Annotated in this window: 56 protein-coding genes and 2 pseudogenes (1 of these 58 running past the window's edge); 25 read left to right on the top strand and 33 right to left on the bottom strand. The window is 56.7% G+C overall.

The annotated features are described in order from the left end of the window. Nucleotides 1–849, top strand: partial view of a phospholipase D-like domain-containing protein gene (locus tag AC1DPR_RS11005; protein ID WP_477816288.1) — the 3' portion only. It extends 657 nt beyond the left edge of the window; the window shows 849 of its 1506 coding nt (coding positions 658–1506); the start codon falls outside the window, past its left edge; its stop codon occupies nucleotides 847–849. On the opposite strand, the gene AC1DPR_RS11000 is transcribed toward AC1DPR_RS11005, so the two are convergent. Next, nucleotides 799–1770, bottom strand: coding sequence for a lysylphosphatidylglycerol synthase domain-containing protein (locus AC1DPR_RS11000; protein ID WP_477816287.1), 972 nt, complete (start codon nucleotides 1768–1770; stop codon nucleotides 799–801). The two genes, AC1DPR_RS11005 and AC1DPR_RS11000, sit on opposite strands and share 51 nt — an antisense overlap. A gap of 66 nt (nucleotides 1771–1836) precedes the next feature. Here AC1DPR_RS11000 and AC1DPR_RS10995 point away from each other — a divergent pair, with 66 nt between their 5' ends. After that, nucleotides 1837–2592: an endonuclease/exonuclease/phosphatase family protein gene (locus AC1DPR_RS10995; RefSeq protein WP_477816286.1), complete on the top strand. Its 756-nt coding sequence runs from the start codon at nucleotides 1837–1839 to the stop codon at nucleotides 2590–2592. 109 nt (nucleotides 2593–2701) lie between these two features. On the opposite strand, the gene AC1DPR_RS10990 is transcribed toward AC1DPR_RS10995, so the two are convergent. Beyond that, nucleotides 2702–2881, bottom strand: coding sequence for a hypothetical protein (locus AC1DPR_RS10990; protein WP_113162966.1), 180 nt, complete (start codon nucleotides 2879–2881; stop codon nucleotides 2702–2704). Nucleotides 2882–3487: 606 nt separating this feature from the next. Between AC1DPR_RS10990 and AC1DPR_RS10985 the strand changes: the two genes are divergently transcribed. After that, on the top strand, nucleotides 3488–4753 hold the full coding sequence (locus AC1DPR_RS10985) for a DUF763 domain-containing protein (protein ID WP_477816285.1): 1266 nt from the start codon (nucleotides 3488–3490) through the stop codon (nucleotides 4751–4753). A gap of 134 nt (nucleotides 4754–4887) precedes the next feature. Here AC1DPR_RS10985 and AC1DPR_RS10980 read toward each other — a convergent pair whose 3' ends face one another. Further along, nucleotides 4888–5169 (bottom strand): hypothetical protein, encoded by a 282-nt coding sequence (locus tag AC1DPR_RS10980; RefSeq protein WP_113162964.1) that lies wholly within the window; start codon nucleotides 5167–5169, stop codon nucleotides 4888–4890. A 269-nt stretch (nucleotides 5170–5438) separates the two neighbouring features. Between AC1DPR_RS10980 and AC1DPR_RS10975 the strand changes: the two genes are divergently transcribed. From AC1DPR_RS10975 to AC1DPR_RS10960, 4 genes are all read left to right on the top strand, one after another. Further along, nucleotides 5439–5957, top strand: coding sequence for a DUF992 domain-containing protein (locus AC1DPR_RS10975; protein ID WP_477816284.1), 519 nt, complete (start codon nucleotides 5439–5441; stop codon nucleotides 5955–5957). Nucleotides 5958–6272: 315 nt separating this feature from the next. Next, nucleotides 6273–7367, top strand: coding sequence for a flavodoxin family protein (locus AC1DPR_RS10970; RefSeq protein WP_477816283.1), 1095 nt, complete (start codon nucleotides 6273–6275; stop codon nucleotides 7365–7367). Nucleotides 7368–7370: 3 nt separating this feature from the next. Then, complete coding sequence (locus tag AC1DPR_RS10965; RefSeq protein ID WP_477816282.1) at nucleotides 7371–8681, top strand: cation:proton antiporter; 1311 nt, start codon at nucleotides 7371–7373, stop codon at nucleotides 8679–8681. A gap of 274 nt (nucleotides 8682–8955) precedes the next feature. Further along, nucleotides 8956–9174 carry a hypothetical protein gene (locus AC1DPR_RS10960; protein WP_477816281.1) on the top strand — a complete coding sequence of 73 codons (219 nt, stop codon included), beginning with the start codon at nucleotides 8956–8958 and terminating at the stop codon, nucleotides 9172–9174. A gap of 132 nt (nucleotides 9175–9306) precedes the next feature. Here AC1DPR_RS10960 and AC1DPR_RS10955 read toward each other — a convergent pair whose 3' ends face one another. The 7 genes from AC1DPR_RS10955 to AC1DPR_RS10925 all read right to left on the bottom strand — a co-directional run bounded on the left by AC1DPR_RS10955 (nucleotide 9307) and on the right by AC1DPR_RS10925 (nucleotide 16530). Beyond that, the gene (locus tag AC1DPR_RS10955; protein ID WP_477816280.1) at nucleotides 9307–10392 is read right to left on the bottom strand and encodes a hypothetical protein; all 1086 of its coding nucleotides are present in this window, start codon (nucleotides 10390–10392) and stop codon (nucleotides 9307–9309) included. A 323-nt stretch (nucleotides 10393–10715) separates the two neighbouring features. Continuing rightward, the gene (locus tag AC1DPR_RS10950) at nucleotides 10716–11069 is read right to left on the bottom strand and encodes a response regulator (RefSeq protein ID WP_477816279.1); all 354 of its coding nucleotides are present in this window, start codon (nucleotides 11067–11069) and stop codon (nucleotides 10716–10718) included. Nucleotides 11070–11245: 176 nt separating this feature from the next. Further along, nucleotides 11246–13288: an ATP-binding protein gene (locus AC1DPR_RS10945; RefSeq protein WP_477816399.1), complete on the bottom strand. Its 2043-nt coding sequence runs from the start codon at nucleotides 13286–13288 to the stop codon at nucleotides 11246–11248. Next, nucleotides 13281–14789, bottom strand: a complete 1509-nt coding sequence (locus AC1DPR_RS10940; protein ID WP_477816278.1) for an ATPase domain-containing protein — start codon at nucleotides 14787–14789, stop codon at nucleotides 13281–13283. The genes AC1DPR_RS10945 and AC1DPR_RS10940 overlap by 8 nt, the downstream gene beginning before the upstream one ends. Next, complete coding sequence (locus AC1DPR_RS10935) at nucleotides 14764–15231, bottom strand: hypothetical protein (protein ID WP_477816277.1); 468 nt, start codon at nucleotides 15229–15231, stop codon at nucleotides 14764–14766. Before AC1DPR_RS10935 ends, AC1DPR_RS10940 begins: the two co-directional genes overlap by 26 nt. A 229-nt stretch (nucleotides 15232–15460) precedes the next feature. Continuing rightward, on the bottom strand, nucleotides 15461–15853 hold the full coding sequence (locus tag AC1DPR_RS10930) for a low affinity iron permease family protein (RefSeq protein ID WP_477816276.1): 393 nt from the start codon (nucleotides 15851–15853) through the stop codon (nucleotides 15461–15463). A 218-nt stretch (nucleotides 15854–16071) separates the two neighbouring features. Beyond that, nucleotides 16072–16530, bottom strand: coding sequence for a hypothetical protein (locus tag AC1DPR_RS10925; RefSeq protein WP_477816275.1), 459 nt, complete (start codon nucleotides 16528–16530; stop codon nucleotides 16072–16074). Nucleotides 16531–17048: 518 nt separating this feature from the next. On the opposite strand from AC1DPR_RS10925, the gene AC1DPR_RS10920 reads away from it, so the two are divergent. Then, entirely contained in the window at nucleotides 17049–17504 is a 456-nt protein-coding gene (locus tag AC1DPR_RS10920; protein WP_477816274.1) for a hypothetical protein, read from the top strand. Between the two features lie 612 nt (nucleotides 17505–18116). Next, a complete protein-coding gene (locus tag AC1DPR_RS10915) occupies nucleotides 18117–18431 on the top strand; it encodes a hypothetical protein (RefSeq protein ID WP_113162957.1) in 315 nt (104 codons plus the stop codon). Between the two features lie 213 nt (nucleotides 18432–18644). Here AC1DPR_RS10915 and AC1DPR_RS10910 read toward each other — a convergent pair whose 3' ends face one another. Next, nucleotides 18645–20579, bottom strand: coding sequence for a hybrid sensor histidine kinase/response regulator (locus tag AC1DPR_RS10910; RefSeq protein ID WP_113162956.1), 1935 nt, complete (start codon nucleotides 20577–20579; stop codon nucleotides 18645–18647). A 464-nt stretch (nucleotides 20580–21043) separates the two neighbouring features. On the opposite strand from AC1DPR_RS10910, the gene AC1DPR_RS10905 reads away from it, so the two are divergent. Continuing rightward, on the top strand, nucleotides 21044–21223 hold the full coding sequence (locus tag AC1DPR_RS10905) for a hypothetical protein (protein ID WP_025662646.1): 180 nt from the start codon (nucleotides 21044–21046) through the stop codon (nucleotides 21221–21223). A gap of 343 nt (nucleotides 21224–21566) precedes the next feature. Then, nucleotides 21567–21779, top strand: coding sequence for a hypothetical protein (locus tag AC1DPR_RS10900; RefSeq protein ID WP_477816273.1), 213 nt, complete (start codon nucleotides 21567–21569; stop codon nucleotides 21777–21779). 442 nt (nucleotides 21780–22221) lie between these two features. Here AC1DPR_RS10900 and AC1DPR_RS10895 read toward each other — a convergent pair whose 3' ends face one another. The 4 genes from AC1DPR_RS10895 to AC1DPR_RS10880 form a co-directional block, all read right to left on the bottom strand. Further along, nucleotides 22222–23235 (bottom strand): DUF3618 domain-containing protein, encoded by a 1014-nt coding sequence (locus AC1DPR_RS10895; RefSeq protein ID WP_477816272.1) that lies wholly within the window; start codon nucleotides 23233–23235, stop codon nucleotides 22222–22224. After that, a complete protein-coding gene (locus AC1DPR_RS10890; protein WP_477816271.1) occupies nucleotides 23235–23654 on the bottom strand; it encodes a phage holin family protein in 420 nt (139 codons plus the stop codon). Before AC1DPR_RS10890 ends, AC1DPR_RS10895 begins: the two co-directional genes overlap by 1 nt. Then, on the bottom strand, nucleotides 23647–24207 hold the full coding sequence (locus AC1DPR_RS10885) for a nutrient deprivation-induced protein (RefSeq protein ID WP_477816270.1): 561 nt from the start codon (nucleotides 24205–24207) through the stop codon (nucleotides 23647–23649). Before AC1DPR_RS10885 ends, AC1DPR_RS10890 begins: the two co-directional genes overlap by 8 nt. Nucleotides 24208–24521: 314 nt before the next feature. Then, nucleotides 24522–24704, bottom strand: coding sequence for a DUF3606 domain-containing protein (locus AC1DPR_RS10880; protein ID WP_029792717.1), 183 nt, complete (start codon nucleotides 24702–24704; stop codon nucleotides 24522–24524). Nucleotides 24705–24931: 227 nt separating this feature from the next. On the opposite strand from AC1DPR_RS10880, the gene AC1DPR_RS10875 reads away from it, so the two are divergent. Together AC1DPR_RS10875 and AC1DPR_RS10870 are read left to right on the top strand one after the other, a co-directional pair. Further along, on the top strand, nucleotides 24932–25162 hold the full coding sequence (locus AC1DPR_RS10875; protein ID WP_113162950.1) for a hypothetical protein: 231 nt from the start codon (nucleotides 24932–24934) through the stop codon (nucleotides 25160–25162). A 550-nt stretch (nucleotides 25163–25712) separates the two neighbouring features. Then, a pseudogene (locus AC1DPR_RS10870) lies at nucleotides 25713–26595 on the top strand (hypothetical protein). Nucleotides 26596–26868: 273 nt separating this feature from the next. Here AC1DPR_RS10870 and AC1DPR_RS10865 read toward each other — a convergent pair. The 3 genes from AC1DPR_RS10865 to AC1DPR_RS10855 all read right to left on the bottom strand — a co-directional run bounded on the left by AC1DPR_RS10865 (nucleotide 26869) and on the right by AC1DPR_RS10855 (nucleotide 28887). Further along, nucleotides 26869–27108 carry a DUF2171 domain-containing protein gene (locus AC1DPR_RS10865; RefSeq protein WP_113162947.1) on the bottom strand — a complete coding sequence of 80 codons (240 nt, stop codon included), beginning with the start codon at nucleotides 27106–27108 and terminating at the stop codon, nucleotides 26869–26871. Between the two features lie 109 nt (nucleotides 27109–27217). Then, nucleotides 27218–27814, bottom strand: a complete 597-nt coding sequence (locus tag AC1DPR_RS10860) for a cysteine hydrolase family protein (protein WP_477816269.1) — start codon at nucleotides 27812–27814, stop codon at nucleotides 27218–27220. A 2-nt stretch (nucleotides 27815–27816) separates the two neighbouring features. Next, nucleotides 27817–28887, bottom strand: a complete 1071-nt coding sequence (locus AC1DPR_RS10855; RefSeq protein ID WP_477816268.1) for a DNA topoisomerase IB — start codon at nucleotides 28885–28887, stop codon at nucleotides 27817–27819. 96 nt (nucleotides 28888–28983) lie between these two features. Here AC1DPR_RS10855 and AC1DPR_RS10850 point away from each other — a divergent pair, with 96 nt between their 5' ends. Beyond that, complete coding sequence (locus tag AC1DPR_RS10850; RefSeq protein ID WP_477816267.1) at nucleotides 28984–29475, top strand: YciE/YciF ferroxidase family protein; 492 nt, start codon at nucleotides 28984–28986, stop codon at nucleotides 29473–29475. A gap of 489 nt (nucleotides 29476–29964) precedes the next feature. Further along, the gene (locus AC1DPR_RS10845) at nucleotides 29965–30201 is read left to right on the top strand and encodes a DUF6894 family protein (RefSeq protein ID WP_169683794.1); all 237 of its coding nucleotides are present in this window, start codon (nucleotides 29965–29967) and stop codon (nucleotides 30199–30201) included. A gap of 99 nt (nucleotides 30202–30300) precedes the next feature. Here the strand turns inward: AC1DPR_RS10845 and AC1DPR_RS10840 are convergent, their stop codons facing one another. Continuing rightward, complete coding sequence (locus AC1DPR_RS10840) at nucleotides 30301–31158, bottom strand: alpha/beta fold hydrolase (RefSeq protein ID WP_477816266.1); 858 nt, start codon at nucleotides 31156–31158, stop codon at nucleotides 30301–30303. A 486-nt stretch (nucleotides 31159–31644) separates the two neighbouring features. On the opposite strand from AC1DPR_RS10840, the gene AC1DPR_RS10835 reads away from it, so the two are divergent. Continuing rightward, nucleotides 31645–32139: a sigma-70 family RNA polymerase sigma factor gene (locus tag AC1DPR_RS10835; protein WP_477816265.1), complete on the top strand. Its 495-nt coding sequence runs from the start codon at nucleotides 31645–31647 to the stop codon at nucleotides 32137–32139. Between the two features lie 152 nt (nucleotides 32140–32291). Here AC1DPR_RS10835 and AC1DPR_RS10830 read toward each other — a convergent pair whose 3' ends face one another. Further along, entirely contained in the window at nucleotides 32292–32567 is a 276-nt protein-coding gene (locus AC1DPR_RS10830) for a hypothetical protein (RefSeq protein WP_477816264.1), read from the bottom strand. Between the two features lie 182 nt (nucleotides 32568–32749). Here AC1DPR_RS10830 and glgX point away from each other — a divergent pair, with 182 nt between their 5' ends. Continuing rightward, nucleotides 32750–34825 carry a glycogen debranching protein GlgX gene (gene glgX, locus AC1DPR_RS10825; RefSeq protein WP_477816263.1) on the top strand — a complete coding sequence of 692 codons (2076 nt, stop codon included), beginning with the start codon at nucleotides 32750–32752 and terminating at the stop codon, nucleotides 34823–34825. 57 nt (nucleotides 34826–34882) lie between these two features. Here glgX and AC1DPR_RS10820 read toward each other — a convergent pair whose 3' ends face one another. Further along, nucleotides 34883–35047: a hypothetical protein gene (locus tag AC1DPR_RS10820; protein ID WP_169683798.1), complete on the bottom strand. Its 165-nt coding sequence runs from the start codon at nucleotides 35045–35047 to the stop codon at nucleotides 34883–34885. Between the two features lie 121 nt (nucleotides 35048–35168). Next, nucleotides 35169–36227 carry a YihY/virulence factor BrkB family protein gene (locus AC1DPR_RS10815; protein WP_477816262.1) on the bottom strand — a complete coding sequence of 353 codons (1059 nt, stop codon included), beginning with the start codon at nucleotides 36225–36227 and terminating at the stop codon, nucleotides 35169–35171. 301 nt (nucleotides 36228–36528) lie between these two features. Between AC1DPR_RS10815 and AC1DPR_RS10810 the strand changes: the two genes are divergently transcribed. Further along, the gene (locus tag AC1DPR_RS10810; RefSeq protein ID WP_477816261.1) at nucleotides 36529–36921 is read left to right on the top strand and encodes a response regulator; all 393 of its coding nucleotides are present in this window, start codon (nucleotides 36529–36531) and stop codon (nucleotides 36919–36921) included. A 129-nt stretch (nucleotides 36922–37050) separates the two neighbouring features. After that, complete coding sequence (locus tag AC1DPR_RS10805) at nucleotides 37051–37800, top strand: Crp/Fnr family transcriptional regulator (protein ID WP_477816260.1); 750 nt, start codon at nucleotides 37051–37053, stop codon at nucleotides 37798–37800. Nucleotides 37801–37947: 147 nt separating this feature from the next. Here the strand turns inward: AC1DPR_RS10805 and AC1DPR_RS10800 are convergent, their stop codons facing one another. Next, the gene (locus tag AC1DPR_RS10800; protein WP_477816259.1) at nucleotides 37948–38307 is read right to left on the bottom strand and encodes a response regulator; all 360 of its coding nucleotides are present in this window, start codon (nucleotides 38305–38307) and stop codon (nucleotides 37948–37950) included. 244 nt (nucleotides 38308–38551) lie between these two features. On the opposite strand from AC1DPR_RS10800, the gene AC1DPR_RS10795 reads away from it, so the two are divergent. After that, nucleotides 38552–39268: a Crp/Fnr family transcriptional regulator gene (locus tag AC1DPR_RS10795; protein ID WP_477816258.1), complete on the top strand. Its 717-nt coding sequence runs from the start codon at nucleotides 38552–38554 to the stop codon at nucleotides 39266–39268. Between the two features lie 27 nt (nucleotides 39269–39295). Here the strand turns inward: AC1DPR_RS10795 and AC1DPR_RS10790 are convergent, their stop codons facing one another. Next, nucleotides 39296–39934, bottom strand: a complete 639-nt coding sequence (locus tag AC1DPR_RS10790) for a Crp/Fnr family transcriptional regulator (protein ID WP_477816398.1) — start codon at nucleotides 39932–39934, stop codon at nucleotides 39296–39298. On the opposite strand from AC1DPR_RS10790, the gene AC1DPR_RS10785 reads away from it, so the two are divergent. Next, the gene (locus AC1DPR_RS10785) at nucleotides 39863–40018 is read left to right on the top strand and encodes a hypothetical protein (protein ID WP_018116785.1); all 156 of its coding nucleotides are present in this window, start codon (nucleotides 39863–39865) and stop codon (nucleotides 40016–40018) included. The genes AC1DPR_RS10790 and AC1DPR_RS10785 overlap by 72 nt on opposite strands. Nucleotides 40019–40377: 359 nt before the next feature. Then, on the top strand, nucleotides 40378–40797 hold the full coding sequence (locus AC1DPR_RS10780; protein ID WP_477816257.1) for a CBS domain-containing protein: 420 nt from the start codon (nucleotides 40378–40380) through the stop codon (nucleotides 40795–40797). A 756-nt stretch (nucleotides 40798–41553) separates the two neighbouring features. Here AC1DPR_RS10780 and AC1DPR_RS10775 read toward each other — a convergent pair. From AC1DPR_RS10775 to AC1DPR_RS10765, 3 genes are all read right to left on the bottom strand, one after another. After that, entirely contained in the window at nucleotides 41554–43239 is a 1686-nt protein-coding gene (locus AC1DPR_RS10775; protein ID WP_477816256.1) for a response regulator, read from the bottom strand. 11 nt (nucleotides 43240–43250) lie between these two features. Beyond that, nucleotides 43251–49472, bottom strand: a complete 6222-nt coding sequence (locus tag AC1DPR_RS10770) for a HAMP domain-containing protein (RefSeq protein WP_477816397.1) — start codon at nucleotides 49470–49472, stop codon at nucleotides 43251–43253. Nucleotides 49473–49705: 233 nt separating this feature from the next. After that, nucleotides 49706–49921 (bottom strand): hypothetical protein, encoded by a 216-nt coding sequence (locus AC1DPR_RS10765; RefSeq protein WP_477816255.1) that lies wholly within the window; start codon nucleotides 49919–49921, stop codon nucleotides 49706–49708. A 512-nt stretch (nucleotides 49922–50433) separates the two neighbouring features. Between AC1DPR_RS10765 and AC1DPR_RS10760 the strand changes: the two genes are divergently transcribed. After that, nucleotides 50434–50760, top strand: a complete 327-nt coding sequence (locus AC1DPR_RS10760) for a hypothetical protein (RefSeq protein ID WP_477816254.1) — start codon at nucleotides 50434–50436, stop codon at nucleotides 50758–50760. A gap of 399 nt (nucleotides 50761–51159) precedes the next feature. After that, nucleotides 51160–51308 (top strand): annotated as a pseudogene (locus tag AC1DPR_RS10755) (DUF892 family protein); the annotation flags it as partial. Nucleotides 51309–51406: 98 nt separating this feature from the next. On the opposite strand, the gene AC1DPR_RS10750 reads toward AC1DPR_RS10755, so the two are convergent. Then, nucleotides 51407–51640: a hypothetical protein gene (locus AC1DPR_RS10750; RefSeq protein WP_477816253.1), complete on the bottom strand. Its 234-nt coding sequence runs from the start codon at nucleotides 51638–51640 to the stop codon at nucleotides 51407–51409. 737 nt (nucleotides 51641–52377) lie between these two features. Here AC1DPR_RS10750 and AC1DPR_RS10745 point away from each other — a divergent pair. After that, on the top strand, nucleotides 52378–53418 hold the full coding sequence (locus tag AC1DPR_RS10745; RefSeq protein WP_477816252.1) for a fatty acid desaturase: 1041 nt from the start codon (nucleotides 52378–52380) through the stop codon (nucleotides 53416–53418). Between the two features lie 444 nt (nucleotides 53419–53862). Here the strand turns inward: AC1DPR_RS10745 and AC1DPR_RS10740 are convergent, their stop codons facing one another. The 5 genes from AC1DPR_RS10740 to AC1DPR_RS10720 form a co-directional block, all read right to left on the bottom strand. Beyond that, entirely contained in the window at nucleotides 53863–54156 is a 294-nt protein-coding gene (locus tag AC1DPR_RS10740) for a YkgJ family cysteine cluster protein (RefSeq protein ID WP_083929924.1), read from the bottom strand. Nucleotides 54157–54191: 35 nt separating this feature from the next. After that, on the bottom strand, nucleotides 54192–54476 hold the full coding sequence (locus tag AC1DPR_RS10735; RefSeq protein WP_477816251.1) for a hypothetical protein: 285 nt from the start codon (nucleotides 54474–54476) through the stop codon (nucleotides 54192–54194). 220 nt (nucleotides 54477–54696) lie between these two features. After that, nucleotides 54697–54888 carry a hypothetical protein gene (locus AC1DPR_RS10730; protein ID WP_018859776.1) on the bottom strand — a complete coding sequence of 64 codons (192 nt, stop codon included), beginning with the start codon at nucleotides 54886–54888 and terminating at the stop codon, nucleotides 54697–54699. A gap of 39 nt (nucleotides 54889–54927) precedes the next feature. Further along, a complete protein-coding gene (locus AC1DPR_RS10725) occupies nucleotides 54928–55098 on the bottom strand; it encodes a hypothetical protein (protein WP_198011841.1) in 171 nt (56 codons plus the stop codon). Nucleotides 55099–55197: 99 nt separating this feature from the next. Then, nucleotides 55198–55407 (bottom strand): cold-shock protein, encoded by a 210-nt coding sequence (locus tag AC1DPR_RS10720; RefSeq protein WP_018116770.1) that lies wholly within the window; start codon nucleotides 55405–55407, stop codon nucleotides 55198–55200. Nucleotides 55408–56300: the final 893 nt, after the last annotated feature.

Here is a 56300-nt window from a genome sequence, read left to right as displayed (position 1 = left end):
CGACGGTGGAAGAGGGCAACCAGCGAGAATGTGTCTTCCGAGATCGATGCGACGATCATCCGACCAGCTTTGGTGGCCGACATGGTTCAAGCTCCCGCGGCCATCGCCCTGACCGAACCTGGCCTCATTGGCAAGCGTGGACGCTATGAGGCACGTCGGCTCACGCGCGATGCCATTGGCGCAGCCAAGAGATACATCTATGTCGAAACTCAATATCTTGCGTCCGGCGGCGTCGGACGGGCGCTTGCAAGGCGATTGAAGGAGCCGAACGGGCCTGAGATCGCGATAATCGTCACAAAGACCTCGCACGGTTGGATCGAGAAGCTCGCCATGGGTAGTAATCGCGACCGCCTGATACGGCGTCTGAAGCGCGCCGATTGGTTCGATCGACTGAAGGTGATGTATGCCGTCACGTCTGACAACAATGGCGGCGAGGAGGAAATCACTGTTCATTCGAAGCTCATTATCATCGACGACCGCTTCGTACGCGTGGGATCCTCCAACCTCAACAATCGTTCAGAAGGCCTGGATACGGAGTGCGATCTCGCACTCGAAGCCAATTGCGCTGCCCATCAGGAGGCCATTACGTCACTTCGCCACCGCCTCATCGCGGAGCACCTGAGCGCGACCGTTGCCGAGGTCCGTGAGGTGGAGAAGTCGCGATCGATGCTTGGCGCTATCGCTGCGCTGAACACCCGGGAGCGTGGCTTGAGAGAGTACGAGGTTGATCCTGATTGCAGCGAGACCGGCCTCTTGCCGGGGTCGGCACTTGTCGATCCCCGGCGGCCTTATTGGCCACTACAAAAGTTGCGCTTGAGGTTCGGACGGTTTCTCGCGACCCTTGTCTAGCCGCTTCTTTTTCACGTTGCGGGTTATCAACTCGCTGATCGCGAAAACGGGCAATCCCAACAGCAACGGCACCAGGAAGTAAATCACGCGGAATGCCACGAGCCCGCCAATCGATGCAGCGCCTGGAAGCACGGCCGTGACCGTGGCCTCTAGCACACCGAGGCCGCCGGGCACGTGAGCGACAAGAATGGCCACGTTGGCGAGGACGAACGCCGTTGCGCTTTGAACGAAGCTCACCGGCGCCTCGCTTGCCAGGACCTGATGCAGACAGGCGGCAACGAAGGTGAAGTTGAGCGTACCAATCGCGATCTGTCCAATTGCCAGTCTGATGTTTGGCATTGTGAAACGCCATTTCCAGAGCCTCAATGGCGAGCGCACCGTCGCGGAAAGACCGACGTAGGCTACCGGTAGTGACAGTACGCCGAGACCGATCCAGAGGGGATTGCTGGCGTTTACACCCAACAGTTTGCTGACATCGATCGGATTTACGAGACAGACTATGCCTCCGAGTGCAGACAGCCCGAGCATGACCGTTACCCCGCAAAACAAGACGACTTTGGCGACCTCCTCGGCGTTCAGCCCCCATCGTGTGTAGTAGCGATATCGAACGGCGCCGCTGCTCAGGGCGGCCACGCCCAGATTGTGGCCGATCGCAAGCGCGGTGAAGGAGGCAATCGCTGCTTTCGGATAGGCGAGCGGCCGGCCAACATATCGCAAAGCCATCCAATCAAAGCCCGTGAGGCAAAGATAGGAAAGAGCACAAAATGCAACGCCGGAAACCAGACGCCAGCGGGGAATCTGGTCTATCGATTGCAGGATCTCTTCAAAGGTATAGCGGTTAAAGACCTTGTATAGCAGGTAGGCTGCAAGCAACAGGCCGAACACGAGGAAAATATTGAAAAGGATGCGCCTTGCCGACATGAAGGATCCGTCCGTTTGATGTCTTTGTCCTTGGGAACGAAATTGGGCCAGACGGGTTCCCGCTGAATGGCTACACCACCCTCCTGTCCCCCACGTGACCAACGCGAGATCAAGATTCTCACCTACAACGTTCACAGCTGTGTCGGGACGGACCGCAGAATTGACCTGAACCGGATTGCGGATGTCATTGCGCAATCTCAAGCAGACATTATTGCACTCCAGGAGCTGGACGTCGGCCGAAAAAGAACCGGCGGTGTTGACCAGGCGGCGGCCATTGCGGCGCTGCTAAAGATGAGCGCCCACTTTCACCCGGCACTGCATATCGAGGAAGAACGCTATGGCGACGCCATTCTGACGGCACTCCCCACGCGCGTGATAAGGGCTGCAGCCCTTCCCTCGATCGGCGAAACGCGCGGCGCAATCTGGGTGCAGGTCGATGTTAACGGGGAACCGCTCAATATTCTCAATACGCACCTCGGGCTTCGCAACCGCGACCGTATCCGGCAGGTCGCGGCACTGCTCGGCGACGAGTGGATTGGACATGCTGAGTTTCGTTCCTCCCCGTCAATCGTCTGCGGAGATCTGAATGCCACACCCTCGACTTCCGCCTACAAACGGTTGTCAACGCAGTTTCGAGATGCGCAATTATTGACAGGCACAAAGCCTCGACCGACATTTCCTTCGCGCTATCCCCTGTTGCGTATCGACCATGTCTTCGTGTCGCAGGAAATCCGGGTAAGGTCGTCTTCAATTGTATTCGATCCGCTCGCACGTCGAGCCTCAGATCACCTGCCGCTGTTGGTAGGTTTTCGCATCGAATGAGGCTGCCAGGCTTGGGATCGAGAATCCGTGGATACCGAGTGATCTCTCTCTAACCGCGGTCTGTTGGAAGGAAGCTATTTGTTTGAGGCTCCCTGAACCTAGAGCAGGTTCACAGCTCCCTTTTGGCGTATTTCGTCTTCAGGCTGTTGTAGGCATCTTGCCTAAACCGTTCAGCGGTATCTTCGGAAGAAAATACACGCTCCGCAGTGATATCTCCGTCCCTTATCGACACTTTGTATTGCCCATTACGGCTGTCGATCACTGCGTCGAATAATGGCTGGATGTCCATTGTTTCCTACCAATGCTCGTATATGCAAAACCAAGATATCGTACACCTGCCCAAACGTAAGTCCATCGGACCAAGGTCCCTGTAAGGCCCCTTTTTCTTTGCATTTCCGGTCTTGCGAAGTTGATCAACACATTGCGCAGATCTGACGACCCGTTGATGATTACAAAAGCATGTTCATCCCTTCATACCCGTCGCGGCCAAACTGCCGGTCGGCATTTTCGAAGGACGGCCAGTAGCCATCTGACATGTGATCGGGTGGAAGTGGATCGAGCTTTGATAAAGCGGCGATCACGTACCAACTTGAACCTTATAATGGTTTAGCGACAGCGGCATCGGAATCCCGGCGACGCGCTCTCGCGCTTCGTATCGCTGAATGTCCGCTTTACGAAGACGCCTGTGACCCTCTGCAAAATCTTGCAAGGCTCTTCTGTCACTCGTTCTTGCTCCTTCTGACGCCCGCCCGCAATTACCCTGAACAATTCCTTCCTCCTTGTTGTCCTGGTAAACGGACGCTCTGCAAAGACGAAGCTTTGCCCATTCTCGCAGGGCCGCGCTTCAAGAACTTAATCGTTGTCTCGGTGTGTCAAACCGCTTTATAAGCTTTGCATGGTCCAACGAGCCGGCAGCGCCGATCTTCCTCTTCATGGTGGCCGCGTCCCACGATGGCTGGGCGAGCGCATGACACGGCTCGGTGCGGTCATCACCGAGGCAATCGTCATTCACTACGGTCGCGACGAGTTGCTCAGCCGCCTGGCACACCCGTTCTGGTTCCAGTCTTTCGGTGCAGTCATGGGTATGGATTGGCATTCGTCCGGCATCACGACAAGTGTCATCGGAGCGTTGAAGCGGGGCCTTACTCCGATGGCGGGCGAACTCGGCATTCATGTCTGCGGCGGCCGCGGCAGACATTCAAGGCAGACTCCTGACGAGCTGATGGCCATCGGCAATCGCGTGGGAATTGATGGCGCCGCTCTTGCGCGCACCAGCAGGCTGGTCGCCAAAGTTGATAGCGCCGCGGTCCAGGATGGTTTCGATCTCTACCTGCACGGCTTCATTGTCACTGATGACGGTAAATGGGTCGTGGTCCAGCAAGGCATGAACGGCGCCAAAAGGCAGGCACGACGATATCACTGGCATTCGGAGGGTCTCAAAAGCTTTGTGGATTCTCCGCATTCAGCAATCGAAGGACGCGGACAGGGGAATATTGTCAATCTCGCTGACCATCGAGCGGAAAGCTCGAGAAGAAGTCAGCTTGATTTGCTGGGCGTGTTGGGGCCGGATAAAATCCTGCGGGAGGTCATCGCGCTTGAACCGGCGCGGGAAATGAAAAATGCCGCCCAGCCACTGCTGCCCCACCTGATCATGCCATCCCATCACGACGTGCGTGAGAAGGACGTCGACATGAAGCGCCTGCATGGGACACTGGCGGCAGCGGCCGACCGCGGACCAAAGGATTTTGAAAATCTTCTTCTAATTCCGGGAATCGGTGCACGGACAGTGAATGCCCTGGCAATGGTGGCCGAGGTTGTTCACGGCGCGCCATGTCGCTTCTCGGACCCTGCCCGCTTCTCGCTCGCCCATGGCGGAAAGGATCGCCATCCTTTCCCTGTGCCGGTCAAAGTCTATGACGAAACAATCAAGGTAATGAGGTCCGCCGTCGGCCGGGCAAGACTTGGCCGCGAAGAGGAATTACAGGCTTTGAGGAGACTCGACGATCAGTCGCGGCAACTGGAACGCTATGTTACGGGCCCAGATCTGAAGGAGATCGTTGCCGGCGAATTCTTGCGGTCGCACCAATGGGGCGGCCGTAGTGTATTCGGATGGGAGCAACCGGCACGGGAAGAGACAGAGCGCTTGGGCCGCAAACCTTGATGGTTGGGGTATCGCCCCTGTTTCGAGAAGCGACGAAAAACCGGCCTCACGCAACCTGAACCGATACCGCCTCAACCGTCCTTCGAGCCAGCTGCTCACTGTCCGTCTTGCTCAATTGCCGATTTGTCGGAAGGTCAGTTGAGGTAAGGGCGGGCGCCCTTCCTGTTGGAAAACTGGTACACCAGCAGCATGCCCTGCTCCAACAGAAGCTCGGCAGCTGGGAAGTCCCGTAGCGCGAGATCGCCGCACAGCCCGCGGATTGTTGAGGCGAGGCACGTTGAATTGGTCACAAACCGGGCATCGCCCAAGGTTTCAGCTTCGTCCGCGCTCGCTTCCAAAGCGTCGGCGACCGTCTCCAGCAAGTTGGTTCTTTCAACGAGGGTCATCTCGTCCAGTCTCTTGGAAATCGCATTCATGACAGCCTCCTCGCGCGAACAGCTTTAGGTTCGCGGCGCTTTTTCATGGTGAAGTTATCTGATCGCTAAAAACGTGGGGGCCCCGCTTCAGGAATGCAAATCATAGCTGACAAGCGCTGGTTGCACGGGTCTTCCACGCCCAATGGACGCGGGCGCTCGTCCGAGTTCCATCCGGATCGCAGCGCTTCGCAGAGGCGAGGACGGAACCTATGCCCTCGGGATCGGTTAATTCCAAGGCCATATGGATTAACAATTGAGAGGAACCCGAGATGAAAAACCTTGTCCTAGCCATCGCAGCCGTGGCTTTTACAATTCCTTCGGGCGGCTGGGCAGCTACGATCCACAAGACGCAGCCCACGCAAAAAGTAGTCATCGTGAAAGAATCGCGCCAGAGACTGGGCACGCTGTCGTGCGAGGTCGCCGGAGGCGTGGGAATGGTTATCGGATCGAACCGTGCGATCAACTGCCGATTTCGCCAACAAGGCGGTTGGGTGGAGCATTATGCCGGATCGATTGGCAAGCTTGGTCTTGATATCGGCGTAAGTGGCAAGTCCTATTTGAGTTGGGTTGTCGTCAATACAAAGCCGACGCGCGTCGGTGAAGGCGATCTCGCCGGTACCTATGTCGGTGCGTCCGCGAACGCGGCAATCGGTGTTGGCCTTGGTGCCAATGCTCTCGTCGGGGGCAATGCCGAAAACTTTGCGCTTCAGCCTGTCAGCGGACAGACCGGAACCGGGCTGAACGTTGCGGCTGGCGTCTCGCGATTGCAGCTCTCTCCAGTTCGTTGATCGGAACGGATGCGGAAAGCCAGCGTCATCCGAACCGAGATGTGTCACAACCTGGCGACGCCCCGGCGCCGCCAGGCAATGGCATCGGCTTTCAGCATAGGGCGGCTTAACGAAAGCGGGAATTCGCAGATACGCCGCAAGCGGATGAATGGTTCGCCAAAATGGCGATCACCCAAGTGAGCGGACCGGGGAGCGCGACTTGCCAACATGCGATCAACGTCGAGCGTAGACACAAGCATGACAAGCTTTTCAAATTAAACCTCAGGAACTCCGGGTTTGAAGTGACGTTGTTGCTTAAGGTCAAGGAGTTCACGAATGTCAAACATATCTTCGGCCGACCTTGAAGCAAGAAAGGGCAGTCCAAGCCCGCGCCTTGATGAAGACGAGTTCAGGCGTCGCTTCCTCAATCAGTTCCAGGATCCGGCTTACGAGCCTCTCACACCAGAGCTCACGAAGATCAGTGCTGCGGCTTGGGACGCTTACAAAAATTCACGCAAGAGTCCGAGAACTCGCAAGGCCGGCGCCGAGTTTGCGGACCCGGACTATGATCTCGCCGCCGATTGGCTTGATGCGCGCCAAGCCATTCACGAAGCCAAGCGCCGGCATGATAGCCAGAACGGGCCACATCGCTTGCTCCTCATCAACGGGTCATCCCGTAGCGAGCATACTTGTCCTGGCGAAGTCTCCAAGAGTTTCCGCATGATCCAGACGGCGCGGTCGGTGCTGGAGCAAAACCCGATGGTGACCATCAATGTTCTGGACCTTAGTCGTGTTGCTTCCGAATATGGCCGTCAGATCCATCCCTGCAAAGCTTGCTTTTCGACGTCGGCCGCACTTTGTCATTGGCCGTGCTCCTGTTATCCGAACTATTCGCTCGGACAGGTTCATGACTGGATGAACGAAATCTATCCACTGTGGGTCGAGGCCCATGGCATCATGATCGTGACCCCTGTCAATTGGTATCAGACCTCATCCCCTCTCAAGCTGATGATCGACCGACTTGTCTGCGCAGACGGAGGTAACCCGGATCCCACGACGACCCATGGAAAACACGCAAAAGAGGCCAAGGAGATAGAGATGAAGGGTTGGCACTACCCTCGCCATCTCGAAGGACGCATTTTCTCGGTGATCGTCCACGGAGACACCGAGGGCGCAGAAGGCGTCCGTCGCAGTGTTTCCGACTGGTTGAAATCGATAGCGCTTGTTCCAGCCGGCCCCCTTGCTGAGGTCGATCGCTACATCGGCTACTGGGAGCCCTATGCAACAAGTCACGTCGCCTTCGAAAAGGACCAGGCATTCCAAGAAGAGGTTCGCAATGCCGCGCGGACTCTTTCGGAAGCCGTCGTTGCGAAGAGGCAGGGTCATCAGATCGCCGCAGGCTCGCGGTTGAAGCAGGCGCGGGAGAAATAGGACTTGAACTCTTACGCCGTGACGCTGCTTCTGTTCGGTGCCGTCGTGCTTCTCACCGCGTGGCTTCCACTCGTTCTCCGGCGCATTCCGCTGTCGTTGCCCATCTGCTGCATTGGCATCGGAATTTTGTTGGCATGGTCCCCAATTTCTCCACTTCCGCGCATGAACCCCCTTGAGAACGCGGTATGGACCGAGCATTTCACGGAATTCGTCGTGATCGTCGCGTTGATGGGCGCCGGATTGAAGATCGACCGACCGCTTGGATGGCGGCGGTGGATGATTACGTGGCGTCTGCTCGGACTGGCGATGCCCTTGTCGATAGGTGCTATTGCGTTCCTGGGCTGGAGCGTTCTGGGCCTTGGCCTGGCATCAGCCGTCCTTCTGGGGGCGGCGCTTGCCCCGACCGATCCGGTACTTGCGGCTGATGTGCAGGTCGGTCCTCCGAAGACCGGAGAAAAAGATGACATCCGTTTCGCACTGACGTCCGAAGCCGGACTGAATGATGGACTGAGTTTTCCGTTTGTCATGGCCGCGATCGCCATCGCGGCAAGTGGCGGTGACTGGGGTTGGACAGCTCGGTGGTTCGTGGTGGACGTCGTTTGGCGGCTTGCCGCCGGCGTGACCGTTGGCTGGGCCGTCGGTCGCCTCCTCGGCTTTCTCACTTTCAGAGCCCCTGAAGCTGGCCGGCTCGCCAAAACCGGCGACGGGTTGGCCGCGCTCGGCTTCACCTGTGTGTCGTACGCTGCAACGGAACTCGTTCATGGCTACGGATTTGTGGCCGTCTTTGTAACCGCACTTACCTTTCGTTCCATCGAGCGCAGTAGCGACTATCATGAGGAACTGCATGATTTTGGAGAGCAGATCGAACGGCTCTTAATGATGTTGCTGCTTGTTTGCTTCGGGTCGGCGGTGGCGGAGGGAAAACTGATCTCCTTCGCAGATTGGCGGGTGGTGGTGGTCGCGGGTCTGGTCCTGGCCGTTGTCCGTCCTGTGTGCGGCTGGATTTCCATGCTTGGTTGCCCACACCCCACGGCTGAGAAGTTGATAATCGCTGTCTTCGGCATCCGTGGTCTTGGTTCGATCTACTATCTCGCCTACGCCTCCGGAAAGGTGCAGTTCGAGGCTATCGAGACCGTCTGGTCGACTGTCTTTTTGATCATTCTCGTATCGATTGTACTTCACGGGGTATCGGTAACGCCGGTAATGAAATGGATCGACCGGCGCCGCGGTGTGGACCCGGCCCGGCGGATCGACGGGATCACCGCAATGGGGCGCAATTCACTCGAGCGAGGCGAAGGATCGGGCCGCGCGTGAACTCGTGACTCGGCCCCTCGATTACGCGTCAGCGCGGATTAGCCGAGGCGTTAAAAGAAACCATCAAACGCTGCACAAAGTGGACTACGCGTCAGGAGGGACGAGGATTGGTTTGCGTTCGGCATCGTCCCAATGGTCTAAACACTTGACTACTATGGCCGTTTTACAACAGGCCGGCTTCAACCACCGTCACATAAGAGAAATCTCATATATCGCGCATTGCCTTCCTACCGCCGGCCCCTCTAGGCTTGACCTCATTCGGGTAGGGGGGCAGATGCGGCGGATTGAGCTGGCGAAACCGGTGTTAATATCGAAAGTGAACGACATGATTGATCGCATCCTGCAATGCTGGTGCGAAGAGAACGATTATCCAAGGGGAAGTGTTGAAGCGGGCCGAAAGGCAAAAAGCCTGCTCCAGTGGGAACTTGGGGTAACCGATGAAGCTGAATTGTCAGACCTGATCCGCAACGACATCGTCATCAACAGCAGATAGTGCATCCACTGCGGTTACGGCAGCATTCTGTTCGCGCAGAACTCTTGGACTGACCTTCAGCGCGGAGGCATGACCTGATTGCTTAAGGAAGGTGTCCGGTTTTGGGGCGGTGCAGATCAATACAAAAGCGTTTCAAAGCTTGTATGCCACGCGCCCGCCCTTGGGCACGACCTGGACCGGTTCGCCAATCGGACCGCCACGCAGCGGAAAGATACCAAGTTTCGAAACGATGACCGAATATCCAGTGTATTGCCGGATTGTATCCCCGTGGGCAAAGCGCAGTTCAGCTGCTAGCCCAAGCTTTTTCCCATCCGACAGCAATACCCAGACCGTCGCGCCGTTATCGTCACCGGCCATTTGTCTCCGGTTCCCATCGGGGCCTATACAGTAAAGGCCGTATCCGTTCGCAACCCAGTCCTCGTCACCATCCCCGTCGACGTCCATCCTGTCGATAAACCTGTCGGAGAGGTCCATTTTAGAGCCGTCGCTACGCGCGTTGCAAGCATCCTGCCACCGCGCAAGACTGGTAAGCATTGCTGGCGGAAAGACATTGCTCCATTTACTGACGAATTGGCCGGAATCGATCTTCTGTAGCCTTGCGCCCTTGACCGCATGTGGCGCGGTAGTGACGGGGCGGTCTTGGTTTGTCTTGGTCAGGAATGCCTGAAGTCGCGTACGCAGTTCCGCGTCGTCCCCGCTTGTCGGTTGGCGGAAAAACAACAGGAGAGATCGAGATACTCCCCCGGGCAGGTAAATAGTGCTGATGCGTTCGGGAACCTTCGGAAAGGTCGCACAAGAATCGCCATCCTCGAAGACGTAAAGAACCTGCGTCTCCAACTTGTTCTCTGTATTTGTCCTGGTGCCGTAAGCCGCCCATCCTTTGCCGGACTCGATCGTTTCCAATAGCAATCTTCGTGCCTTTTCCGGGACATCAGCAATTGCTGGCTGCGTATCAGACTGAGATTTGCCGGCGTAAATCGCCCCGTCACCTGAGGGGGAAACATGAAGCGGAGATATCACGAAATTCTCAAATGCTTCCGATGCAATCCGCAGGCACTTCGGCGGGGGCGTTTCGTCTGCCAATGCAATGCTGCCCGCCGCGCTGATGCAAAATGCCAGGCTGGCGAGGGTTTGGCTAATTTTCATTCTCCACATCTCAATCCCACCTCTACCGCGCGTCTTCGAACCGTTGTAGCTTTCAAAAGACGGATAATTCAAGTTTTCGCGTTTCCGCAGCGCGAAACGCACGGCGAAGGCAGAAGATTTGAAGGGCCATACAATAAGGAACGGACCAGATACCGACAACGGTAGTCAAGGTCGACTACTCGTTCATGGTCGTCTAAACCGAGATAATTGAACGCCTCTGTGAAAGTAGCGACAGACCAAGCCCGTTCTCAACTCGCCGGACTTTCCAAAATCCGACGACAGAACAAGGTGGCCATTAACCCATCATTTTCAACAGCTCAGTGTTGGAGGTTGGCTTGGAGATGAAATCTACGCCGCTTTCGATGTCGCGTTGGGGAGCCTGACGGCGTCCGAGGTCACGATAATTCTGGTTCCGGGCCATCGGGCACGCACGGCTTCACAACACCTAGGCCGTCCATACTGCCCGGCATATCGATATCAGTAAAAAGCGTGTCAATCTGATTGATTTTGAAGAGGACCAACGCTTCGTCCGCATTCGCTGCCTTCAAAAGGCGGTAGCCGGTCTCTTCGAGCAAATCAATAGTATCGTAACGAAGCTTCGCCTCGTCTTCGACAACGAGGATGTTGGTGGCACGATCGCGCCTGACAGGTCTTTCCGTCATGCCTAGGCGATCGAAAATTTCCTGACCGTCGGCAGATGCGCGGGTCTGCTTGCGGAGAGCTCTCCCTCCAGGACAGCCTGTCGCCATGAATCTGGTCTTCCCGGTACGATCGTCCCGCCTGCTTCTCAAGTGCGTATGCGCGGTGAGCGATCCAATCCTGTCTGTTATCGGCCATCATCATTCGTCCCTTGGTTTTGCAGCCATGACATGCGCGCTACAAAACGGAAACGACCAGTCCGGTTCCCGTCTTTTGATCAAATCTGTCATGCTTGCAAAGCGCTGGAGATCTCGTGCGCGAGTTGATCCTGGGTATAAGGCTTCCCAAGCCTGACTGCATCTACCTGCACTCCTGCTGGCAGGTCAGCATAGCCGCTCGCAAGAAGCACGGGCAGGTCGGGAACTAACCGCCGTGCGGCATGTACAAGATCCGCGCCATTCATGCCGGGCATGGAATAGTCGGTGATCAGAAGATCGAACTGCTGATCGCTACCGAGAATTTCGAGCGCCTCAGCTCCCGAATGAGCTTCCACCACTTCATGTCCAAGGTCGGTTACCATATCAGCCGAACTCATCGCGATCAGGATGTCGTCATCAACCAGAAGGATGCGCTTCGGCTGTTTGTCTGGCATGATGACGGGTGATGAGCCCTTCACGTCCACCTGCACGACGTCACCCTCCACGGCTGGGATCAGGAGTTGAGCGGTTGTACCGGAGCCGAGCGTGCTCTCAAGGCTAAAGCTGCCCCCAAGTTGCAGCGCCAGGCCATGGATCATGGAAAGTCCGAGGCCTGTACCCTTCCCGAGTTCCTTGGTGGAAAAGAACGGTTCCACCGCCTTTGCGAGCGTATCCTCGTCCATTCCTTTCCCATTGTCGGCAACGCTCAGAAGGACGTAACGACCGGCAGACAGTTCCTTGTCTCCGGGCGCGACATTGATCTCGGCAAGCGCAATCTTCAGCGAACCTCCTTCGAGCATGGCGTCCCGGGCGTTGACCGCAAGGTTGAGCAGGGCAAGTTCAAGCTGATTTGCGTCAGCAAGAACATGCGGCAGGTTCTCGGGCATTTCTTTATCCAAAAGGATCATCGGACCGATAGATCGCCGGAGAAGATCCTCCATGTCTGTAACCAGCTTGCGCAAGTCAACCGCCTTAACCTGCAGGTCCTGGCGCCGTGCGAATGCAAGCAAGCGCTGTGTCAGAGATGCCCCTCTTTTCGCGGCTTGAAGCGCTCCATCGACCAACCTGACCAGACGCGCCTCATTGGTTACCGCCTTGCGGATCAGTTCGAGATTTCCGAGTACCACCATCAATAGATTGTTGAAGTCGTGAGCGACACCCCCTGTCAATTGCCCGATCGCTTCAAGCTTTTGAATCTGGCGAAGTTGCTCTTCCGCCTTTTGGCGCTGCGCGGCCTCGGCCAAAACAATCTCGTGAGCAGCTTCCAAATCGGCGGTTCGGGCCGCGACACGCTCTTCGAGCAATTCATTTAAATGTCGCTGCTGTTCCAGGATCTGGCGGCGCTCAGTGAAGTCGACCGAAACGCCGACCAGCTTGACCGCGACCCCGATCCGGTTGCGCAAGAGCTGTGCCCTGTTCTCCACCCAGTGGATTGAGCGGTCCGGCCAAATAACCCGATACTCGGCCGCAAACCCAACACCCGTTTCGATCGTTGCAGCCAGGGCTTCGTGCATGCCTTTAAGGTCGTCGGGATGGATGCTGGCCTGTAGTCTCGGGTAGGCAAATGGTTCGTTCGGCAATCGGCCGAAGATCGCCTTGCATATTGGGGAAGTCGACAGCTCGTAGGTTACTAGATCCAGTTCCCACGCGCCGAGCCTGCCTGCCTCGAGGGCAGTTTGCAGTCGTCGTTCCTGTTCGCGAAGCTCCTCGATGCGAGCTCGTGCCTCGTACTGGCGGCGTCTTCCTCGCATTGCGGTTTGGGCAACGCTAATGAAGCTGGTGGCATGAAAGGGCCGCTCGATGAAGCTGACGTTCCCAAGAATTCCTGACAGCCGGCCTGCAGCTGGATTCCGCTCCGAGCCGCCGCCGCGCTGCGTTAGTACGAGAAATGGCATGTCAGACCAGGAGGCCTGTCGCAGTATCCATTCGGAAAGCGGTTTCATATCCACACTGTGCAACGCCTCTTCTGTCAGCACGACGAAGGCGGTGTCGTCACCAATTGCCCGCAGAAGCGACGACAGATCGGACACGGCATCACTGGGAATGCCCGCCTCCCTGAGAAGGGAGGAAGCAATTTGAGTATCTCTGCCCGAAGGCGCAAGTATAAGGCTGGTTGCGAGCTGATCAGGAATTTTCGCGCTCCTCCCCTTTCGCCTCCGACATCAGAGACTGCTTTTCGCCCAGGAAGGTGGGGACGCCCCCCAGGACACCCTGGAACGCCGACAGCGGTGCTCCCACCGTCAGTCCTCTCTCGCTGATTTCAAATTCACGGATCGTGTCTTCATGCTTTCCGGCGCGTTTCTTGACGACGGAGATCGCCCTGCGAACCTTGCCCAAGGCTTCGAAGTAACGCAGCAGAACGACTGTGTCTGAGAGATATGTAAGATCGACTGGGGTTTTCATATCGCCGACCAGCCCGTGCTGCGCAACTGTCAGAAACGTTGTTGTGCCTTGGCGGTTGAGATACTGAAGCAGTTCGTGCATGTGAAGGATGAGGGCGTTCTCGCCGGGCATAGCTGCCTGATAGCCATTTATGCTGTCGATCACGACGGTCTTGGCATCAAAATCCGCAACGCGGTCGCGCACGCGCTGGGCGAATTCTCCCGGAGAGACCTCGGAAGCATCGAGTTGCTCCAGATGCAGCTTGCCTTCATCCCGCATGCTTTCGAAGTCGAAGCCGAGGGCTTTTGTCCGATCAAGCAAAAGCCCGAGCTCTTCGTCGAAGACAAAAACGGCCGCCCGTTCTCCACGTTTGACTGCCGCATCGACGAACTGCAGTGTAAACAGGCTTTTGCCGGTCCCTGCTGGTCCGATAAGCAAGGTGCTCGATCCACGCTCAACGCCCCCACCGAGAAGACGATCGAGTTCGGCAACACCGCTTCCGACCCTGTTGCGGGTAAAGTCCGTTTTGTGTTCCACGGCCCGCAGTCTCGGGAAGACGCGCACCCCTCCCCTGCAAATGATGAAATCGTGAAAGCCACCGCGAAACGAGCGGCCGCGATATTTCATCACGCGCAGATGCCGGCGTTCGGAGCCATAATCCGGAGCCAGCTGTTCAAGGTGGATAACGCCATGGACGACGCTGTGAACGGTCTTGTCCAGGACATCCGACGTCATGTCGTCGAGCAGCAGCACAGTCGCCCCCGATTGAGCAAAGAAATGCTTGAGAGCAAGGATCTGGCGGCGATATCGAAGCGAACTCTGCGCCAGCAAGCGGATTTCCGAAAGGCTGTCGATGACCACTCTGCTCGGCTTGTGGCGTTCGAAGACCTCAAAGATCATTTTCGTCGTCTCGCCGAGCTCAAGGTCCGACGAGTAGAGAAGACTTTGCTGCTGGTCGGCATTCAGAAGGCTTTCCGGGGGAACAAGTTCGAAGATTTCCAGGCTGTCGTCGATCGTCAGCCCGTGCGACGCTGCGGTGCCGCGCAGTTCCTCCTCGGTTTCGGAGAGAGTAACGTAAAGGCACTTTTCACCTGCTGACGCTCCGTCAAGCAGGAACTGAAGTGCGATTGTCGTCTTTCCGGTTCCCGGCGCGCCTTCGAGGAGAAATACGTGCCTGCGGCTTAAGCCTCCGCATAAGACGTCATCCAGGCCGGGAATTCCGGTTTTAGCCTGCGTCTGTTCGTCGAGCATCCAGATCCTTCCTCCCAAGGGGTTGCAAACTCATTCCGCCGTGCAAGTAGCTGTGGCGCGACAGCAACGTCGTTCCGCCAACCATTTTGCCAGGCCATTCATCTTCATTTTGCCACTGGATACGGTTTCGTATTCTCTCGAGGAAATCGCGAAGATTTCGATCGAGGGGCCGAAAACCGGCAATGACAAGTGCGACGGTGCTGGCTGGACTTGCAGCAAACAAAGGGCTCGAAACCGGATTGAGTTTTCCCGGTCCTTCAACCTGCCTGGCGGCTTGGTGAGCCGTGCCGCTGAACGTCGTCGCTACGTCAGCTACCTGTCGGCGCATTTCTGCCGCGTGTTGGCGAAGCGTTCCCATCTCCCGCTCTTCATGGACGTCGCGCTGCTGCGGAATGCCCGTGGATGGCCTGCTCGCCTTGACGACATTGCGGGAAACCGGCATGCCAATTATATCGCCGTGGGTTTCGACCGTTCTGTTCTCGGCCATCCTTCGCCCCATAACCTCTCACCTTGCATTGAAGCGTCCAACGGGCTGCCCGGCCGGTATGCCGTGCAAGGCTCGATGCTTACGGCCGGGACGTTAATCGGCTTCTGGTCGCTTACAACGTTTAACTTGAGCCCCGGTTCCACGAGCGGCGGCTTGGTGGCAGATCTGCCACACGAATCTCCTTTCAAGCCGACTCCGCTTTTTCGTCAGCGACGTCCTCGACGCATTCGGCTTTTTGGGCGAGTTTTGCACTCATCTCGCAAAGTTGCTTCTCGTCAAGCTTCTCGATCCCGACAAATTTGTTTTGCGCCTGTGAGGTCAAAATGAGCTCGTCGAGCTTCGCCTGCAGGGCTTTGCCATCTCGGTTCTGAGAGTTCTGCAGCACGAAGACCATCAGAAAAGTTATAATGGTAGTGCCGGTATTGATGACGAGCTGCCAAGTTTCGGAAAAACTGAATACCGGGCCAGATGCTGCCCAAACCAAGACAAGGGCGACCGCCATCACGAAGGTTACCGGTTTTCCTGACAGCTCGGCAACAGCAGTGGCGAATTTTGAAAAGAAATGGCCTGAGTTCATGACGTTCTCTCGTTTCCTGGCGACAAGTAACGCAGGCGTCACATTCAGGGTTCCGGTTAGCGGAGTTCCTGTACGCTGGGAGACAAAGAAATGACCCAAGGCAAGAAGAACCGACCAAGGACTATCGATCTGGTGGACGACCGGAAGCTGCCTCTGCCCTTTTCAGGCCCGCCGGCCTATGCGGTTCTCAGTCAAAATTCGCTTTGAGATCTGATCAATCACCCGGACCTTGTGTCCGGGCGGAAACCAATGACGAATTCAACCACCTTCGCTTGCGACATCTCGCACGGGCGAAGAGTGTGGCGCCCATTTTCTAATCTGTAAAGATTGAAGCTGACGATATCGCTCCCTCCAAGGTCCTCGGCAAACAGCCACTCGCGCCGGCCGTCCGAAGACCGCTTCACGGTTGCGCTCCAGCGCCGGCCCTTGAAATCGCCTTCGAGGTAGCCGGCTGGCAGTTGGGCCAAGGCCACTTCGAAAGCGGGAATGTCCCAGCGCTCTGCGTTCGGCTCCAGGCACTCATTGCATATGCCGCATCCGTCGTCGTCTATTTCCCCTGGAGTACGTGATCGATTGCAGCAAAGACAGGTAATGCAATTACTGAAGCGACTGACGTGCTCGGGTGGAATAACTTCGATCGTCGGATTTGAGGATAGTTTAGTCGTCAACGCATCCATCTCGAGGCTCCACTTCGAGGTTTCTTTTCAGATAGGTAATCGGGTCCTTTCCGCAAGATCAGTGCAAAGCATCCGAAGACACCAAGTCGAGAAATGACGCCGTTTGCCGAGTACAAACAGGTTGCCGTGCGTCCTGGCGAGGTGCTCCTTGAGGCCCGCCTGTCGCCCCAAGCTTTCCTATATGCGCGCATCCTGAAATAATCGGAAAAACAATGTGTTTCCGCGCCCCTCCGCAATTATGCTAGCCTTCAAGCGTTGTGGGGGAGTGCAGGATGAGCGACCGCTCAATCGGAATGCTAATTGCTATCGAAATATGTGCACTGTTTTGGATTGCTACGGCGGTCTTTATATTTGGGGTGCCCTGACTGCGTGAATGCGGCTCAGGCATCACCCCAAGTTGCAAATTTCCAACAATGACTGCGTTCAGCCCGTTTGACGGGCTGACGAAATCGTCCCGCGGCGGGAACTTCTGATCGTGCTGGAGCTTTCACTAAGGCACTGGACAGTGGAGATCACCAATGCCTGACCCCAAGGATTCCCCAGCAGTTAAATCCATGCAAAAAGAACAATCGGAGCAAAGACGTCGCGCACGCCAAGGAGGGCTCGATCAAGGATTGGAAGACTCTTTTCCGGCCTCTGATCCCGTTTCAGCTACTACTACAGGCGTCCCCACCGGAAGGACGGACGCGGAGGTTGCTGAACGCGTGAAATCCGAGCCCGACCCATACACGACGGAAAGCACCAATGGCGATCCGCTCCGTCCAGGGTTGATAGGCGAGAATATTCGTGCGCTCCGGCTCGATACAAATCGGCTGGCGAAGTCTGTTTCCGGCGTGGCATCTGATTCAGTTGGAGTAGCGAAGGCACGAGCCGGCAGTTTGCTTGACGATATAAAGGAAACCGTTCGTGATAGACCGATTACCGCGGTTGCCGTCGTCGCCGCCGTTGCGTTTGTGTTCGGAGCGACGCGGTAACGAGCCGACGTTCTGAGGGCGGGCAACAGTGTTATCGCAGGCGCTCATTTGACCAGACGGGAACTCGGATCACTCGTATCTCTCGGAGTCTTCGAGTGATGCGGTGCCCGTAGTCGCTTCATGGGGGAGAGTGCAACGTCATCCGAAGATAGACTTTTTACTAAAGCCCTCGCACTTAAAGCTCCTAAGCACCCTGTCTAGTGTGCTATTGCCGCAAAGCTCGATGAAGGTCCCCTGGGGAGATAGTGATGCGTCACTTTGGAATAGTCGCAGGTGATGACGAGGAGCTGACCCTCTTCGCGAGCGAGCACCTTCAATGGTTCATTGTCCGAGGCGTTTGAACGGATGGATTTCAGGCATCAGGCTTTCACATGTTCAACTTAGAGGTCGCAGCCCTTCTCTTCCCGAGAGACGATTGAACCCCGGTTCAGCGAGCTTTTGCCTCGATGCGAGCCATGAGGTGTGCCGTCATCGAGATCACGATTTAGCCAAGCAAAACGCACCTCGTTTGCTCCCACCATATCCCCATGGTTTTTTCCCAAGCATCGTTGCTGGAACAACTTGGTCGCTGATCTGTTGCTCAGACACAAACCGAAGTTCGGAGGATTTGCTATGAACTCGAAAGCCCTGTTGCTTGGAACGCTTGTGACCACAATCGTTACCTGGCCATTCCCGGCGTTATACGCGCAAGACCTGGAATTTCGAGTCGGCCCAGGTGGAGTTGGAATTTATGATCGAAACCAAGAGCGGCGCGTAAGAGAGCGCTGCAATCCCGACGACGCTCTTGACCTCGCACGTGACGCAGGATTTAGGAGACCGCAGATTGCCAGGGTAACGTCGAGAAGCGTTGTCGTTGAGGGGTTCACCCGGGCCGGGCCGGACAGAATCGTCTTCGGCAATTCCCGCGGGTGCCCGGAAATCGGCTAGCTCAGCCAGCCGGTCTCATCGCAACAGCGCTTGCGTGGTGTGTACGCTGTCGAACACGGAACTAGCATGGGTTTTGCCAGATCGCGAGTGGGGGTATCCTCTACTCCGAACCGGTGCCCGCGCACCACTAAACAAGAGATCACGATGCCTTTATGGGCGGCGGGCGCGGCGAGTTGAGCCTGCAACACGGGCTCCTCGCCGGTGCGCGCCTCGCTATGGCTCGACCGCTTGCGAAATCGCCACGACCAGCTGTGCTTGTGAATAGGGCTTTGGCAATCGCGCGACTGTGCGATCCGCGCCTTGCGGAAGATCTGCATAGCCGGTTGCCAGTACGACTGGCAGGCCAGGCCACTTTTGCTCAATCATCCCTGCCAGCTGGGACCCGGTCGTTTTTGGCATCGCATGATCCGTAATCACGAGGTCGAAATTGCAGTTCTCGGAAAGAATCTTCAGCGCTTCCTCAGCGGATTGGGCAGGCGTCGTCGCATGGCCGAGATCCTCGATCATCAAGACTGCATTCGTCAAGACGAGTTGATCATCATCGACCACGAGAATATTGAGCGGTCTGTTGTAGGTATGGAGGGCGACAACCTTATCTTCTGCTTGATTTGTTTTCGCCGTTTCGTGAATGCCTCCGGCCGTTGGAAGCCACAGCTCAGCACACGTGCCCTCGCCTTTGGTTGAGCGAAGGACAAGGCGTCCTCCGCTTTGCGCCATCAAGCCCTGGACCATGGACAAGCCGAGCCCTGTTCCTTTGCCGACACCTTTCGTCGTGAAGAATGGTGCCGTTGCGTTTGCCAGTGTTTCGTCGTCCATTCCCTCCCCATTGTCCGTCACCGACAGACAGACATAATCGCCGGGTTTCAACTCGCTGCGATCCCCGGTCGCAACCGAATGCCGCTTTGCCCCTATCGTGATCTCACCATCCGACGAAACGGCATCGCGGGCATTGAGCGCTAGATTGACGAGTGCATTCTCCAACTGGTTCGGATCGCACTGAACTTTCGGCAGACCCAGGGGAAAATTCGTGTTGATTTCGATCGGGCCCAGCGACCGCCGAAGCATGTCCGTCATGCTTCGGACGAGATCGGGGATGTCAACCGGCTGCAATTCCAGTTCCTGTTTTCGGGAAAAAGCAAGAAGCCGTTGTGTCAGCGATGCTCCGCGCTTGGCGCCCTGTATGGCATTTTTGATCAATCCCGTCACGTCCTGCCCCGCGGCGGCTCGCTTTTGAGCAATCTCAAGGCTGCCGAGAATGGCCATGAGCAAATTGTTGAAGTCATGTGCGACCCCACCCGTTAACTGGCCGACAGCCTCCATTTTCTGAGCCTGAAACAGGTCTCTCTGCGCCTTGGCGAGGGCTTCCTCGACCTGGCGCTTTTCCGTGATGTCGCGAGTCACCTTTGCAAATCCAATGAGTTCTCCGCCCTCGGAGCGGATCGCATCGATGATGACGTTCGCCCAAAATCGCGACCCATCCTTGCGCAGGCGCCATCCTTCTCGCTCGAACCGACCTTCGCGCTCTGCTATTTCAAGGGCTCGGGCGGGAAGATTTACCGCCTTGTCCTCGTCGGTGTAAAACCGTGAAAAGTGCTGGCCAATAATTTCTTCGGGCGTGTAGCCTTTGATACGTTGGGCCCCGACGTTCCAGCTCGAAACATATCCCTTGGGACTGAGCATGTAGATCGCGTAATCGGTGACGCCCTGAACGAGTAAGCGAAACTGCTCCTCACTGCGCCTTAGGGCCTCTTCTGCGCGCTTGCGCTCTGACAAATCCCTTGTGATCTTGGCAAAGCCAATCAACTGTCCGTTGTCGCGAAGCGGGTCAATGACAACATGTGCCCAAAAGCGCGTGCCGTCCTTTCGAACGCGCCATGTCTCTTCCTCGAACCGGCCGTCCTGCGTGGCCAAATGCAATGCCCGCGCCGGCAGGCCCGCTTCCTGGTCCTCTGGAGTATAGAATCGCGAGAAATGCTCGCCGACAATCTCATCGTCCGTATACCCCTTGAACTTGTTCGCGCCGGTGTTCCAACTCCTGACATACCCATTGGGATCCAGCATGTAGATTGCATAGTCGCTGATAGCGTCTATCAAGGTGCGATAACGGTCTTGAACCACTCCGGGCGATGGACTGATCTCGGGACTCATCCTTTATCCTCGTTACATGTGAGCGAGTGGAACATTATTGCCTTAACTAAAAGATCGTCGTTTGGTTTCCAGCCGCAACTGAAAGTGTTCCGGACGCAAATTGGAAGAAGCAAATGCAAGCTCGAATAGTGGCGAAGGCTGACGACAGGTTGATCAGTGTCCAGCTGCCATGGTGACGGAACAGGAGGCTGCACGAGTGTTAGTCAAACCGGGATGTCATTGTGCCAGTGGAGGAAAAATTCAATGGGTATCTTTGACCGTATAAGCCACACAATACTCGGTAGCGCCCGGGACTTCAAAACGTTGGAAACCCGAAACGCAATTTCGCCAGCGACAAGGGTCGCAGTTGCGATTGTTGACTCTTTTTCGGTTTTTGTGAAGGAACAGACCGACAACCTTGGTGTTAGGTGGAACGAGACCGCTATCCATTGTCGGTCTCGCCATTCAACCAAGGAGTAGACGACATGGCATCGCAAGGCGGTTCTCACGAGCAGCACGTTAAGGCCGGCAAACAGAGCCATAAAAATTCTGATACGAAGCAGGCATCAATGACCCGCAATGATCAGGACAGCTCAGATCGCAGCAGCAAGGCAAGCGACCAGCGCTCCAAAGGAGGGCAGGGAAGTCACAAGGGCAAGCACTGACTGATGTCGAAGCCCGCGAACGAGCGGGCTTCACACTTCAGAGCGACCAATCACTCGCCAACTACCCTGACAACCAGCCACATGCTGATTTCGACGGGGTCGCGGCTGTCGACGTGCGCCGGCTGGGTGCGGCTGTAGCCAAAATTTCGACGTCAAGGTTGGGGCATCGCCATCGGTCCGGGACAACCGCAGCCGAGAAGTCGCCGTTTCGCACCGTTTCGTACGCAAGCAGACATAGAACCTGGAAGGCACTGCGAGTATAATCTGGCCGCCGGCTATCGGGTGCCGGGCAAAGGCCGGTTGGGAGATCAGACGTGCTCTTGCCTCTGGTGGAGCGAGGGATATGCCTTTCAACTTTCTTGACATGATGGACTACTCAGACCGCGAGTTCGAAGCCCTTGCCCAAGCCGTGAAATCTTGGTGCCAGTCCAACGACATCGACCCCGAAAGCGAGCGCGGCCGTGCGGCGGCCGGCGTGGCGATCGAACTATTCAACCGCAATCCCAACCTGAGCAGCAAGGACTTACAGCAAGCCCTGGCTGCCAGCTCTCCCTGAAGACCGACCGACGCGCCTTGGACTCACACCAGTCCACGACATGTCCCTTGGACTGGTACTGTTACGTCCCGTGGAGCCAGCATTCCAGATGACGTCCTATCATGATCGATCTTCACGAGTGGCGGAGGCAATCTGGATATGAACGACCTCGCTGACGCGAACGACACGACCCAGTGACCGCAAATGGCTGGATGCTTCCTTTTGACGCCGTTTTCCCCTTGCCGGCTTGCCGGGGTATCCTACGGATATGTCGAGGGAATGTGCTTAAAGCGTCGGCAACCTTCCCGGCGACCAACGAAATAGCAGGCGCGGCGATCGCGTAGTCATGTGTTTATAGATTAAGGCATTGCAGGGATGACAGCGCCATCGCGGCTATGCGCCCTGTTCTTCTGAAATCCCTCCCGGCTATTGCTGGGCAGGCCCCACCCCGAAGCCCTGAAGTCTACGGCTGTTGGTGCGTGCCACTGCCCGCGCGGGCTTCGAAGGTCTTGACCTCATCGACCACCCGATCCTTGACCGCATCATGTACGTCGGATGCTGCTGCGAGCGCCTTGTCGTAGGCGTCGGATGCGATGGCTTTCCCCTCGGCAATAGCCTCGCTCGCCTGGGCAGTAACGGCTTCCTTTGCGGAGTCAGATGTCTCACCAAGCAATTCGTCTTCCGTCTCGGTATAAGGGAGCGCGGCGCCGATCGCGGCCCCGACCGCGAAAGCAAGTGCACCGCCAACCAACGGCTGGTCACGGAATTGGGTGAGGATCGCCTGGTTCAGTTTGCCTGCCTGTTCCTGGAATGCGCCAGTTGCGGACGAAGTTTTGTTGGAAAGCGAACTCGCGGCGTCTGACGCACGCGCGGTCATATCGCCCGCAATGCTTTTTGCTTGGTCCCACTTTTGCGAAGCCCAGCCTGACGCTTCGTCCAGCAAGGTGCCGGTTTCGTCCACTATCTGTGTGATATGCTTCCCGGTTTTGTCTGCAAAACCCCTGTAGGCATTTCCTGCATCATCCAAAAAGTGACCAGCGCGTCGCCCCGACTCGTCTGTCAGAGCTTTCAAGCGTTTGCCAGTACTGTCACTAAAGTGACTGTAAAGGGCGCCATCGCTGACCTCCGGGGTGCTAATACGCCGAACAGCACCTTCGGCTTGGTAGAGCGGGTATTCAGGTTGAGCAAGCATTTGCGTCGGCTTCTCAATTGTAGGGGACGTCCCCTGCTTTGCCATGAGCCAGGCAAGACTTACCCCGATGAGAGCGACCGGAAGAGGGTTGGCCTTCAGGGCATTGCCGAGATTGCTGACATATTCGCCGCCACCGCTGCTTCTTGCATACGCAAGAACCTCATCGACGATTTGGCCGGGCGACATTCTTTCCTGGATTGCGTCCAGCCGATCCTCGATACGTCGACGATCGAGATCGATCTCGCGCTGGAGTTCGGCGGAATTTTTTTCTGAGGATGCGGCCATTACATTTTCTCCTTTACAACATCGACATCGCGGCGAATCGACGTCGTTGTGCGATCCAGCTTCATATTGGTCGCACGCAATGCGCCAATTCCACGCGAGACCATCGCCCAGGCAATCCCGCCGATAACAATCGCGACGAGCAATGCTGCAATCGCGTTGGCAGTTGGTTGAGCAATGCCTTGGGTAACCAGGAAGGCGGCAAGCCCCTGCACAATTGCACTCAAAAGAACTCCGACTGCTCCGATTGCGAGAACAAGGCCGACGATCAGAACTTCAATTCCGTTAAGTGCACGCGACAGTTTCTCTGATGCTTCGGTCTTGGCGAGGTCGATTTCCTTGCGTAGCAAACCGGTAACATCGGCAACCAGGCCTCCAACCAGTTCTGACAGCGGCGTTGTATCTTCAGAGGTTCTAGCCATTTGGGCGACCTTCCTTGGTTATGGTGCGTTCAGAAGCGGCTTCGCCCTGGCCAACCTTCGTCGATCGGTTGGCCGTGGCAGTCAGAAAACGGCTGGCTGCGAGACCCGCAAGCGCAGCAGCGCTCAGAAATGCCAGTGGTTGCTTGCGACCGAAGTCCTCCGCCATCGTCGCAACCGCGCCGAGGTCCTTGCCTTCAAGATCCTTCGCAATGCGTTGAACGCTTTTGCCCATCTGCCTTGCATACCGTCCGATCTCACTCTGATCAAAGCCCTCGAGTTCCGAGCCAACCTTCTCCAGAACGCTGGCAATACCGCCTACCTGGTTGGCTACGAAGTTTTTCTGCTGCGAGACTGTTCCCCTTACCTTCTCGATCGCCATATCGGCTCCTTGCCGGACAGCACCCGTCACGGATTCGACATCCTCGGAAACCTTGTCTTTCAAAGTCTCGACGGAGATCTCTCCGACTGCAGGTTGGCTGGGGGTTTGGGACACCGCCGCGGGCGTGGCCATCGGCCCCTGCCCGCTTTCTCGTGGGATTGGTTCGTTCGACATGGAAGCCTCCACTTATAGGATCAGATGCCCCCAAACCTTGTCGACCGACGTTTGTTCCGTTCGAAGTGATCGCCAATGCAACGCCGCATTTCCTGTGGCCGAATGCGCGGGAAAATTTCGCCATCAAAGGCGAAAGAGAAGCGTCCTGGCTCGTGGGAGTGCAGTGCAACTTGGTGTGATCCATCCCTTCCAACGCAGCGGTCCGCCCCCCTCGTCAAGCAGCGTTGACGCGGCCGGACCTCTCTCCTCGTTGGTCATCGGCACGCGCTCCCCGATATACGCCATCGATCATTGGCACTTTTTGTATGGGTCATTTACTTGAGTCTTGATGCCGCCTTGTCGGCAGCATCGCGATCTGGCCCGTGCCGCATAATGATGCGTTTTGCATCTTCGCTGGAAATCCCGTGCTTCTTCGCGAAGTAGGCAACTTCATAAGGTTCGCTTGCGGAAGCGCGACTGCGGTCAACCTGACCCCGCTTCGATTTGTCGTCTGACATTACTTTCTCCTCTGCTGCGGAGGCGGAACGCACAGAGGAATCCAATGTTCCTGCTGGAAAGGCACTTGCTTGGCCATCCAGCCGAATTCAGTCGGACGGTCGGCAGCCTAGCGCCGGCAAAGGCGCCGCGCAGGCGTTTTTGCCATTGAAACCCAGCTTCTGGTGTTCCTGAACTCGAGCTTGACACCAGAGCTTCCTGTGTCACCTTGGCCGAAGGGGGAAACGACATGTTTGATATCGGCACGGGATACAATTTCACTCTGATTGAAGGCACTTCGGACGGATGGAACGAGGTTCGGTTCACCGAGCGTGTGGCTGATATCGACGGCCCTCTCCTGAAGCTTGAGTCCGGCCGGATCATCAACGCGCATTCTTCATTGTTCGTTTCGGCGGTCCCCGTGACCATGCTCGCATCGGCTTCGCCGCCAGAAACGGCTGATGCCGGCACAACAGTCTAACTCGCGCCAATTTCGCCGCTTGTAAAACACGGGCGAAAAGATCTCGCCGCAGAAAATGGACAAGTCGGCCCGCCTCATGCGGCGACCCTGACGTGACACATGGACGGCTCCAGTGTCACGATCCCGGCAAGCTCAGCAACCGTTCCCACAAGCAACCAAGGCTACCATTCAGGATCATCGAACTTCGCGGCGGCTGAGACCAGAATAGCGATCGGCCGGGCTAGCAACGCCTGTTCGGCCGCCGCCCAGTCCGGCAGGATTAGGATCCCTCCCCTTGCCTTCCCCCAATCGCAGTGGGCGCCGGCATACAGCCGTCAACGGTGGTCTCTTCACGGAGCTGCGAACGCTCAAGCGCAAGCATCTAGCCCTTACCGGGCGGGCAACGAGGTTAACTGGCAAAGGGAACAATGTCTGGGGCGTAGCGTTCGAAGCGTGCAAGAGTGTCTTATGAAAGGTTATTCAGATGGGTCGAGGTATTTTACTCTGGCTTCTCGGCATCCCACTGCCGATCGTTATCCTGCTCGTCCTCTTCATGCGGTAGGAGGCCAGAATGTCTCTAAGCGAAAGTAAAGTAACGGACGTTCTCCCGGTCGAGTCTCCCACGTCTGCGCTCGCCTGGGGTCCGATCATCGGCGGCGCCGTTGCTGCGACGGGAATCACACTCATTCTCCTTTTGGTAGGATCGGGAATGGGCTTGACGATGGTGTCGCCGTGGTCTGGCGAAAACAGCTCGGCCGCAACGGTCGGCGTGTCCGCAGCGATCTGGCTCGTTGTTGTTCAGTGGCTATCTGCTGCCCTCGGAGGATATCTTACGGGGCGACTTCGAACGAAGTGGGCTGCGGCTCACACCGACGGCCCACGGCTTTCTCAGTTGGGCTTTGGCAACGCTGTTCGTGGCAGGGTTTCTGGCGTCGTCCTTGACGTCCCTTGCCGGAGCAGGCGCGAGCGCTGTGGGCACTGCTGCCAATACGGCGGGCATCGCAGCGGGGGCCGCTAGCGCGGTTTCGCGTGACGGAACCGACCTTTCAACGTCCTACTTCACCGACGCGCTGCTTCGCCCTCAACAGGTCACCCAGCGGGCGCGTGAAGAGGATGGAGCGGCAAGCGCGGAAATCGCAAGAATTCTGCTGCAGGGAGCGGCGCGGGGCGAGGTGCCAGATAACGACAAAACCTATATCGCCAGCATCGTCGCAGCACGCACCAATCTTTCTGAAGCGGATGCCCGTGCCAGAGTCGACGCAGTTCTGAAGCAGATCGAGGATGCCAAGCTCGCAACTCAAGAAGCCTTGGACAAGACGCGGAAGGCAGCAGCCACCACTGCCCTTGTTGGCGCCCTGTCCCTATTGATTGGAGCCTTCATTTCCTCTGCTGCCGCGGCGTTGGGTGGCAGGCAGCGCGACGAGGAAGAAGACCTGGTCGCCACCCGATATTGACCTTCAATCTCCGTTGGATTCAATTGAGAAAGTGTGCCGCCAGGAACGCTTTCTCGGTACCAGATCGTAAAAGCGCGACTGGTGTCGTCCTGTGAAAAGCTGGACGTTTGCAATCCAATATCGTGTTTCCAACCCGGAGGGATGTGCTGCCGGAGTATCAGCACCGTTTGCTCGCTCGCTCCTGTTGTGGAATTAGACAGGGAAAGAAAGTCGTTGGCGAGATTATGGGACATGCGGAAAGGCCCGCGGCCAATCAACCGCGGGCCTTGTTGCTTAGTTCGGCAGATGCGTCCATTTGGAGCGGACGTCGGATGCGTTCATTGAAAGATGAACGTGTGCGTCGACGTGGTCGACCCACTCCAGGGGAATGAGATGGTGATGTTCTCCGTCTGGAGAATCCGACTTCGTAAGTTTGATGCTCTCGCTTCCCTCGAGATAGTCCACCGTTCCGATATGCTGGCCGTCGGCAGATTTGACTTCCATATGGTCTTTGATGTCGCTGGCTGAAATCATGACTATAATCTCCTTGGTTGGACTCAACTCTCCAACTCGAGATGGTTGAAATGGTTCCGACCCTTGCAGGGGGATGCTCCAGCCTGTTTCATTTGGATACTCGGAAAATTCACCGCAGGTCCGGATCGGTCGCATCGATCAACCAATCTTCAGTTCGCATGATTTCGACCTGTACCGAGAAGCGATCTCCCAGCAGTTGCAGGGAAGCGTCATGCGTATCGTCCGCGCTGCTGCAAACGGCATCCTTCAGCAAGATCACACGGTATCCGAGGTCGATCGCGCCAAGGGCCGCAGCAAGGACGCATATATCCGTCTCGCCTCCACTCAATACAACGGTCCCGACTTCCTCGCTGCCAAGCGCGAAGTGAAGGCGGCCGTCGACCCAGGGAGAATAGAGAAACTTGTCGAATATGCGGGCCGGTGGAACGAGAGAATGCAAGGACGAAACAAGCTCAATCATTTCCGGCGCTAGCCGATCTGTCGTCATCATCGGCCACTTCTCATAGTAGGCCTTCCACATCCCATCCATGGCTTCCGCATTTCGTGGTGGAATGAATCGTGTGAAAATCGTGCGCTGGGGAAAGCGGGAGGCAACCTCGACCACTTCCGGTGAAACAGTCTTCATCCATGGCACCTGCCAGGGTGTGTCTTCTGCAAACATGCGCTGCATATCAATACAAAGATGAACCCACCGCTCCACCCGCATTCCTATTCGCCCCGCTGTGACTTGAGCCAATGCAAGACAGCGCTTTCCTCCTCGTCCATCCACCTGAGCAACCGCTGGCTGGTCGTCTTGCGTCTGAGCACGTCACCCAGTCGGCCAGCGCGAAAATCGCTGAATACGGCAGGATGGATATAAGAGGACCTGCAGACGGCCCTGGTGTTGACCAGCTTGGCGGCGACCAGATCGATCGCCTCGTTCATCTGCGAAACAACGGCCCGCTCTGAGCTTGCGATATCGAGCGGCGCCAACGCCGCGACCGCCAGGCAGGTGGCCCCCCAGGTTCGAAACTGGCGCGACGTGAATTCGTCACCCGCGACCTCCCTGATATAGGCGTTCACGTCCTGGGAGGAAATCTGCCGGCAATCACCATGCTCGCAAATGTACTTGAACAGCTGCTGACCGGGAAGTTCCTGCAGTCGACGGATGACGTTGGCGATCCGGCGGTCTGAATGGGCGAGGTTCCACTCCTTGCCTGACTTGCCCTTGAAGCGAAATCTTACGGTCGCGCCCTCGATCTTGACATGCCGATTGCGCAGGGTCGTCAATCCGTAGGACTTGTTTGTGTCAGCGTAGCTGGCGTTTCCTATGCGGATATAGAGATTGTCGAGCATCCACACGACGGTTGCGAGTGCCTTGTCAATGGTCAGCCCGCGCGCACGCAGGTCCGTATCAACGCGCTCGCGAATATCGGGAAGCCGCATGCCAAAGTCGGCCAGCCTGTCAAATTTTGCGCGTTCGCGCTCGGCCTGCCACTCAGGATGATATCGGTACTGTTTGCGTCCACGCGCATCGATACCAACCGCCTGCAGATGCGATCGAGCATCGGGCGAAATGATGACATCGCGATAAGCGGGTGGAATCGCCAGGCGGTTCAGGCGGGCGATTTCGTCTTTATCGGTCAGGCGGCGCCCGTCCGCGGCGTAGTAGAGAAAGCCGTTCTTGCCGCACTTGCGCGTAATCCCCGCCTCCAGGCTGGAAAGATAAACAAGGCCAGTGGAAAGTTTGGCTTCCGCAACCACCGCGGCGATCGCATTTTTGAAGATCATCGTTGTCATGGTCACGAAACACCGAACGAGGATCATGGTTCCTTTCGGGAACATCCGCGCAAGCTTTGAGTTTGGGCAGCGCAAACTCGACATTCGGAGGACACGATGGCTACTCAAAAGACACTGGACGATCTCTTCCTGGACACGCTCAAGGATATCTACTACGCGGAAAAGCAGATCCTGAAGACGCTCCCGAAAATGGCGCGTGCTGCCCAGTCACAGGAAGGCAAAGCTGGGTTTCTCCAACATCGCGACGAGACCCAGGGGCAAATCGAGCGCCTAGAGCAGGTATTTGAGATTATTGGCAAGCCTGCCCGTGGCAAGACCTGTGAGGCGATACAAGGTATTATCTCAGAGGGCGAGGAGATCATTGAAGAATTCACGGGGTCTCCAGCATTGGATGCCGGCCTGATTTCCGCCGCGCAGGCCGTCGAGCACTACGAAATCGCCCGCTATGGCACACTGATCGCCTGGGCCAATCAGCTCGGTCTGAGGGATGCCATCCCGTTGCTGAAGCAGACCCTTGCAGAGGAAGAAGCGACCGACAAGAAACTGACACAGCTCGCCGTGGYAGCAGCCAACGCAAAGGCAGCGTAAGTACGGTTAGCTCGGCCGATTTCGTATGTGACCGAGCTTTCCTCAAAGCTTTGTAAAGCAGGGATGAAAAGATGCCATATGTTGCATCCCCGAGCTATTGTGACGACGCGCAAGCGCGAGAGGCAAATCTCATCGAGTGTCTCCTACCCGCAAGGCGGTTTCTGGATGAGACGTCACATGCGTCAGAGACCGAAAGGATTGAGAATCTCGTTGCATCCGCAGTTAGCGCCGGGTGGGAAGAGGACGAGGTTCGCAAAGCACTCAACGCCACAAATGCACACTCACGCCAGGCTTCAACCGATACCCAAGAGTTCGCAACAATTGGATTGGTGCCGACGTCGACGAAGATACCGTAAGGTGCTGTCAAAGCGCTCGTAGGGTTTCCAGCAGTCAGCATGTCTCCAGGACTGGCCTCGTCTCTCCAGCCCTTACGTGGCCGTCATCAAGCGCGGTGAAGGACCAAGCTTCACTGCCAGGAAGGTTAGGACCATGAAGCGATTTTTCTTCAACATCCGAGAGGGCGACGAACTTATCGAGGATCCAGATGGCACTCTTCTTTCGGATCTCACCAGTGCGATTTCGGAAGCGAATGGCGCTGCTCGAGAACTGCTTGCAGCGGAAATCAGAAATGGTCGGTCGGTCGATGGGCGCAGCATCGAGATTGCCGATGAAACACGCACCGTCGTGGCCGTGATAGCGCTGCGCTCGATCGTGGCGGGCCAATGAGCGTCCCAGCTTTGCCTCAAAAATGCGAGACTGCACAATCCGCCGCCAACAGCCCAAGGGACAATCGCCCGGTCAAAGACGATCGTCAAAAGAGCCGTGCTACGCGAAAAAGAGCCTGAGGGAAGTGGCCAATGCCTGCGGATTTTCCTCAGCGACATGGTGGCCGCTGTCTAGCGGATGCCCCTGCACATCGTTTGCCCAGGAGCGCCAAATCTGCAAAGGGTCTCCGAAATGATCCGCGAGATCATCGAAACGTGACCAAAGGCATAGCAACGGGCACTGGATTTTCCGGCCATGGTTTCGATCCTCGACGTCATGTTTCCAGTCGACAGTCAACCCCGCACGGTAGTCCTCGACCATGCCATGGATGACGACCGGATCCGTAAGCGCCGAAACGACGTCGTCATAGGCTTCCTTGCCCATGAGGCCAGGCTTGATCGCGTCATACCAACCCAAAGGATTGGCATTTATCGCTGCCTCCGGCTTGAGTTCTTGAGAAAAGAAGAACCAGTGATACCAATCGCGGGCAAAACGCCAGTCCATGCGCTCCAGGTGGTCGATGATCGGAATGCTATCGATGACCGCTAGCCTTTGCACCGCCAAAGGATGGTCCATCGCGAGCCGAAATGCGACGTAGCTACCCCGATCGTGCCCGGCAACCGAGAATGTGCGGTATCCCAGGATCCGCATCAATTCCAGACAGTCCATAGCCTTTTCTCTTTTAGACGAGGCATGGCTGTCAGGCGAATCCCGCGGTTGGAAGGATCTCCCGAATCCTCGCAGATCGGGGCAGATGATCGTGTAATATGGAGAAAGAAGGTCTGCCACAGTCGCCCAGGTCATGTGAGTGCGCGGATGTCCATGCAACAGTAGCAAGGGTGGACCGGAGCCGCCGTGGCGGACCCGCAGTTGCCCTGGCCCGACGTCGATTGTCTTTAACTCAAAGCCGCAAAACACGTTCGTTTGGCTCCCTCATTGACCACGTCAGCCGTGACATTGACCGCCTAAAGCAGGTCTACTCCAGCTTCCCGAGAATTGCCCCGACCTACGACACGATACGATGCGGATCTGTCTCGCATGTCGGTGGAACCGATGACCGCAATGAGTGTTGCACTTTGGAGCGCGTGCCGTGTCAACCGGACGCGACAGGGATGGTGAACATGCTGATTTTTCCGGTTTCTCACCATGGCCAACGAATTGGCAGGGGAGCACCCTACCTGTCCGGCAGCGCGCTTGCCATAGCATGATCGACGGAGGGTATCCCGTCAGATCGGCGCTAGGCGTTCCCCGGGTTGCTTGCGCGCGTCTCAACTCTCCCTGTTTGCCTTTCACTCGTAGCTTTTCCGAGCCTCATTATTGTACGGTACTGGACCCTTTTCCAGGTTTCCGGAACAGATTGGTTGCCCCACCATTTTTCTGCGGAACAATGACGGAGCCAGTCAAGTGGAAACCCAATTAGTTGACCTTCTTCCCGCCCTCAATGCGTTTGCCTTGAAACTCGCGAAGAATTCCGATGATGCGGATGACCTGGTCCAGCAGACCGTTACGAAGGCGCTTGCACACCGGAACCATTTCGAGCCCGGCACGAACCTCAAGTCCTGGACTTTCACCATATTGAAAAATGCGTTCCTCAGCCAAACCCGCTCCTCGCAGCGCAGTCCACTTGGAATAGACGAAGACGCGGCATTGTCCGATGTTCCCGTATCATCATCGCAGGAATGGACAATGCATTACAGGGACGTCGAAAAGGCAATCGACAATCTCTCGCCCCTTTATCGGGAGGCGCTCATGCTGGTCGCGTCCGGCGCTTCCTACGAAGAAACTGCCCACAGGTTGCATTGCGAGATCGGCACCGTCAAAAGCCGTGTCGGTCGTGCCCGATCGCGACTGTTAAGCTCGCTTGGCGCAGTCAGTTACGACGAAGCACTGGCAATTTGACGAAGGACACAATGCCCACACTGGGGATCAAGACGCTTTGCCTTGGCCGCGCAAAGGAAACGACCCCATGAACGATAGCCTATTTTACCTTCTCGGTCCCTGTTGGACTTGTCACGCCCGTTGGTCCGCTGCCGCCCCCACTCGGCGAGGGACTACGGTCGATAGTTGTCGGCGCTACGGCCGGCGGTACGTTTGATGGCGGCTCTTTCATTTGACGCTTTCGTCGAGGCGGTAGTCGCGGGATCCGTCCTGACGGCAGGCGGCCAGACGAGGTAGCTGAGCAGAGCCACCATGAACACTGCCAGGCCGACAATTCCCGCTCCCCAGATAAGCCAACGCCGCGTCGTGTCCTGTCGAATTGCATCCTCGTCTTGATAGCGTCGATCGGTTTCGTACTTTTTGACGTTCTTGTCGTCACCAGTGCTCATGGATGGGTCCTCCTGCGCCCCAACCGCGTTTGCCTGAAATGGTTCCAACTGCCGTTCGAGATGTCTCAATACTACTTTGGCAGCAAAACTGCCGGATGGTCCGCACCCGTGTTCTTGAACAGCCCGGAACCTAAAGAAGCCTCACGTGTTCTCATCTCCAGTCTTCTCCTCAAGGAAATGCCATGCGCCGACCCCCTTCCCGCATCCAGGCCGGTGATTATACGATCCTCGGCGCCACTCCTGACCAGGACGGTACGAACTTCGCACTCTTCAGCGCTCATGCCGAACGCGTGGAGCTATGCCTTTTTTCCGATGATGGAAGACAAGAAATCGAACGAATTGAGCTTCCCGAGTACACCAACGAGATCTGGCATGGATATATTCCCGGTCTCAAGGCCGGGTCGCTCTACGGCTACCGCGTTGATGGACCGTATGAGCCCGAAAACGGGCATCGGTTCAATGCGAACAAGCTGCTGGTTGATCCGTACGCCCGGGAGCTTGTTGGCGAAATCAACTGGGGCCAGGCCCAGTTTGCCTATCAGATGGAGGACCCTGAAAAGGACCTGGCATTCGATGACACCGACAGCGCGGCGGCCATGCCGAAATGCCGCGTCGTTGATGCGAAAGCCTATGACTGGAAGGGGGATGCCAAGCCTTCGATCCCCTGGTCATCGACCATCTTCTATGAGTGTCATGTCAAAGGGTTTACGCAATTGCACCCGGCAGTCCCCCGCAATCTTCGGGGAACCTTTGAGGGCCTCGCGGACAAGGACATTATCGCCTACGTCAAGAGCCTTGGCATTACCTCCATCGAACTCTTGCCAATTCACTGGTTTCCCGACGATGCGCATCTCCTCGATAAGGGTTTGAGGAATTTCTGGGGCTACAACACCCTTGGTTTTTTTGCACCGGCCTCGCGCTACTACGGCCCTGACGCCATGGCCGGCTTTCGCGACATGGTCAGGGCCTTCCATGACGCCGGCATCGAGGTGATCCTGGATGTCGTGTACAATCATACAGCCGAGGGCAATGAGCTTGGCCCCACGCTCTCGTTCAAGGGGATCGACAATTTCTCTTATTATCGGACGTTGCCGGGCGGGCCTCGCTACTACATCAACGATACCGGTACCGGAAACACGATCAACACGTCGCATCCCCGAGTGCTGCAAATGGTGACGGACTCCCTTCGCTACTGGGCTGAGACCATGCACATCGACGGGTTCCGCTTTGATCTCGGCACCATTTTAGGACGCGAGCCGAAAGGCTTCGACCAGCGTAGCGGGTTCTTCGATGCAATCGGCCAGGACCCGGTGCTTTCAAAGGTGAAACTCGTGGGCGAGCCATGGGACATAGGACCAGGTGGTTATCAAGTCGGTGGCTTTCCACCCGGATGGGCTGAATGGAACGATAAATATCGAGATACGCTTCGCAGTTACTGGCGGGACGAAGACGGGATGACGCAAGACTTCGCCGCCCGTGTGCTCGGTTCCGGCGATATCTACGATCTGCGCGGGCGCAGGCCATGGGCTGGCATCAACTTCATCACGGCGCATGATGGCTTCACGCTCAACGACCTCGTCTCCTATAATGAAAAGCATAATGAAGCGAACGGCGAAGACAACCAGGACGGCCACAACGACAATCAAAGTTTCAATTATGGCGTGGAAGGTCCAACAGGTGATGAAGCGATCAACATTGTGCGCGATCGGCAGAAACGAAACTTTCTGACGACTCTCTTCTTGTCCCATGGGACACCCCTGCTGCTGGCTGGCGATGAGTTCGGCCGGAGCCAGATGGGCAACAATAATGGATACTGCCAGGATAGCGAGGTGAGCTGGGTGCACTGGGATAACCTTCCAGCCGGTGCCGAGGAACTACGGGAATTTTCGACGCGGCTGATCAAGCTGCGCCGTGAGCACCCGATCTTCAGGCGAGACAACTGGCGCGACGGCATGGATGTCACCTGGTTCAATCCAGTCGGCGGAGTGCAGACCGAGGAACATTGGTCCGATCCTGGAAGCACGACCATTGGCCTGAGGCTATCGCAATCCGATTATTCCGACGAAGGATGGAATGACGTCCTTCTTCTGTTCAATCCTCACGACGGTGACGTGGACTTCAAGCTTCCCGCGGATAAGGACTGGATAACAGTCCTGACAACAACCGATCCCGATGCCCGTGAAGAAACGATTGAAGCCGACGAATACCGCCTCTCCCCGCGAAGCGTCGTTGTTTTGAGATCCGGCACCCCCGCGTGAGGCGAGAAGTCGGCGCAGAAAGACAGAACGCTAAACTAACCGTTTTTGGCCAAGTGGCTATTGCCGAAATCGATCGGGGCGTCGCCGTGTACCCTTTTTCAGCGCTGCAAGGTTTCGTCGCTCTTCGAGAAAATAGTCGAGATACCCGACCAAGGCGTAGGTGAGGTATCGAGCGCTCGCAACGAGCACTATTATCAATGTGGTGACGATAGCAAACGTCATCGTGATCTCCTATGCGGATGACAAAACCACCAGCGTTGCCGAAGGTTTCAGGCAATCGTCACTGTTTCTTGATGTCGCGGGAATCTTGCTATTTCAGTCGTGGCCCGCCGGTTCAGACAAATCACTCATCGGCCGTCTTTCCCAGCGTATCTGCAACATAGGCACCGCGGGCTCCCATAGGCAACGCGGCGCCGGTCGTCGTATCCCTCGCGGTTTGATGCTCCAGTTCTGCATTCAATTCGCCGCCTACGATCAATATGACAAACGACAGCCAGGTCCAGACAAGGAAACCCATCAGCGCCCCCAAAGTACCATAGGTTGCGTTGTAGTTGGCGAAATGGTCGAGATAGAACGAGAAGCCGGTTGACATTAAAAACCAGGCCAGCGTCACGAGAGCGGCCCCCCAGGTCATCCACCGAAGCTTTGCCGGTTCGCGACTTGGTCCGAACCGGTATACGGCAGTTGTTGCGATCGCCGCAATCAGGAGGAGGAAAGGCCAGCGCAGCAAAAGGACCAGATTTTCCTTGAATTGATCGAGCCACAGATAGGACAACAAGACGGGCATCACCGCGACCAGTCCAATCATCAAGGTTGCAGCAAGCATTGCGCAAAGCGTGAAACAGAGGCCAAGCACGTTCAGCCTGATCAGACCGCGCTTTTCCGTTTCCTCATAAGCGATATTCATTGCGTCGAAAATGGCAAGCGTGGCGCTGTGAGTGCTCCATACCGCGACTGCCAGGCCGACAAAGAATGTCAGCCCCAGCGTGCTGCTTCTCGCTTCAACGAGGCTCCTGATCCGATCGGCGATGAGGTCGAACGCGCCTGGCGGCAACAATGCCGAGAGTTCGCGCAAGTGATCAGCCATTGTCGCCGGGTCTGCAACCAAACCATAGATGGCAACAAGGGCGGCGAGCGCGGGAAAAAGCGCCAGGAGGAGATAGAAGGTCACGCCGGCCGCGATGAGTGTCACGCGGTCATCAAGAACCTCATGAACCACGCGCCAAAAGACGTCGCGGAGGCCTTTCATTGGTATGGCCTCTGGAACCTTGGCGCGTCTACCCCTCCCATGATCTTCTGCAGCGGTTTGTACGGCGCCGTTCGCCGCGCTTCGCGCAGTGGTGAGCAGGCCGAAAAGAGCCATCGACAGAATGAGCAGTGTCGTTGTGCTTGAAGATTTCATGGCAGACGCCTCGGGGCCTTTGCGAGTATTGCCACTCGATAACGCACTTACCCGGAAAAGGATGCAGTGAACCGGAAAGTCGAGGCCCGACACTTCACAGGCACTGCCGCCGCAAGTGCCAGTTAGAAGGGCGGAACAAAAGATCGCCTCCATTGTTTGGATTCGCTCAACCAAGAAGTGAGTGGACCAACTCACAGAAATCGACTTTATGGAGAGGAAATGGTTTACGGGCCGGCCGCATCTCGGCAGGGACCGGACACTATCTAGAGTCTAAAGGCAAGAATGACTCGTGAGGGAAATCGTGGCCAAAAAGGACCTAAATAACCATGGCTTGTCGCTCAACCTGTTCGCCGGCAAAAGAATCTTGGTCGTTGAAGTGGATTACTTTGTGGCGGACGAAGCTCGGCGGCTCCTGGAGGCAGCTGGCGCGAGGATCACGGGGGCGAGCGTCCCGTTTGCTATCAACATGATTGACCCTGAGGCAACCGACGCCGCCATCCTTGATATCAGGTTGGACGTGGAAGCAGCTTTTCTGATTGCGGATCGGTTGTACAGCTTCAGAATTCCATTCGTGTTTGCGACCTCACACGTTGACGCCAGCGTCAAGGATAGCTTCGGCGGTTTTCACCTTTGCGAAGACGTCCATGCATTGGGTGATATTGCGCTCGCTCTATTTTCCACAAAGCACCATTAAGCCCCGGACGAGACCCACTCTCGCGGATGATCGGAACTTTTAGGGCACGAACCTGTTTCACCTGATCCGTCGTCTTCCAAGGCACTCGTCATCGCGCACTTAAGGCGGGATGGCGCCGGAGGCTCCGTCATGACTGGAAACCGCAGCAGTAACAGGCTTATTAACAGTCTTTCCGATCACGACTATGATCTGATCTCGACGGGCCTCGAGGAAGTCGATCTTCCCCAAGGCTTCCACCTCGCCACGGCCGGGCAGTCATTCAACCATGTCTATTTTCCCTGCAATGGCATTGCTTCGGTCATTGCAGTGTCTCCCAAGGGCCGGCGGGCAGAGGCAGGAATGGTGGGGCGGGAAGGGTTTACGCCCATAGGAGGGCTTGTAAGGCCAAGTGAGGGCCCATTCGATATTGTCATCCAGGTCGCGGGGCATGGCCTGCGGCTGAAGCTCACGGCGTTGCACGGTCCTGTCAACAGCAGTTTGGCGCTGAGGGACCTTTTGCTTCGTTATCTCGTGGCGTTCAACCATCAAGTTGCTTTTACCGCACTTTCCAATGCATCCCATACGATCGATGTTCGGCTGGCGCGATGGATATTGATGTCGCAGGATCGGATGCAAAGCTCCCAGATCGCCCTGACGCACGACTATCTTTCTCTGATGCTCGCCGTACGAAGGCCCTCGGTCACAATTGCGCTGCACATGTTGGAAGGGCAACGTCTTATTCGATCAGAGCGCGCTTTGGTTGTGGTGCGGGATAGAAGCGGTCTTGAAGACTATGCAGGGGACGCATATGGCGCTCCCGAGCGAGAGTACCGTCGATTGATGGACATAGACCAGGTCAAAACCACACCAAGGGTCGGTGCTGTGGCGCCGCTGATCTAGAGTACGAAATGACGGGCAGCGTGCATGTAGATCGCACGCGATTGCGATTCCTTTCATCACCTGCAACAGCGCCAACGCCCCTGGCAATTCGGATATAGGTCTGCTTAAATCCACTGTGTCCGTCATTCTTTAAAAACAAGAATTCTACTATCGAATCCGGTCATAGCGGGTGGCATGCCTGAGGGCCGCACGTGCGATGGCGGCAGAGTCCTGTTCTTCGCTTAATGGCTTCATGATCACTTCGCTGGATCCAGGCCGGCTCTCAAACCTTCCGGCCTCGGTTACATAGATGACCTCCAGTCGGAACCTGTCGATGAGCTTGCGCCCCAGAGACGCTCCGTCCGTCCGTCGGCAAGCAAGGTCGACCAGTGCGATATCTGCCGTGCCGCATAGGCGAGAGCCTGCTCCATTGTCAGCAGCGGACCGACGCTTGATGCCCCGCCGCCTCGGCAACGACAGGAGGTCCTTGGCAAGGATGTGATCGTCTTCAACGATCATGATGTTCATCTTTTTCATTCCTCCCCAACCATATGTAGATCACTGGTCACTTCGCGTCAGCGGTCGACACCGTAGACGTGCCGCAAAAGCGCTGGAGGGCTGTATTCATTAAGCAGACTGCCCCTTTCAATCGTTAGGCCTGGCGCGCCTTTCAATCACCAATAGGGAACTTTGCATGTCCTTTCCCGGTTAGCACATCAGGCGGAGGCGCCAGACTGGTGCGATCATTCCTGCCGGACGGAAAGGAAAGGCCATGATTTCGCCAGCTCAGTCCTCGGTGACAAACAAGCTGCTGAACATCCTGCCTGAAAGCGACTACGGCCAAATTGCGCAAGATCTTGAATTCCTCAAGCTTTCGCGGGGTACTGTCGTTGCCCATGCAGGGCAGCCTATCGATTACATCTATTTTCTCACGTCAGGTATCGGATCGATTATCGCGTCGACGCCCGAGGGCAACCGGGCCGAAGCAGGAATATTCGGCTCCGATGGCTATGTTCCAACCTCTGCCGTGGCGAGTACGGAAAACAGCCCCCACGAAGTGGTGATACTTCTCGATTCGGAGGGCTATCGCATGGATTATGGGCGTTTTCGCGGATGGATGGACCAAAACCGGAATTTTTCCAAAGTGATGATCCGTTCGATTGAGGCCTTCTCGGTCCAACTGACCTACACCGCCATTTCAAACGCAATCCACGACGTTACCGAGCGACTGGCACGCTGGATTCTAATGTGCCATGACCGTGTGCCGGGCGATGAAATTGGGCTTACGCATGAATTTATCTCCCTGATGCTCTCGGTTCGACGGCCGAGCGTCACCACATCATTACACATCCTCGAGGGCAACGGCTTCATCAAGTCGGAGCGGAGCAATATTATCATGCGCAACCGACCCGCAATGGAGGAATTCGCCCACGACGCTTATGGCAAGCCGGAAGAGGAATATCGCCGGTTGATGAAAAACCTGTTCTGAACGGAGAGCAAAGACGCAAGCGCCTGATCAGAGATCGCCGATCAGGCGTCGGTATTCGTCTTCTGGCTTGCCGTAGGCATTTCCTGCAAACTCTTCCATTCCACGCCTGTCCCGGATCATGATCCGTCCGCGCTCGGATCGGATAAATCTTTTGCCCTCGAGTACATGGAGGGCAGTTGTCACGCTTGGTCGCCTGACAGAGAGCATCAAAGAGATAAAGTCGTGGGTCAGAGCGATTTCATCGCCGTCAACGCGGTCATGCGACATGAGTAGCCAGCGCGCCAATCGCACGTCAATCTGGTAATTTGCGTTCGACAGGGCAGTGAACGAGATCTGCGATGCAAACGTCTGGATAAAGCGCGCCAGAAGATTGGCGAAGGCAGGATTTTGAGAAATCGCCTGCAGTGCCGCATCCAATGTCATTCGATATCCGTATCCTTCTACCTGCATCAACACCTCGTGGACGCTGATCGTGCCCCCGACACCTGCCGACGTCGGCGAAAAGCCCTCGCGTCCAAACATCCCCGCTTCAGCTCTTTGGCGGCCTGAGGACACTGTAATGACTGAGCCGATCCCCCTGCAGAGGAAGTAGACATGCTCGATGAGAGTCTCGGCCTTAACAATGACGAAGCCCTGACGAAGATGAACTGGCTCAAGGGATGGCACGATGGCGCGGAACTCCTCTTCAGGAAGGCGGGCCAGGAGCCGATTTTGCATGGTGGATCGATCAGCGACGGACATTGGACTTAGAATGAGAGGGAACACGAACGACAGGATCGTCGCTGCACGATTCAGCTTCGCCTGGGTATTGCCGGCTGTATAACATCCTGTTGTTGCCTATGTTTTTGCGTACGCTGGCAGACCGTCGACAGGCAGACACGGCTCAGACAGGCAGGCTTGGCGCCGGGTCCTTGGTTTTGAACCGGCTTGCGCAAGGAAGGTTTGCCGAGCGATGCGCGGCGACAAAAGCATATGGGCTTTGAGGCATCTCACCAAATCCAGTTGGCATCGGAGCGACGCGTCGTCTTGCGAGGCAGTTTTGCTGGCGTGCCAAAGGGAACAACCTTCAAGATCGGAGGTTGTCTCAGTCGAGCACGGAGGAAAAACCGATGAAAGTACGAGAAGTGATGACCACAAAAATCGTCACAGCCGACCCCGGCGCTGCGATCCGCCGTGTCGCGCAGCTGATGTCGGAAGTCGATACCGGGATAATCCCGATCATTGACGGAGACGCCATTGGTGTCGTGACCGACCGAGACATCGTCATACGGGCTGTGGCCGAGGGAATATCCTGTGATCAACCCGTTTCCAGTATCATGACGTCTGGAATAGAGGGCTGTCTAGAGGAGGATGATCTCCTGGAAGCGGCCGGACGGATGTCGGAGCTTCAGATGCGTCGGCTTGTCGTGTTCGATGCAGCCGGAACCGTTTCCGGGATTCTTTCCCTTGGCGACATCGCAGTCCGACAGGAGGAAATAGCCGGTGTCGCATTGGAGGAAATATCTGATGACACTCAACGTCGGGACTAGGCCTGAGTTTCAGTGAGAAGCGCCTTCCTGACAGTGCTCTTGCGATTTACGAAGCGGACCGTGTCCAGGCAAGTTACAGGGGAGTTCAATGCAGGGTTCAACGAACAGAGACGGTTGGTTGCCAGTCGACGAAGAGGACCTTCAGACGGCAAATCCTCCCTCGCGGGCTCGGTTTGAAAAGACGGGACGCGAACAAGCTCTCCTTTTTGCTCAGGAGGAAATTGCGCGGTTGCGGCGTGAGATCGACGAGGTCGCACATGCCGTGGACAACATGGCGACCACGGTTTCGACGCCCCGCAGGCCAGTGATCCGGCTCGCCCCCCTAATCCTTTTGACCTCGATCGCAGCCCTTTGTTCCAGGAACAGATAAGGTCAGCCGGCCGGGCCAACGGGAATTGATCTTTGCCCATCCCTTACCGGTAGTCGTCGCAGCATGTCCGAACGAAACACATGAACTCTGCCGGTTGCCAGGCTCCGCCGAAATCGCGAAGTGAAACCCGCAATTCACTTTTTTCTAAGAGTTGGCTGTCAAACAGAGATCGCGTGATTTGTCTGGCGTTCGCGCCCAAAGGTTTTTCTATGACGCTCAAGCCCGCTCTTATCGGTGTCTGGTTAATGGCTGGTGTCTTGTCGATACTCGTCGCTATCAATCCATTTGGGCGTCATGACATTGACGCGTCCATAACCGCGTCAATTCCCGACCGGTAGATCGGTTGACGCCGGACTGAGCGACGCGTTTGTCCTGCCGAGCGACTATCAATGGCGGTTCGACTGCACGGTCGACACTTGGGGAGTTTTTGCCTGCTGGAGGGCTTCCTTCAGCTGGGCCTGCGAGAACGGTTTGGTCAGTCTGATCAGTTCAGTTAGCTCCTGATCGTCGGGCAACTCAGCATAGCCGGATGCCAGTATGATCGGAAGCGACGAGAAGGAGTCGAGTATAATTCGGGAAAGCTCGGCGCCGGTCATGCCGGGCATGGAATGGTCGGTAATCACAATATCAAAACGCTTTTCTTCCCCAAGAAGCTGCAAGGCCTGCGATGCCGAGGTCACTTCAACGGCGATGTGACCGAGGTCCTCAAGCATCGCCACGGTTCCCATACTGACCAATGGATCGTCGTCAACCACAAGGACAGTAAGCTCTCCTGTCACCGGCGGGGCATCGGAGGCATCGTCAACACGCCCAGCCGCCACCGGATCGCTCGACGTGCCGGCAACCGGTAACCAGACACTGACGGATGTCCCCGCCCCCGCTCTGCTGGCGAGCTCAAGCGCCCCACCGGATTGGGCGGCAAGACCCTGGACCATCGATAGTCCGAGACCAGTGCCTTTTCCCGGCCCCTTCGTCGTGAAAAACGGCTCAGTTGCCCGCGCAAGCGTTGGTTCGTCCATTCCAGGGCCATCGTCCGTGACGCGGATACGCACGTAGCGACCATCGCTTAGTGATCCCGGATGATCGGCAGCATCTACCTGGAGGATGATTGAGCCCGCCCCATCCATTGCGTCGCGGGCGTTGACGAAAAGGTTCAAAAGAGCAAGTTCGAGCTGGTTGGCATCGACAAGCATGCTTGGCAGGTCCGGGGCGACCTCCAGTTTGATGTCAATGCCCTGGCCCACGGCCTTGACGAGGAGATCTTCAATGTTGGCAAACAGCTGTTCGAAATTGACAGTGGTCGGCTTCAATTCCTGACGCCTGGCAAAGGCAAGCAGGCGCTGGGTCAGGGCCGAACCACGTTCGGCAGCCTGGATGGCATTGCCGAGCAGTCGCTCGCTGCGATTGTCCTCGGGCAAGCGCTTCTTCAAGAGGCTCAGACTTCCAAGGATTGCCATCAGGAGGTTGTTGAAATCATGTGCCACACCGCCGGTCAGCTGACCGATCGTGTCGATCTTTTGAGCTTCGAACAATTGCGCGAGAGCCTCCTCACGCTCGCGTGTCCTTTGTTCGATGCGGTGCTCCAGCTCCTCATTCAACCGGCGCAGTTGCTCCGATGAGGCCTCGAGTTCGGCGGTGCGCTGGCTGACCCTTAGTTCCAACTCGCTGTTCAGCCTCTCGAGCTCCTTGGTCTTGCGATAAAGGTCGGTAAAGACCCGCACCTTGGCCCGCAGGACGTCGGGCACGATTGGAACGGAGACGTAGTCGACAGCACCTGCAGCGTATCCTCGCAGCCGATCAGGCTCGGTCATCATGACCGCCGAAACAAAAATGATCGCGGTGTTCTGGTAGCGCGGATGTTCGCGGATCATGCTGACAAGCTCGAAGCCGTCCTGTTCGGGCATGCACACATCGGCAAGAATGACCGCTATATCGTTGCGAAGAAGATGCTCAAGTGCTTCCCTGGCGGACTGAGCTTTGATCAGGTTTTCACCGAGGTCCTTAAGGATGACCTCGTAGCTCAATAGCTTCGCCGGCTGATCGTCCACGAGAAGGATGTTCAATCGTTCCAATCCCGCCTCCCTCACCTATGCAGCCACATGCGCAAAGCAGACAGCAATTGCTCGGTATTGACCGGCTTTGCCAGGTAGTCGGAGGCGCCGGCCTCCAGGCATTTTTCGCGATCGCCCTTCATCGCCTTTGCGGTCAGCGCCAGGATCGGCAGCCTCTGAAAGCCCGGCTTGGCACGTATCGCCATCATTGTTTCGTAACCGTCCATGCCAGGCATCATGATGTCCATCAAAACAATGGCAACCGAAGCCCCCCTTTCCAGAATCTCGATCGCCTCGCTTCCGGTGGTTGCTGTCAGAACCTTCATGCCCCGGCGCTCGAGAACACTGCTGAGAGCAAAGATGTTCCGTGCGTCGTCATCAACAAGCAGTACCGTCTCGCCAACCAGACTTTCGTCTGAACTATGGAGCTCCTGGAGCATTCTTTGCTTTTCGCTCGGCAAGTCAGCGACGACGCGGTGCAGGAAGAGCGCCGTTTCGTCCAACAGCCGTTCGGGCGATTCAACGCCCTTGACGACGACGCTGCGCGCCATGCTGTGCAAACGGCTGTCGTCGTCGGGAGACAGTTCCCGACCGGTAAAGACAACCACGGGAACTTCGGCGATATCGCCATCGGCGTGCATCTTCTCGAGGACGTCAAAACCGGACATGTCGGGCAGGGTGAGATCGAGAACGACACAATCGGCCGGATCACGCTTCAGGGAAGCCAGGGCGTCGCCGCCTGACCCGACACTTTCAATCTCGATATCGTCATGACCAAGGAGCGCCGCCACGCTTGCGCGCTCGGCCTCGTTATCGTCGACGACGAGCAGTCGCCGACGCCGTGACTGCGCATAGGTTTTCAGCCGCGACAAGGCCTCGCCAAGCCCCTCCGACGTGGCCGGCTTTTTGAGGAATGCAAAGGCACCCCGTGTCAACCCATGCTGCCTGTCGTCGTCGAGACTGACAATCTGAACCGGGATGTGCCGCGTTTTAACGTTCTGCTTAAGCTGGCTGAGAACACTCCAGCCGAGCATGTCAGGCAGGAAAATATCGAGCGACATTGCCGTCGGCTGATATTCCTGCGCCAACGCCAGCGCTTCACTGCCACGCTGGGCGACGATAACCTTGAAGCCACGATCGTGGGCAAGATCCATCAGGATACGCGAGTAGTGGGGATCGTCTTCGACCACGAGGAGTACCAGATCGCTGGCCGCGACTTCTTCGCGATCGTCCAGCAAGCGTTCAGCCGGTTTGTCGCCCCGTCTGACGGCCGCGACCTCGGCAAGCTGCACGACATTGGTCTCTTCGGCCACTACCCTTGCCGTCGTTGAACCGGCATAGGTGAGCGGCAGGAAAAGGGTGAATGCACTGCCTGCTCCCGGATTGCTGCGAAGCTGAATTTCTCCTCCAAGCAAATTTGCGAGCTCACGGCTGATGGCAAGTCCAAGGCCCGTACCACCGTACTTACGGCTCGTCGACGCATCGGCCTGCTGGAATGCCTCAAAGATGATGCGCTGCTTTTCGAGTGCAATGCCAATGCCGGTATCCGTCACCTCAAATGCGATTACCGATGCCGCGGCTTTCAGGGATGGGTGGTCTGGCGACCAGCCATTTTCGACCATGGCGACTTTCAGTGTCACCCCGCCCTCGGCAGTGAATTTGAACGCGTTCGACAAGAGGTTCTTCAGGATCTGCTGCAGCCGCTTGGCGTCCGTCATGATGCGGTCGGAAACGTTTGCCTCAATCTCCACGGCGAAAGAAAGTCCTCGATTGTCGGCTTCGTGCCCGAAGGGTCGCGCCATGGCTTCCAGAAGGCTGCTGATCCTTATCTCTTCCGCATCGACCGATACTGTTCCCGACTCGATCTTGGATAGATCGAGAATATCGCTGATCAGGTTCAAAAGGTCGGTACCGGCAGCATGGATCGTTTTTGCAAACTCGACCTGTTTGCCCGAAAGGTTGCCTTCCGGATTGTCACCGAGCTGCTGGCCGAGGATCAGGATGGAGTTGAGAGGTGTCCGCAACTCGTGCGACATGTTGGCGAGAAACTCGGACTTGTATTTCGATGTCAGGGCAAGTTCCGTGGCCTTTTCCTCAAGCGCCCGGCGTGCCTGCTCGATCTCCTGGTTCTTGCCTTCTACCTCGACGTTTCGCTCCTCGAGTTGCTGTGCCTTCTGCTCGAGCTGCTCGTTTGTCTGCTGCAATTCGCGTTGCTGCGTCTGAAGTTCTCCCGCCAGCTGCTGCGATTGCTTGAGCAAGCCCTCCGTCTGCATCGTCGCCTCAATGGAGTTGAGGACAATACCGATCGAGGTCGTCAATTGATCCAGGAACGACAGTTGCAGCTCGCTGAAGGTCCCGGCCGAGGCCAGTTCAATGACGGCTTTGACCTGACCCTCGAAATGAACCGGAAGGACCACGGCGCTGCGTGGCAATGTTGAAAATACACCCGAACTGATCGGAACGACGTTGCTTGGCAAATCGGTGATGACGATCGCCCTTGCATCACTGGCGCATTGCCCGACGAGGCCCTGCCCGAATTCGAGCCGCTTCGGGTGTTCTGTCCCGAGGCCCTGCGCATAGACGGAAAGAAGCGACAAGACCGGACGATCTGTCTCTGCGTCGACCTGATAAATGACACCCTGATGTGCCCCGACCAGCGGCGCCAACTCCGAAAGCAGCATTTTGCCAACCAGAGTGAGGTCGCGCTGGCCCTGCAGCATGTTGGTGAAGCGTGCAAGGTTCGTCTTCAGCCAATCCTGCTCGGTATTGCGCTCGGTGGTGAGACGCAGGTTGTCGATCATCGTGTTGATATTGTCCTTGAGCTCGGCGACCTCGCCTCGCGCGTCGACCTTGATGGAACGCGTCAGATCACCCTTTGTCACCGCGGTGGCCACTTCTGCGATGGCGCGCACCTGTGTTGTCAGGTTGGCGGCAAGGAGGTTGACGTTGCCCGTCAGATCCTTCCATGTGCCGGCAGCGCCTGGAACATTCGCCTGGCCGCCAAGGCGGCCCTCGACGCCGACTTCGCGGGCAACACTCGTCACTTGATCGGCAAAGGTCGCAAGGGTGTTGGTCATATTGTTGATCGTTTCTGCCAGCGCGGCGACCTCGCCTTTTGAAGCCACGGTCAAATTCTGCTTGAGGTCGCCGTTTGCGACAGCCGTCACGACCTTGACGATGCCGCGGACCTGTTCGGTGAGATTGGCACCCATGACGTTGACGGTATCGGTGAGGTCCTTCCAGGTGCCAGCGACACCGGGCACCTGCGCCTGGCCGCCGAGCTTGCCTTCGGTCCCGACCTCGCGCGCCACACGCGTCACCTCGCCGGCAAACGCATTCAGCTGGTCCACCATGGTGTTGATGGTGTTCTTGAGTTCGAGGATTTCGCCCTTCACATCGACAGTGATCTTGCGAGACAGGTCGCCGCGGGCGACAGCAGTCGTCACTTCGGCGATGTTGCGGACCTGGGTGGTCAGGTTGGCTGCCAGAAGGTTGACGTTGTCGGTAAGGTCCTTCCAGGTTCCAGCAACACCTGGAACCACGGCCTGGCCGCCAAGACGGCCGTCCGTTCCGACCTCGCGCGCCACGCGTGTGACTTCGCCGGCAAAGGAGCGCAGCTGATCCACCATCGTGTTGAGTGTATCCTTGAGGAGCAGGATCTCGCCGCGAACATCGACGGTAATCTTGCGCGACAGATCACCGTTGGCGATCGCGGTTGCAACTTCGGCAATGTTGCGAACCTGGGCGGTCAAATTCCCGGCCATGGAGTTGACGCTGTCGGTAAGGTCCTTCCACGTGCCGGCGACACCCGAGACCTGGGCCTGTCCGCCGAGCTTGCCCTCGGTTCCGACTTCACGGGCGACACGCGTCACCTCTCCGGCGAAGGCGTTCAACTGGTCCACCATCGTGTTGATGGTGTTCTTGAGCTCCAGGATCTCACCCTTGACGTCGACGGTGATCTTGCGAGACAGGTCGCCTCTTGCGACCGCGGTCGTGACTTCTGCGATATTGCGCACCTGACCGGTCAGATTCGAGGCCATGAAGTTGACGTTCTCAGTCAGATCTTTCCAGGTTCCGGCGACACCTGGAACCTGCGCCTGTCCGCCAAGCTTTCCCTCTGTTCCGACTTCACGGGCGACACGCGTGACCTCCGAGGCGAAACGGTTCAGCTGATCGACCATTGTGTTGAGGGTTTCTTTAAGTTCAAGGATTTCCCCGGACACGGAAACGGTAATCTTCTTCGACAGGTCGCCATTGGCGATCGCTGTCGAGACCTCGGCGATATTGCGCACTTGCGCCGTCAGGTTGCCCGCCATGGAATTCACGCTGTCAGTCAGGTCTTTCCAGGTACCGGCAACGCCAAGCACATTGGCCTGGCCACCGAGCCTGCCTTCCGTCCCGACCTCGCGCGCAACGCGAGTGACTTCGCCGGCGAACCCGTTCAGCTGATCTACCATGGTATTCAAGGTTTCCTTCAGCTCGAGAATCTCGCCGGAAACCGGAACGGTGATTTTCTTCGATAGGTCGCCCTGGGCAACGGCGGTCGCCACCTCAGCGATATTGCGCACCTGGCCAGTGAGGTTCGACGCCATGGAGTTGACCGAATCTGTCAGATCCTTCCAGGTTCCTGCGACGTCGCGGACATTGGCCTGGCCCCCAAGCCGGCCTTCGGTACCAACCTCTCTTGCAACGCGGGTTACCTCTGAGGCAAACGCGTTAAGCTGGTCGACCATCGTGTTGATCGTTTCCTTGAGTTCGAGAATCTCTCCCTTGACGTCGACGGTGATCTTTTTTGACAGATCGCCATTGGCGATCGCGGTTGAAACCTCGGCGATGTTTCGGACCTGGGCTGTGAGATTTCCGGCCATCGAGTTGACGTTTTCGGTCAGATCCTTCCAGGTGCCAGCTGCACCGCGGACATTGGCCTGTCCGCCAAGGCGCCCTTCGGTTCCGACCTCACGCGCAACACGGGTTACTTCGGAGGCGAATGCGTTAAGCTGGTCGACCATCGTGTTGATGGTTTCCTTGAGTTCGAGAATTTCGCCCGAAACGGTGACCGTGATCTTTTTCGACAGGTCGCCGCTTGCGATCGCCGTCGAGACCTCGGCAATGTTTCTGACCTGAGCAGTCAGATTCGAGGCCATGGAATTGACGTTGTCGGTCAGATCCTTCCAGGTGCCGGCGACACCGGGCACCTGCGCCTGGCCGCCAAGACGGCCCTCGGTTCCCACTTCACGCGCGACGCGCGTGACTTCTCCGGCAAATCCGTTCAGCTGATCCACCATGGTGTTGATGGTTTCCTTCAGCTCGAGGATCTCACCCGACACGTCAACGGTGATCTTGCGCGAAAGATCTCCACGCGCCACAGCTGTGGTAACCTGGGCGATATTTCTGACCTGCGCAGTCAGGTTGCCGCACATTGCATTGACGCTGTCGGTCAGGTCCTTCCAGGTCCCGGCGACGCCCGGCACCAGGGCCTGCCCGCCAAGCTTGCCTTCGGTGCCGACCTCGCGTGCAACGCGGGTCACCTCGGAGGCAAAGGAACGCAGCTGATCGACCATGGTATTGATCGCTTCCTTCAGCTGCAGAATCTCGCCCCTGACGTCCACTGTGATCTTCTTTGAGAGATCGCCATTGGCGACAGCGATTGTGACGTCGGCAATGTTGCGCACCTGGGCCGTCAGGTTCGATGCCATGGAGTTGACGCTCTCGGTCAGATCCTTCCAGACGCCCGTTACCTCCGGCACTTGCGCCTGCCCGCCCAGCTTTCCATCAGTACCGACCTCGCGCGCCACACGCGTGACCTCGGATGTAAAGAGGCTCAACTGCTTGATCATCGTATTGACGATGTCGGCCGATCGAAGGAATTCGCCCTTGAGCGGACGGCCCTCGACGTCGAGCGGAACGGTCTGCAACAGGTCGCCTTTGGCGATGGCCGTTATCGTGCGGGTGACGGCAGTGGTTGGCCACAAAAGATCATCAATGAGGTGATTGATAGATCCTTCCATCGCAGCCCACGAGCCATCCGACAATCCAAGGCGCACGCGTGTGCTCGTCCTGCCTTCCCGCCCGACGACCTCGCCGACGTGATCCAGCTGTTGAGCCAGGCGTTGGTTGGCAGCGATGATGTCGTTGAGGGCATCGGCGATCTTGCCAGTCTTGCCGGTCAGATCCGGGCGCATGCGAACGGAAAAGTCACCTCGCCGGACCGACAGAAGGACATCGAGCAGCGCTGCGAAATCCTCCACCGCCAAGGGCGCGTCGTCCGGAAAAACATTATGGCTCACAGGATCGATTGCGTGCTTATGTTCACCTGAAGTGGTCACCACAGAGCCTCCCTCAAACCAGCGCGTAATTAGCGCGCTGGAAAGGAAATTCTATGTGCGCCATCAAACCGATAGGCTGCATCGGGGGCTAGGGAAGCGTATTTCCTGACCCGACGCCGCTGAGCGTACGCTATGGTACAAAGATTTCAGGGTGGAATTGATCAGAAAGCGCTCCTTCGCTGCTTCCATTCCCGATAGGGAAGCAGAAGCATCCCCGGGTAGCGCTTCTCGATTTCGCTTTCCGTCAGCGCAATTCTCGCCAGGACATCGTCGAGATCCCGTTGCTGAGGGTTCTCGCTTGCCTTTTCGAGCAGTTCCATGACAGCAAACAGTTCATCGTCGATCATCGCCCCAAGGCGACGGGCAAGGCGCGGCAAGGATTTTCTCTGACATAGGCCGTCCAACTCTCATGATCCGGGTTCAGACGCGCGGCAATGCCGCGCGCGTTTCTAGCTGGAGCCGAGCGCGGCCCAAACGACGATACAAAGGTAGAGGAAGAAGAACATGAGCCCCACACCAGCGATCAGAATGATCGCAAGCCGGCCAGCTCTTCGCTTGGTCTTTCTTTCGCCTGGCGAACTGGGCGGTCGCCTCGATTGGATTTCTTGAAACGTTCATCATCAGCTCTTGGCGGAAACGACTGGTTCGGGCCTAACCCGTGCGGCGGTCCAAAGTTCCGCTGATCTCGGGGTTGCGCCCGGATCGACGCCATTTTCCCGGCGGCGCCCCGATGCTGGACCCGGGAACAATAGCCACCGGCTGCGGTTTATCAGTCCACGACGTGATGTAAGGCATGGGCAGTCGCGGGCAATCGCGCAAGGACGATCGGGCGGAGGCCACGCCCGTCCAGGATCGCGGTTGCCAACCGCCCGCAACTTCGGAGGTTGGCATGATCTCAGGTGAGCAAGTAGGGGCAGCACGAGCGCTCTTGCGATGGCGCCCGGAGGATCTAGCTGAAGCTGCGGGAATTTCTGTCGCGATCGTCAATGGAATGGAAGCACAACAGGGTCTCCTTCCTGAGACCCCGTCGGTTCGGGCAATCGCCGATGCAATTGCTGCAGCAGGTGTCATGATGTTTGGCGAAGGATCCGTCGACGGGGGCCCCGGCGTGCGGCTCATGGTAAAGCCGTCAGCGACAATCGACGTCAACGTAACCCAGACTGTCCAGTACAAGGAATTCCTTGAAAACGATGCTCCTCCCGGTGTCGGCGGATGAGCTGGACTCTCCCGATGGGAACGGTACGCTGTCAGACCTCGCCGTTATTTTAGGGGTTGCTGATTGAGCTATAAGGCAAAGTCAGGGTGAATGGTGGCAACGTTTGGCGGAGGAGCCGACCATGTTGTTTGCCGACCTACTGGGCAAGTATGTGCTGGTGATGAGCAAGAATTGGTCGTGGGACCTTCTAGTGACCTGCGCGGGAGGGTTTCAAAGTCCTCGATGAGGCACACATCGACGCCGCGGTGCTCACGCTTGATGAGCTTTGAGCCGAATAGCGGCACATCTCGACTAGCGTTGAGGCGGCCTTGCAGCTGTGCCGCTCCTTGTGTTTCAGGAGTCTGAACTCGCGGATCGGCAGGCAGAAGTTGATTTCGATCAGCTTACCGCCTTCGACGTGCTGCAGCCGTCGAGCATTGCGAAATCGCTCGCTACAGTACTCTGATCGCATCGGCGGACCAGCTCGGTCTGAAGATGCCGTGCCATTTCTGCAATCACCTCTTGCCGAAGAAGAGGCCACTGACAAGAAGCTCATGCAGCCTGCTCAAGTCGGCAAGCAGCACGCAAAGGCCGTCCTCGGGCGGCCTTTGCGTTTGAAAGGAATGGCTGGTTCCAACGCTATTTGGTCGGGCTTGAACCGACGACGTTAGTGAATAGACGCGGAAGTCGGCGTGTTCACCTTCGTCGAACAGATCCCAACGTATGTTCCGATGAGGGCGGCCGCGATGGCGTCAACCGTCAGGTATCCGTCGTGATAAAGGTCGATCGCCGCGTTGCAGAGGACCTGGGATGCATGATTTTCAGCTGGCTCTGCATAGAAACGGTACCAAGCCTGGACAGCTTTCGACATCAATCGGAAGCCAGTATCCTGCTTTGCCATGAACATCTCCTTGCGCGGAAAGCAAGCTTCTGCACAACGGTGTCAATTTCGGCAGCTGTCCACCTTCCGCTACGAATTAAGTCACATTCCCTTACTGTTATTTGACCGCAACTATTATTTATCTCCCGATAATATTTCTGGCCGCTTCTATCAAACAATGCCAATTGGTGCTATTCAGGCGGCATCAAGCGCTGCGCCCGCAGAAAGATCCCATGACATACCGCCACTTCGCGACCGCGTCGTCCTCCGACGCGCCGAAGATGATAACCTGATACGAGGGCGGGATTTCCGATGCCGCATAGGAAAAATCTCAGGAAGGCGGTGATGTCACTAATCACGCCTCATGACAAAAACGGAAAGCCCGATTTCAATTGAGAGGATCGAACCAATGGCCAAAGGACAAATGCTAAGCAACCGCGAGGCGCGGAAGCCTAAACAGGAAAAGGCGCCGGTGAGGGTTGAGGCGACCTTCGCCAATCAGAAAAAGGACCCCACGAAAAGCAGCCCTGCAGGGCGGCAAGCACAAGAGATAAAGCCAAAAGGAAACGCGCGAAGCGGCCGCGCACCATTTATCAAGCGAGCGTCCCTACGACAACGTTCCGAACCTAAGGAGATCCAGCAGCGATGAACTCATTTCATCCAATCTATCGCTTCGACTACCCGCTTTTCCTCATCAAATCCGCCGTTTTGATAGCACTTGCCTTCTCTTCATTCATTGCCATTGGTGGAACTATTCTTTGACCGAGCCCCTCCACCGCGATCGAAGCCCACCCCTGTCCGATGAAAAGGCTTGGCTCAAAATCCTCGCCATGTATCGCCAGCCGCATCTCAGACGCAGCGTTTTCGAACTTGCAGTAACCGCCATTCCATTTGCGTTCTGCTGGGCTGGTGCCTTGGCGGCGGTTCACTACGGCTTCTGGGCCGGGCTGGTTCTGATTGTTCCCGCAGCCGCCTTTCTGCTTCGCTTGTTTATGATCCAGCACGATTGCGGCCACGGCTCCTTCTTTGCGCGTCGCCGCATCGACGACTGGACGGGCCGCGTGATCGGCGTCCTGACACTTACGCCCTATGATTACTGGCGCCGGGCGCATGCGGAGCATCATGCCTTGGCGGGAAATCTAGAGGGGCGCGGCATTGGCGATATAACAACGCTAACGGTATCGGAGTATGACCGCCGCTCCTGGATCGGTCGGCTCAGCTATCGCCTGTATAGGCATCCGGCAATCATGTTTGGCATCGGCCCCGCATGGCTGTTCCTGTTCAAGCAGCGGCTACCCTTCGGCATGATGCGATCCGGTTCCTTGCCTTGGATATCCACCATGGCGACAAATCTGGCGATCGCGCTCAGCTCCGCGATATTGATATGGGCAATCGGAATCCTGCCCTTCCTGCTAGTGCATTTGCCCGTCGCCCTACTGGCCGCAACCGCGGGCATCTGGCTCTTCTACGTGCAACACCAGTTTGAAGAAACCCATTGGTCGAGAGAACCGGAATGGCAATTTCCACATGCGGCCCTTCATGGTGCATCGCACTACGACCTGCCGTTGGCTCTTCGCTGGATCACGGGCAACATCGGTATCCATCACGTTCACCACCTGTCGAGTAGGGTCCCCTATTACAGGCTTCCGGAGGTGTTGAGAGACCACCCGGCATTGGCCGGTATTGGCCGCATCACCATGATGCAGAGCCTGCGCTGTGTAAAGCTGGTTTTGTGGGATGAGCACAGGCGACGCCTGATCTCATTTCGAGACGCCGCGCAGTTGCGTCAGCCACAGTAGTCTCGTTCGTCAAACAGCAATCTGGCGTTCGGAGCAGGTCAGCCGTCAGATTGTGGCACCGAAGGCTGACCCCCATTATATGAGCGTAAGCCTTTGATCTACAGATCAGAAAATTGAAATGTGGCGGGGTCAGGATTGGGGCCGAAGATGACCCTCCTATGGCCGACGTACGTTCGGCGAGGTTGTCACCTTTAAGCTGGAGCATGGTCGTGCAGGGGATGAAGACACAATCTGGGGTTCAAAAGGAGGATGTCGCCGAATGGCGAAGCGCCCGTTCCACCCGATAGCAGGGGTTACGCGCCTCCGGTTCCGTCGCGTGACCTGCGCTGCCCCTCGATACATCTCAAAAATGTAATGTATCGCGCCCTTGGTGCGCCCCGTCTCCCATTGCCCGGTGCACGTCTAAGCCTAATCGCGAAAAGAACCTTAGACCTGCCAGCTAATTTAGAAACCAAATTTAGCCCGCGCGGTCTGACAAGCATCATCACCAGGAACACAAGCTCGGCAAACATCCGGCCGAACTTCATAGACAAGGCATGCCGTGCTTATGCCTACTTCACCCGCCAGCGCGGAACATCGCGAGCCTTCGCAGCGCATCCCGCCTTGATCAGCTGCCACATAGTAGCCGGGGACCAAATCCAGATCGTCATCGGCTTCCGTGGTGAACCTGGGCCACTCGGACGAGTATGAGCAGCACGCTCCGCAGCTTTGGCAATCGACTTCGTCGATAAACGTCACGCTCGCCCTCGTCGCGCGAGGGAGATTTCCGTGCTTCACTTGTGCTTCAGAAGCCAAAGCTTGCCCGCCATGGTAATACCGTGAGGCGAATGCGCCGCACCATCGGATCGGTCGAGAGTGCGAAGGAGGTCAAGTTCCGTAAGCCGCTCCACCGTCGCCGTTGTGACCGACTTCACCTTGATTGGACGCTCTTTGAACCGGTCTGACCTTGCGTAGGTGATGGTAGCGTTAAGATGTGTCCAGGACTTGCCATCTTGGGAATGCAAATCGCCATCCTTCGCAAGCTTCAAGGCTCTAACGTGAGACGGCGTCAACTCCACCGAAATGGCTTGGGAATTTGCGCTGACTTTCTCTTTCGTACTCAGAAACGGTCTCCTTCAATTTCCTTGGCTCCCAGATTTTTGTAATTTCGCCCTTAGCTTTAGCGTGCCTAAACCGCAGCATGGAACCGGACATAAATCCGGCTCCTCTGTGCTTCCATCTCATCTCCATGCCAGTACATCCGTGGTCAGGGAGGCGAAAGGTTAGGCTGCCGGCGTTCTAAGGCTTCCTTTTTCTGGACGGCTCTACGACAGGCTGCGCCAGTCTGAGCGCTCGGAGCTTTTGCGTTTTCTTGTCGCGTTCCGCCACTTCGGCTTCGAGAATATTGCGAACCGTCGCATTCATCTGCGTTGCTTTCGCGTCGGCAGAAAGTTTGGCAGGGTTGAAAAACGCTTCTTTCGTGATGGTCATGATCTACCTCCCATTAAAGCTACCTTCTCCAGCAAGCGATCAAGCTTTGCGGGAATTTTTACGGCTACCGTCGGACTTGCCTTTGGCAGATGATGTCTTCGCATCGTACGATTGGCCGAAATTCGTTCCGCCAAGGTGACCGCCGCCACTGGTGTTCTTCACTTGACGGAGGGCCCGCTGGATTTGCTGGTCGGCATTTGTCTTTTTCATTCGATCACTATCTCTGAAAACGAGGAAAGGAAGGGAGTCCCGACTTTTGAAATGTTCGGTCGATGCCAGTACGTCCCTGGCAAAAGACCGATGGTTTCTTTAGGCGGCTTGGAGGTTTTCAGCGGCGCTCTTGCCCGAACGGGTATCCTCGACGACGTCGAAGCTGAGCTTCTGGCCTTCAGACAGGAAACTCATCCCTGAGCGCTCGACGGCGGAAATGTGAACGAAGATGTCCTTGCTGCCGTCCGTAGGCTGGATAAAGCCGAAGCCTTTAGTGGTGTTGAAAAACTTAACGATACCTGTGTTCATGACGATTATCCTTTTCAATCGCACGAATAGTTGCTGCCCGACGAGAGCCGTCGGCAGTCAATGATCGATGTCTGTAAGAAAAGGTTCGCCAGCTGCGTCATATAACGCAAAGCAAAGCTCAAAAAGCAAAAGTCGATGCCCTATATATAATGAGCAATACGTCGTATTCAAGACGAGAGACCCCGCCCCCAATTTCTCTGTGATGTTCGAAAGCCTTCGGCGGCTTCAAAGGAAAACGTAGACGTGCTTTTTGATGCCACGCTGCGACGAGATCACTGAATTTCCTTGAAGGAGCGCAATCCAGCTCCTCCCAAAGCCTATGCGGCGCAATTCGGCCAAGACGTAATTCGGGTGCCCTTGTACTTCTTCTGGTTTGGGGGCAGGCCAAATCCGGCGTCGAGAGTGTGACGGGCAATACCGGTATTTGCTTTTTCGCTCTGGCCGCTATCGGCGATCGTTCCAAGTGAGCCGCACGGTATTCATCCGCCAGCCAGCCCCAGGCCGTCGCTTCGATGTCGAGGGAAGTACAGTTGAGGGTCGGACGCGTTTCGCTCGGTTATCGTCTACGACGCCCCTGGCGATATGGCGCAGCATACTTTGACCCGCCGCCCGCATCTCGACCTGGAAGGTTGCGAGCGCCGCGATGAGTGAGAGGACGGCACCCGCAAACAACAAATCATCATCAAAAGTCTCGCTGAAAATTGACCGCGCTCAGTCGGCCGATCATCGAAAAGTTATTATCAGTCTAGGTGTGTAGTCCCTGAGTGTGATGGTGCATCATTGAACCTGAGTCGTCAGGAAGAGGATGCATTATGGGAAGTATTCTTCACGGCAGCGCCCGCACGACGCCGCGTCTTCGAGCCGAACTCCAAGCGTCGCAAGAAAGTACCCGG

The sequence above is a fragment of the Rhizobium sp. 01T417 genome, from assembly GCF_056398905.1.
The sequence above is the reverse complement of the archived record's forward strand: the minus strand, read 5'-3'. Positions and strand labels throughout refer to the sequence as shown.

Bases quoted from the DNA above. Each gene is read 5' to 3' on its own strand.
- AC1DPR_RS10970 (WP_477816283.1), top strand. From the start codon at position 6,273: ATGTCAAACATATCTTCGGCCGACCTTGAAGCAAGAAAGGGCAGTCCA.
- AC1DPR_RS10800 (WP_477816259.1), bottom strand. From the start codon at position 38,307: ATGAACATCATGATCGTTGAAGACGATCACATCCTTGCCAAGGACCTC.
- AC1DPR_RS10720 (WP_018116770.1), bottom strand. From the start codon at position 55,407: ATGAACACAGGTATCGTTAAGTTTTTCAACACCACTAAAGGCTTCGGC.
- AC1DPR_RS10985 (WP_477816285.1), top strand. From the start codon at position 3,488: ATGGTCCAACGAGCCGGCAGCGCCGATCTTCCTCTTCATGGTGGCCGC.
- AC1DPR_RS10905 (WP_025662646.1), top strand. From the start codon at position 21,044: ATGGCATCGCAAGGCGGTTCTCACGAGCAGCACGTTAAGGCCGGCAAA.
- AC1DPR_RS11000 (WP_477816287.1), bottom strand. From the start codon at position 1,770: ATGTCGGCAAGGCGCATCCTTTTCAATATTTTCCTCGTGTTCGGCCTG.
- AC1DPR_RS10890 (WP_477816271.1), bottom strand. From the start codon at position 23,654: ATGGCTAGAACCTCTGAAGATACAACGCCGCTGTCAGAACTGGTTGGA.
- AC1DPR_RS10860 (WP_477816269.1), bottom strand. From the start codon at position 27,814: ATGCGGGTGGAGCGGTGGGTTCATCTTTGTATTGATATGCAGCGCATG.
- AC1DPR_RS10915 (WP_113162957.1), top strand. From the start codon at position 18,117: ATGAACTCGAAAGCCCTGTTGCTTGGAACGCTTGTGACCACAATCGTT.
- AC1DPR_RS10865 (WP_113162947.1), bottom strand. From the start codon at position 27,108: ATGATTTCAGCCAGCGACATCAAAGACCATATGGAAGTCAAATCTGCC.
- AC1DPR_RS10760 (WP_477816254.1), top strand. From the start codon at position 50,434: ATGATCTCAGGTGAGCAAGTAGGGGCAGCACGAGCGCTCTTGCGATGG.
- AC1DPR_RS10730 (WP_018859776.1), bottom strand. From the start codon at position 54,888: ATGACCATCACGAAAGAAGCGTTTTTCAACCCTGCCAAACTTTCTGCC.
- AC1DPR_RS10910 (WP_113162956.1), bottom strand. From the start codon at position 20,579: ATGAGTCCCGAGATCAGTCCATCGCCCGGAGTGGTTCAAGACCGTTAT.
- AC1DPR_RS10950 (WP_477816279.1), bottom strand. From the start codon at position 11,069: ATGGCGACAGGCTGTCCTGGAGGGAGAGCTCTCCGCAAGCAGACCCGC.
- AC1DPR_RS10805 (WP_477816260.1), top strand. From the start codon at position 37,051: ATGACTGGAAACCGCAGCAGTAACAGGCTTATTAACAGTCTTTCCGAT.
- AC1DPR_RS10785 (WP_018116785.1), top strand. From the start codon at position 39,863: ATGCTCGATGAGAGTCTCGGCCTTAACAATGACGAAGCCCTGACGAAG.
- AC1DPR_RS10935 (WP_477816277.1), bottom strand. From the start codon at position 15,231: ATGCCGGTTTCCCGCAATGTCGTCAAGGCGAGCAGGCCATCCACGGGC.
- AC1DPR_RS10855 (WP_477816268.1), bottom strand. From the start codon at position 28,887: ATGACAACGATGATCTTCAAAAATGCGATCGCCGCGGTGGTTGCGGAA.
- AC1DPR_RS10995 (WP_477816286.1), top strand. From the start codon at position 1,837: ATGGCTACACCACCCTCCTGTCCCCCACGTGACCAACGCGAGATCAAG.
- AC1DPR_RS10930 (WP_477816276.1), bottom strand. From the start codon at position 15,853: ATGAACTCAGGCCATTTCTTTTCAAAATTCGCCACTGCTGTTGCCGAG.
- glgX (WP_477816263.1), top strand. From the start codon at position 32,750: ATGCGCCGACCCCCTTCCCGCATCCAGGCCGGTGATTATACGATCCTC.
- AC1DPR_RS10795 (WP_477816258.1), top strand. From the start codon at position 38,552: ATGATTTCGCCAGCTCAGTCCTCGGTGACAAACAAGCTGCTGAACATC.
- AC1DPR_RS10920 (WP_477816274.1), top strand. From the start codon at position 17,049: ATGCCTGACCCCAAGGATTCCCCAGCAGTTAAATCCATGCAAAAAGAA.
- AC1DPR_RS10990 (WP_113162966.1), bottom strand. From the start codon at position 2,881: ATGGACATCCAGCCATTATTCGACGCAGTGATCGACAGCCGTAATGGG.
- AC1DPR_RS10880 (WP_029792717.1), bottom strand. From the start codon at position 24,704: ATGTCAGACGACAAATCGAAGCGGGGTCAGGTTGACCGCAGTCGCGCT.
- AC1DPR_RS10780 (WP_477816257.1), top strand. From the start codon at position 40,378: ATGAAAGTACGAGAAGTGATGACCACAAAAATCGTCACAGCCGACCCC.
- AC1DPR_RS10820 (WP_169683798.1), bottom strand. From the start codon at position 35,047: ATGACGTTTGCTATCGTCACCACATTGATAATAGTGCTCGTTGCGAGC.
- AC1DPR_RS10895 (WP_477816272.1), bottom strand. From the start codon at position 23,235: ATGGCCGCATCCTCAGAAAAAAATTCCGCCGAACTCCAGCGCGAGATC.
- AC1DPR_RS10975 (WP_477816284.1), top strand. From the start codon at position 5,439: ATGAAAAACCTTGTCCTAGCCATCGCAGCCGTGGCTTTTACAATTCCT.
- AC1DPR_RS10960 (WP_477816281.1), top strand. From the start codon at position 8,956: ATGCGGCGGATTGAGCTGGCGAAACCGGTGTTAATATCGAAAGTGAAC.
- AC1DPR_RS10925 (WP_477816275.1), bottom strand. From the start codon at position 16,530: ATGGATGCGTTGACGACTAAACTATCCTCAAATCCGACGATCGAAGTT.
- AC1DPR_RS10940 (WP_477816278.1), bottom strand. From the start codon at position 14,789: ATGCTCGACGAACAGACGCAGGCTAAAACCGGAATTCCCGGCCTGGAT.
- AC1DPR_RS10875 (WP_113162950.1), top strand. From the start codon at position 24,932: ATGTTTGATATCGGCACGGGATACAATTTCACTCTGATTGAAGGCACT.
- AC1DPR_RS10980 (WP_113162964.1), bottom strand. From the start codon at position 5,169: ATGAATGCGATTTCCAAGAGACTGGACGAGATGACCCTCGTTGAAAGA.
- AC1DPR_RS10885 (WP_477816270.1), bottom strand. From the start codon at position 24,207: ATGTCGAACGAACCAATCCCACGAGAAAGCGGGCAGGGGCCGATGGCC.
- AC1DPR_RS10815 (WP_477816262.1), bottom strand. From the start codon at position 36,227: ATGAAATCTTCAAGCACAACGACACTGCTCATTCTGTCGATGGCTCTT.
- AC1DPR_RS10845 (WP_169683794.1), top strand. From the start codon at position 29,965: ATGAAGCGATTTTTCTTCAACATCCGAGAGGGCGACGAACTTATCGAG.
- AC1DPR_RS10900 (WP_477816273.1), top strand. From the start codon at position 21,567: ATGCCTTTCAACTTTCTTGACATGATGGACTACTCAGACCGCGAGTTC.
- AC1DPR_RS10725 (WP_198011841.1), bottom strand. From the start codon at position 55,098: ATGAAAAAGACAAATGCCGACCAGCAAATCCAGCGGGCCCTCCGTCAA.
- AC1DPR_RS10830 (WP_477816264.1), bottom strand. From the start codon at position 32,567: ATGAGCACTGGTGACGACAAGAACGTCAAAAAGTACGAAACCGATCGA.
- AC1DPR_RS10750 (WP_477816253.1), bottom strand. From the start codon at position 51,640: ATGGCAAAGCAGGATACTGGCTTCCGATTGATGTCGAAAGCTGTCCAG.